We start from the raw sequence: 56222 nt of genomic DNA, 5'->3' as shown, positions 1-56222 counted from the left end.
TCCTCGCGGCAGACGAAGTTCAGGCACCAGTGGATACCGTAGGAGCGATAGACGTAGGCATGCGCAGGCGGGCCGAACATGGCCATGTTGCGCTCGGTCGGCCCGGAAAAGGCGTGCGAGGCCGGGTCCTCGCGGTCATAGGCCTCGGTTTCGACGATGCGCCCGCCGATGCCGTCCACCAGCACCACCACCCCGATCAGGCGGCGCGCAACCTCGTCCGCCGGGGCGGTGAAATCGATTCCTGCAAGGGTTGTCAGATTCGTCGTTGGATTCATGGAAGCGATTCTAGACGCCTGCGCAACACCGTTCTGTCCGTTTTGCCACACAACGCAGTCTGTTGCTGCAAGGAAATTCAGCCTGGTTTATAGTGTCGGTCTCCGCTTTTATTCCTCCTGAACATCCCTTCCGATGAGTACAGTTGCCGCTAAAGCAATGCCAGGTCGCCTTACCCGTGTTGCAGCTCAGGCGAGCGCTATTGCGACCGCCCCAGCTGCATATGACCCTCTCGACGAACTGATCAAGTCGATCCGCATCCCGCCCCGCCCCGGCCTGCTGGCCGACCTGCAGGCCGAGCTGGCGTGCGCCGATCCTTCGCCCGAGCGGATCGGGCGTATCGTCGCGCGCGACGTCGGCATGGCCGGCGCGTTGCTGAAGCTCGCCAATTCGTCGCTGTTCGGCGGACGCCGCGCCAAGTCGATCGAGCAGGCCATCCTGTTCCTCGGCATTAACCAGGTGGCGGCGCTGATGACCGGCCTGCTGGCACGGCAGGCCATTCCCGTCGAGAACCCGGCGCTGGCAAACTTCTGGGACGTCTCGACCCGGCGCTCGCACGCCATGATGTTCCTGTCGCGCCGCCTGCGCATCGGCGCGCCCGACATCGCCCACACTTTCGGGCTGTTCTGCGACACCGGCATGCCCCTGTTGATGAGCCGCTTCCCCGGCTACGACACCACCTTCCTCGACGCCGGCGCCGAGCCGCTGCGCGCCTTCACGGCGGTCGAGGACGAACGGCACAGCACCAACCACGCCGCCGTCGGCACCCTGCTGGCGCGTAACTGGGGCCTGTCGAGCGACGTGGCCTGGGCCATCCTGCACCACCACGATTACGCGGTGCTCGAGGACGACGCTACGGCCGACGCGGTGCGCTCGCTGGTGGCGCTGTCGCTGCTGGCCGAGCGCGCGATCTGCCGCTACCAGGGCCTGGCCGGCTCCCCGGAATGGGACAAGGGCGGCGCGCGCGCCCAGGCCTACCTGTCGCTCGACGACGACGAAACCGCCGAGCTGCTCGACGAACTCGAAGAAGCCCTGCACGACGATCACTGAGCGATCACCAAGCAATCACAGAGCGCCATGCTTTGACAGCACCACGCAAGCGGCCGATACTGGAAGGAGATGACCGGTAACGGAGGCGCTATGCGAACCTGGACCCTGCTGCTGTGCGTGTTGTTGACCGGCTGCGCCGCCCCGCCCCCGCAGTCGCCCCCATTGGCCGGGCTGCTCGACGATACCGCCTTCCCTGCCCCCGCCGCCGCGGTCACGGCGTCCGACCTGTTCACCCTGAGTCCCGCCATGTCGGCGCACCTGCGCAGCCGCGCTTTCCAGGCGAAGCTGCGTGAACACGGCGCGGCGCGCGGCCTGGTGAAGGCGCTCTACGACAAGAGCGACCTGCAGCTCGACTACGACGCCACGCGCACCCAGACGGCCGCGCAGACTTACGCTCAGCGTTCGGGCAACTGCCTGTCGCTGGTGATCATGACGGCCGCATTCGCGCGCGAACTGGGCATGCGGGTACGCTTCCAGCGCGTCGAAACCGTCGCAGCCTGGAGCCGCGCCAATGCGCTGTACCTGGTCAGCGAGCACGTCAATATCCACCTGGCGCCGCGCGCGCCCGCGCCGAACTCCTATGATGCAGACAGCGAGCTGACGGTCGACTTCCTGCCGTCACGCGATGCCGGCCGGCTGCGCACGCGCGAACTGGAAGAAGACGATATCGTTGCCCTCTACCTGAACAACCGCGCCGTCGAGGAACTGGTCCAGGGGCGCGACGCCGAGGCATACTGGCTGGTGCGCGAGGCACTGCGCATACGTCCCTCGACCCTGGCCGCCTACAACACGCTGGGCGTCATCTACCAGCGCAGCGGCCGGCCGCTGCTGGCAGAACGCGTCTACCGCGCCGCCCTCGAGCAGAAGCCCGACAGCCTGCTGGTGATGCAGAACCTGGCGCCGCTGCTGGCCGTCAACGGCAAGGCGGCCGAATCGGAAGCGCTCATGCAGCGCATCGCCCGGCTGCATCCGGCGCCGCCTTTCCACTATTTCGACCAGGGGATGGCGGCCTGGCGCGCGAACGACTTCGCCCGCGCCCGCGCCCTGTTCGCGCGCGAAGTGGCGCGTGCGCCCTACAACGACGAGTTTCATTTCTGGCTGGGAGTGGCCCACCTGGGCCTGGGAGAACTGGACCCGGCAGCCAGGCAACTGGCGCTAGCGCGCGATACCAGCGTGCGTGCCGACACGCGCGAACGCTATGCGGCGAAACTGGCGCACCTGCGCGCCGCGAGTGCCTCCAGCGCGGCCGGCATGCCGCGCCAGCGCCCGGCTCCGCGCCTGAACTAGCGGGCATCGGCACACGTGCCGCCGGCGCTTGACAAGGTCCGTCCCCGGACGCACAATCAATTAACGAATTAGTTAATTCTGAAATAAACTGGAAATGAGTGTGAAATGGGTTCGAAATGAGTATCGACAAAATCTTCGACGCCCTGGCGTCGACCCCGCGCCGCAAGATCCTTGCCCTGCTCAACAGTGCCGAGCTGACGACCAGCGAACTGGCCGCGCAGCTCGGCATCAGCACGCCGGCCATTTCGCGCCACCTGTCGGTGCTGGAAAACGCGGAACTGGTGAGCGGCGAGCGGCGCGGGCAATACGTGTATTACCGCCTGAACGCCGATCACCTGGCCAACCACCTGTCCGGTTTCCTGTTCGGACTGTGCCCGACGGCCGCGCCCCTGAAACGCACCTCGGCCAAGCTCGCCAAAGAACGTAAGCCCGACTGACACCGGAGACGACATGCCACAACCACCCAGCGACTACCGATCGATTACCGCCCCGGACGAGGATCCGGGCGATGTGAATGCGGGCCGGGTGGCCTGGTCGCCGCTGAAGTCCTTGTGGCTCGGGTCGATGGCTGGCGTGGCGCTCGTCGGCGGCGCCCTCACCTTCAGCTGGAGTGCGCTGGCGCTGTTTGCGTCGGTCACCGGCATGGTGCTGCTGCTGGGCCACTCGCTCGGCAGCCATCGCAAGCTGATCCACAACAGTTTCGACTGTCCGAAGTGGCTGGAATACTTGCTGGTGTATCTCGGGGTCCAAGTCGGCCTGTCGGGTCCGATCGGGCTGCTGCGCCAGCACGACCTGCGCGACTACGCGCAGCGCCAGGAGGACTGCCATCCCTACCTGCGCCATGGGCGCACGCTGCTCGCCGACGGCTGGTGGCAACTGTTTTGCGAGCTCAGGCTCGATCGCCCGCCGCGCATCGAACTGTCGGCCGCGATTGCCCAGGACCGCTTCTACCGCTTCCTGGAGCGGACCTGGATGCTGCAGCAGCTGCCGCCCGCCGTGCTCTTGTACCTGCTGGGCGGCTGGGCCTTCGTGGTCTGGGGTGTCTGTGCGCGCATCACGGCCGGCGTGGCCGGACATTGGCTGATCGGGTATTTTGCGCACAACCACGGCGGCATGCACCATGCAGTCGATGGCGCAGCCGTCCAGGGACGCAATATCGGCTGGACCTCGCTGCTGACGATGGGGGAATCCTGGCACAACAACCATCATGCCTTCCCGTCCTCGGCGCGGCTCGGCCTGTATCCGGGCGAATGGGATCCCGGCTGGTGGGTGCTGGTCTGCCTGCGCCGAGCCGGACTGGTGACGCGAATCACGCAGGCGCGCGATCTCCCGCCACGGCCCGAGCTCAGGGCGCTCGACGTGCGCATCGCGAACGATGGTGGATCGGGATTGCCTGCCGCCGGATGGATGGCGACCTTGCGGGCCGGCTGGACGATCCTGCTCGGCAGGCCGTCGCTGGCCCTGCATGCGCCCGGCATCAACCTGGCGCCGGCGAAGCTGGCGCGCCTGTGCGGATCACGGGTGGAATGTGGGGGAACGGGGCAAGCGCGGCTGCAACTGGTCGTTGACACGACGGTCGTGCGCGGCTTGCCCGCGGTAGTACTGGGAATTGCTGCGCGCGGCCCCATGACCGGGGCCGCCGCATTGCTGTTGCTGCCCGCGGCGGCGGCGCTGGAAAGTGTCCGCGCAGCGCTGGAGGCAGCCGAGCCGGCTTAGTGCAGCCGGCTTAGTGCAGCCGGCTTGGTGCAGCCGACTTAGTGCAGACTGCTTAGTGCAAGCCGATTAACGGCGGCGCTGGAAGCCGCCGGCGCGTGGCGCCGGGGTGCCGCGCTGTTCGATGTGACGGAAGACGATACGGCCCTTGTTCAGGTCGTAAGGCGACAGTTCGAGCGTCACCTTGTCGCCCATCAAGATGCGGATGTGGTTTTTCTTCATCCGGCCCGAGGTATAGGCGATCAGCTTGTGGCCGTTTTCGAGGTCGACGCGGAAACGCAGTTCCGGCAGCACTTCGGTGACGAGGCCATTCATTTCGATGAGTTCTTCTTTTGCCATGTTGTTATTCCTTTGAGAGGTTTGTACTGCGAGCTGGCGCAAGATAACGGCGCCGCGACGATGCTGCTGGATGCCAGTGCTTGAGGCGACTGGATCGGAGTAAAAGTGGATGGGCCGCTTCGGGCGGATAGTTGACGGCGGCGGCTTCGATCCGGGACTGCAGCCGGACGCCGACCTGCGCGGGAGAGAAAAAAAAGCCCGCTTGCTGCGGGCTTCGTTTCAATGTATTGCCAATGCTTGTATCGCTGCTCCAGCCGATGCTATCTGCAAGGTGCGGAGCCCTGGACGCCCACGCTATCTGCGTAGTGCCTCCATCGGTGTAAGTCGACCAACGTATCTCGAATCACAATCCCGCTTTGCTGGTCGCGGCGACATTACACATATCGCACTGCGGGCTGTTGCGGGATGCCGCGGAGATCACCAGGACCTCTTCGACTGAACACAGTGTAACACGGTTGGCGAAAGCGCGTACGGTTGGGTCAGCATTTGCTGTCCGGCGCGCGGCGGCGGCACGAATCCGTTGCGTAGCTGCTCAGTCCGATGCCTTGGCAACCTCGTAGGGAACGGCGGCCAGGTCGCGATAGATGAGCAGGCCGCGTTCCTCGGCCGCCGCGAGCATCCGGTCGGCGACCAGGATCATCATGCTGCGCGGCTTGAGCACATGCAGGTGCAGGTGCAGGTATTGCAGCAGCATGACGGTCTTGCCGTCCATGATTTCGCCGCGCGCCACCATGGCGAGCGCCTCGTCGGCGTCGAGCTCGAGCACCTCGATGTCTTCGCCCTCCGCCTCCAGGCCGCCGCCCGCGCCCACCTGCGAGCCGGCATCATATTCGCCCACAAAAAAATGCAGCCGCTCGGTCACCGAGCCGGGACTCATGAACACATCGAACACCTTGCGCAGGTGCTGGACGCGGCGCCCGGTTTCTTCTTCCAGCTCGGCGCGGATGCGCTGTTCCGGGCTGGCGTCGTCAAGCAGGCCGGCGGCGGCCTCGATCAGGAAGCCATCATGTCCGTTGACGTAGGCCGGGAAGCGGAACTGGCGCGTCAGCAGTACCGTGCGGCGCTGCAGGTTGTACAGGAGGGCGGTGGCGCCATTGCCGCGGTCATAGGTTTCCCGCGTCAGCGTCTGCCAGCGGCCGTCGTGCCGTCGGTAATCGAAGGTTGTTTTTTTTCAGCACGTGCCAGTCGTCCGCGAGCAGTTGCTCGGCGCGGATTCGGACATAATCCTGCATGCTAATCTCCGTTTTGTTTGTGTTTTACGCTACTAACGTGCAAAATCGTGCAACATCAAGATAAATCATGCAGCCATGTTGACATCCGAACGTAAACTCATCCTCCTCGACCTGCTCAAGCAGGAAGGCAAGATCGTCGCCAAAACCGCTGCCGGCCTGCTGGAGGTCTCCGAAGACACGATCCGGCGCGACCTGCGCGACCTGGCCGGCGAAGGCCTGCTGCAGCGCGTGCACGGCGGGGCGCTGCCCGCCTCCCCTGCGATGGCCGACTTCGCCGCGCGCCAGCACATCGCCGTGGACGACAAGAGCGCGATCGGCCGCGCCGCCGCGCAGCTGATCCAGCCGGGGCAAGTCGTTTTCATCGATGGCGGTACCACGTCAAGCCACCTGGTGCGGCACTTGCCACCGCACCTGCGCGCGACCGTGATCACCCACAGCCCGTCGGTCGCCGTCGACCTGGTTGCGCACCCGGGCATCGAGGTCATCATGCTGGGCGGACGCCTGTTCAAGCATTCCGTGGTGGGCGTGGGTTCGGCGACGGTAGAGGCGATCCGCCAGGTGCGGGCCGACGTCTACTTCATGGGCGTGTGCAGCGTGCACCCCGAGGCGGGGCTGTCGACGGGCGACTTCGAAGAGGCCGGCGTCAAGCGGGCGCTGAGCGCGGTCGCTGCCGAAACGATCGTGCTGGCCTCGCCCGAAAAGCTGGCAACGGCCTCGCCCTACCAGGTCATTCCACTGGATGAACTATCGGGGCTGGTGACCATGGCCAGCGTGCCGGCGGAGTTACTCGCGCCATATCGCGCACGCGGCATTCCGATTCACCTGGCGTAAGCGCCACTGCCCGGCATCCGTCTGTCAGAGCAGGGAGCCTTGCGCGGGGGATGGGCGGTCGGGCCCGGCATCGACCAGCTGCCGCCACACCTGCAGCTTCTGCTCGAAGGTCATCGCCATGTGCGCGGGTGAACTCGAGGGCAGCACCACCGTCCGGTAGCCGGCATCGGCAAACAAGGGGGCAAACTTGCCCGAGGCCTGGCCGTTGAAGCCGACCGTCTCCAGTTGCGGGCACAGGGTGTGCAGGCGGTCGAAATCGTTGGCCGCCGGTTTGCGGATGGCCGAGTCGAGGCTGCCTTCGCGTTCGCAGGCGCCCAGCACGTCCCACAAGCCGATGCGGTGCGCCAGCAGGCGCTCCAGGCGCGCGGCATACGGCAGCGCCACCAGGTCTTCGCCGGCCAGCCTTGAGACCAGGGGCCAGAACTGGTTGCGCGGATGGGCGTAGTACTGGGCAGCGGCGAGCGACTGGGCGCCGGGAAAACTGCCGAGGATGAGGATGCGGGTATCCGGCCGCAGCACTGGGGCCAGACCGCTCAATGTCTTGTCGTTCGAGGGTGCGGAGGAGGTCATGCGGCCATTCTAGCCGTCCCCAGCCATCGCAGTGCACACAAAAAAACGGCGGACCGCCAGGACGGGCCGCCGCAAAGGGCACACAGGAATCGTTTAGCGCCGCGCCTGGCCATCCGGTGGCGCCGGCGCATCCCAGCCGCCGCCGAGCGCGCGGATCAGCGCCACCGTGGTCAGGGCGCGGCTGCCGCGCAGCTGGACCGCGCTGCGTTCGGCCGCGGCCAGGTTGCGCTGGGCGTCGAGCAGGTCGAGGTAGCTCGAGCGGCCCGCGTCATGCAGCCTGCGCGCGAGTTCCGCCGAGCGGCGCGCCGCGCGCACCGCTTCGTCCAGCTGCGCGCCCTGCTCGTCCAGGATGCGCAGCCCGGCCAGGTTATCCTCGACTTCGGCAAAGGCGCCCAGCACGCTCTGGCGCCAGGCGCCGACGGCTTCTTCCAGCCCGGCTTCGCTGCGCGCGACGTTCGCCGCGTTGCGCCCGCCGTCGATCACGGGCAGGGACAGCAGCGCGCCCAGCACCCACGAACCGCTGCTCCACTTGAAGGCCTCGGCCATCGCGCCGCCGACGCCGCCGCCCGCAGCGCTGATGTCGAGTGCCGGGAACATCGCCGCGCGCGCCACGCCGATGCGGGCATTCGCCGCCTCCATGGTGCGCTGGGCGATGGCGATGTCGGGACGGCGCTCGAGCAGCGTCGAGGGCAGCCCGGCCGGGATGACGGGCAGCGCGACGGTATCAGGCAGCGGGTTCACGGGCGCCGTGAAATGCGCCGCCGGTCGCCCCAGCAGGACCGCCAGCGCATGCTCGGCCGTCGTGCGCTGGCGCTGCAGGCCGACCGCTTCGGCGCGGGTCGTCGCCAGCTCGCCCCTGGCCCGCGTCAGGTCGAATTCGCCGATGTCGCCCAGATCGAAGCGGCGCTGGTTGATCGCCACGTTTTCTTCGCGCAGGCGCACTGCCCGTTCGAGCGTCTCGAGTTCGGCGTCGAGCGCGCGCAGCCGGAACCAGGTCTGGGCCACGTCCGCCTGCAGCGACAGCAGCACCGAGCGGTAACTTGCCTCGAGCGCGCCAGCGTCCTGGCGCGCCGCCTCGACGTTGGCGGCCACGCGGCCGAACAGGTCGACTTCATAGCTCGCACTCAGGCTGGCCGTGTAGGTGTTGCGCGGCGCGACGCTACTACCCTGCGAAAGCCCCGCCTCCAGCGCCGATGGCCGCCCACGCTGGGCGCCGACACCGAGGCCCACTTGCGGCACGCGATCGGCCTGCGCGATACCGGTAATTGCCCGCGCCTGTTTGACGCGGGCCGCGGCCACCGCCAGGCTGGCATTCTTGCGCGTTGCTTCGCCGACGAGCTCATTCAAAGCCGGGTCCTGGAACGCCAGCCACCATTCGCCACGGGCCTGCGTTTCGGCCGAACGGGCCGGCCGCCAAAGGCTGCCGTCGGCGGCCAGGCGCACCCCATTGGGCGTTTCCTTGAACGCGACCGGCACCTCGACCTGCGGCTGGCGGAAGGCTGGCGCCGCGCAGGCGCTCAAGAGCAGTGCGGCCATGAGCGGCGCGACGCCCCTTGCAATCATCATTTTCATTGCGGAACTCCTTCGTGGTGCACGGCCAGCGCTGGTCGCGCCGCCGGTTTTTCGAACCGTTTTGCGAACGAGCGCAGTAATACATAGAACAGCGGCGTGAGGAACAGGCCGAAGAAGGTCACGCCCAGCATGCCGCCGAACACGGCGACACCCATCGCTTGGCGCATCTCGGCGCCGGCGCCGCTGGAAAACACCAGCGGCAGCACACCCATGATGAAAGCGATCGAGGTCATCAGGATCGGACGCAGGCGCAGGCGGCTCGCTTCGAGCGCGGCCTCGACCACGCTGCGGCCATGGTGTTCCAGCTCGCGAGCGAATTCGACGATCAGGATTGCGTTCTTCGAGGCCAGTCCCACGAGCACGAACAGCGCGATCTGGGTGAACACGTTGTTGTCGCCGCCGGTGAGTTTTACGCCGGCCAGCGCGCACAGGATCGACATCGGCACGATCAGGATCACGGCCAGCGGCAGCGTCCAGCTTTCGTACTGGGCCGCCAGCACCAGGAACACCAGCAACACGCACAGCGGGAAGACGTAGATCATCGTGTTCCCCGACAGGATGTCCTGGTAGGTAAGGTCGGTCCATTCATAGGCGATTCCCTTGGGCAGCGTCTCCTTCGCGATCTGCTCCATGATGGCCTGGGCCTGGCCCGAGGACACGCCCGCCGCCGGGCCGCCGTTCATGTCGGCCGAAACGTAGCCGTTGTAGCGCTGCACGCGGTCCGGACCATAAGTGTCCTTCACTTGCATCAGCGACGACAGCGGGATCATTTCGCCCGTGCTGCTCCTGACCTTCAGCTGGGCGATCTGCTCCGGCTGCGAGCGGAAGGGAGCGTCCGCCTGCACCCGTACCTGGTAGGTGCGGCCGAACTTGTTGAAGTCGTTCACGTAGAGCGAACCAAGGTTCACCTGCAGGGTCTGGTAAATGCTCTGCAGCGGCACGCCGAGCTGCTTGGCTTTCACCCGGTCGACGTCCGCATACAGCTGCGGCACGTTGATCTGGAAGCTCGAGAACACGCCTTGCAGGCGCGGTTCGGCCCAGGCTTTCGCCTGCATCGCCTGGGTTGCCTTGTACAAGGCGTCGTAGCCCAGGTTGCCGCGGTCTTCCAGCATCATCTTGAAGCCGCCGGTCGTGCCCAGGCCGTTCACCGGCGGGGGCGACAGCACCATGACGAAGGCGTCTTCGACGGCGCCCATGCGCTTGTTGATTTCGGCGGCGATGGCTTCCGCCGTCTGGTCCCTGCCGCGCCGTTCGCTGAAGGGCTTCAGGCCCGTGAACACGATGCCGGCATTCGGCGCGTTGGTAAAGCCGTTGATCGACAGGCCCGGGAAGGCAATCGACGACTCGACGCCGGGAATTTCCTGGGCGATGGCCGACATTTTGCGTATCACGGCGTCGGTGCGGTCGAGCGAGGCCGCATCCGGCAGCTGGGCAAAGCCGATCAGGTAAGCCTTGTCCTGCTGCGGCACGAAGCCGGGCGGCACCGCCTTGAACATGAACACCGCGCCGACGGCGAGCAGCGCATACACGGCCAGCGACAGGGTCTTGCGGCGCAACACAGTCTGCACCCCGCCCTCGTAACGGTGCGAAGCGCGCCCGAAGAAGCGGTTGAAGCCGGCGAAGAAGCGCCCGAACAGCCGGTCGATGATGCGCGTCAGGCGGTCCTTCGGCGCGTCGTGGGCTTTCAGGAGCGCGGCCGACAATGCCGGGGCCAGCGTCAGCGAGGCAAAGGCCGAAATCACCGTGGAAATGGCGATGGTCAACGCGAACTGGCGGTAGAACTGCCCGGTCAGGCCGGAGACAAAGGCGATCGGCACGAACACGGCGCACAGCACCAGGGCGATGGCGATGATCGGGCCGGACACTTCCTTCATGGCCTGGATCGTCGCGTCATGCGGCGACAGGCCGTTGGTGATGTTGCGCTCGACGTTCTCGACGACGACGATGGCATCGTCGACCACGATGCCGATCGCCAGCACCAGGCCGAACAGCGACAGCGTGTTGATCGAGAAGCCGAACATCAGCATCACTGCAAAGGTGCCGACCACCGATACCGGCACCGCCAGCAGCGGGATCAGCGAAGCGCGCCAGCTTTGCAGGAACACGATCACCACCAGCGCGACCAGCACGATGGCCTCGAACAGGGTGGCGATGACGGAGTCGATCGACTCGCGCACGAATTGGGTCGGGTCGTACACAATGCTGTATTCGACGCCTTCCGGAAACTCTTTCGACAGCTCGGCCATCGTGGCGCGCACGTCAGTCGACAGCTGCAACGCATTCGCATTCGGCGCCTCGAAGATCGGGATCGCGACCGCCGACTTGTTGTTCAGGAGCGAACGCAGCGCGTACGAGTTCGAACCCATTTCCAGGCGCGCCACGTCTTTCAGCAAGGTGGTTGCGCCATCGTCGCCGGTCTTGACGATGATCGCGCCGAACTCCTCGACCGTCTCGAGGCGGCCCTGGGTATTCACGGTAAGCTGGAAATCGGCGCCTTTGGTCGGCCCCTGGCCGATGACGCCGGCCGCGACCTGGACATTCTGCTCGCGGATGGCGTCGACCACGTCGCCTGCCGTCAGGCCGCGCGCGGCGACCTTCTGCGGGTCGAGCCAGACGCGCATCGCATAGTCGCCCGAGCCGAACAGCTGCACCTCGCCCATGCCATCGATGCGGGCCAGGCGGTCCTTGACGTTCAGGGTCGCGTAATTGCGCAGGTACAGGTCGTCATAGCGCCCGTCCGGTGACTTCAGGTGCACCACCATGGTCAGGTTGGGCGAGCTTTTGACGGTGGTGACGCCGATCTGGCGCACCTCCTCGGGCAGGCGCGGCAGCGCGCGCTGGACGCGGTTCTGCACCTGCGACTCGGCCTGCTCGATATCGGTGCCGATGGCAAACGTCAGCGTCAGCATCAGGGCGCCGTCCGAGGTATTTTGCGAGGACATATACAGCATGTTCTCGACCCCGTTGATCTGCTCTTCCAGGGGCGCGGCCACGGTTTCGGCGATCACCTTGGGGTTGGCGCCGGGGTACTGCGCGCGCACCACCACCGAAGGTGGCACCACGTCAGGGTACTCGGACACCGGCAGCCGGAAGATCGAGATCAGGCCGGCGACAAAAATCAGCACCGACAGCACTACCGCGAAGATCGGCTTGTCGACAAAGAAGCGGGAAAAATTCATCGCATCACTCCTTGGCCTGGGGTGCTGCTGCCAGCGCCAGCGCCGCATCCATCGGCACCAAGCGCGGCGCCAGCGGCTCGCCCGGACGCACGCGCTGCAGGCCATTGACGACGATTTTCTCGCCCCCCTTCAGTCCCGTGCGCACCACACGCAGGCCGTCGATGACCGGGCCCAGCGTGACTTGCCGGTATTCGGCCTTGTTGGTGGCATCGACCACGACCACGAACTTGCGGCTCTGGTCCGTGCTCACGGCGCGGTCGCTGATCAGGACCGCCTTGCGGCTGTCGGCCGCGCCCAGCTGGACACGTGCGAACAGGCCCGGCACCAGCGTACGGTCGCCGTTCTCGAACAGGGCGCGCATGCGCACGCTGCCGGTGCGGGCGTCGAGCTGGTTGTCGACGAATTCGAGGCGTCCTTCATGCGGGAAGCCCTGTTCGTTGGCCAGGCCGACGCGAACCGTGACCGGCGTGCCCTGCTGGGCGCGGGCGCCCACCCGCAGGTAGGTTTCCTCGTCGCCGTCGAAGCTGGCATAGATGCGTTTCATGGACACGACCGAGGTCAGCACGGCAGTCGGGTCGACCAGGTTGCCGAGCGTAATCTCGGCTTTCGAGACGCGGCCATCGATCGGCGACACCACACGGGTATCGGCCAGGTTCAGGCGCGCCGATTCGACTTGCGCCTGGGCGGCGCTGGCATTGGCCTCGAGTTCCTTCTGCGCCGCCAGCGCCTCGTCGAACTCGCGTTTCGCGATCGCCTTGTCGGCCAGCAGGCTCTCGGCGCGCGCCAGTTCGCGCCGCGCCAGTTCCAGCTTGGCGCGCGCCGAGGCTGCAGCGGCGGACGCGCGGTTTGCCTCGGCCTGGTAAGGACGCGGGTCGACCACGAACAGGACATCTCCCTTTTTCACTTCGCTGCCCGGCTTGAAGTTGACGGCTGTAATGAAACCGCTGACACGCGAGCGGATCTCGACCCGTTCGACCGCTTCCAGCCGTCCGGAAAACTCCTGGGTTTCGGCGACCGGCTGTTCCAGTACCAGGGCCGCCGAGACCGGCGGCGCTGGCGGCGCCGCGGCCGCGGCTTTGCTGTTGGCCTCGCCGCAGCCGGCCAGCGTCGCGGCGAGCAGGCCGGCTGTCGCCAGTGCTGCAAACAGCGGACGGAAAGCCTTCAATGTATGTTGGTTTTTCATGATTACCCCTTTTTTTCTTGTGAGAATGTTAATAAGTAGGCGACACCCGTCCCGCCCGCGCGCATCGTGGAAAAGCGCGGGAAAAAGAGGGCTCGCCGCGCCTTTTGTTAGGCGCGTGTCCTGTCAGTCAATGATGGGAAAAACGGAAAGGTGCTGACTTAGCCGGGCGGGGCCTCCTGCCCGCCGAGACTTGCGATGAAGGCCGCGATTTCGACCAGCGCGGGCGCTTCGCAAGCGCATTCGTTGCGGTCGCCGGACTGCTGCGGCGTCGGCAGCAGGCGGCGCACGGTGGCCGCCACGCCGAAGCTGGCCAGCTTGGCGCCGTAGGCTTCGGCCTCGTCGCGCAAGGGGTCGTCCTCGGCCGAGAGGATCAGGGCCGGCGGCAGATTCTTCAGCCGGCTCGACTGCAGGGGCGAGGCGTAGGGGTGGGTACGGTCGGCGGCGTTCGGCAGGTAGCCACGGTAGGCGGCGGCGCAGCCGTCGGCCAGCTTTTCCTTGTCGGGACAGAGCGGCATTTCCCGCATCGAGCAGCTCGACAGGCCCGGGTCGAGCATCGGCATCAGGAGAATTTGCCCGTCCAGTTTTGGCGCGCCACGGTCGCGCGACATCAGCGCGCAGACTGCCGCCAGGTTGGCGCCGGCCTCGATGCCGGCCACCAGCATGCGCTTGCCGTTCCAGCCGAGTTTGGTCTTGTTTTTCTTCGCCCACAGCAGCACCGCGTGGGCATCCTCGACCGCGGCCGGGAACGGGCGCACGGTGGCGAGCGTGTAGTTCGAGGCCAGGATCACCTGCGAGCCGCTGGCGTCGGCCAGGTGGCGCAGGAAGCCATCGGCATCGTCCAGGTCGCCCTCGACGAAGCCGCCGCCGTGGAAGAACACGATCAAGGTGTCGCGTTTCGACGGGACCCCCGCCGCGTACAGGCGCGCTCTCAAAGGCCCCTGCTCGCCGGCGACTTCGAGTTCGCGCACGCGCACGGCATCGGCTGCCAGGGTCCGGCTGTCCTGTGGCGCGTTCATCGGGTCACCTCCGGAGCGGCGGCCAGGGTGGTCGGCGCCGCGTCGGCGCCGATGGCCTGCGCGAGCACTGTCGACAGCGCATGCACGCCGCGCGCCTCGGCGCCGGCAGCCTGGCCGTAGGCGCCGCTGGCAATGACGCCGGCTATCGCCAGTGTGCCGAGCGCCAGTGCAATCGTTGCTACAAACGTGTCCCGGTAGTTCATGATGCTGCTCCTGCCGCCGTGTGGCGAAGTTTTATGTGTCAGTACGAGCACTATAGACATGGTCTACAATCTGATAAAGAGGACAATTTCGAAATCATTGTTCGGAATTGGCGAACAATAGGCCATAAAATCCCGAAGTATCCGCTCGGGCGAGGAAACCATGAACAAATTTCAGGCGATGGAAGTGTTCGTGCAGGTGGTCGATACCGGCAGTTTTACGCGCACGGCGGAGCTGCTGAATTTACCGAAGGCGAGCGTGTCGACCCTGGTCCAGGCCCTGGAAGCCTCGCTGTCGGCCAAGCTGCTGCACCGGACCACGCGCCAGGTCACCGTTACCTCGGATGGCGCGGCCTATTACGAACGCTGCGTGCGCATCCTGTCGGACGTGCGCGAGGCGGAGGAATCGCTGTCGCGCATGCGCGTCAATCCCAGCGGCCGGCTGCGGGTGGGCACGCCCACCGGCCTGTCGAGCGAAATCCTGGTGCCGGCCCTGCCCGCTTTCTTCGAGCGTTACCCCGACATCACGCTCGAACTCGACAGCACCGACCGCCCTGTCGACCTAGTCGAGGAAGGCGTCGACTGCGCGATACGTGGCGGTCCCCTGTTCGACACCAGCCTGATCGCGCGGCGCGTGGGCATCATCCATTTCGTCACGGCCGCGGCACCCTCCTACCTGGCGCGCTTCGGCGTGCCGCAGCATCCGGACGACCTGGCGCGTCACCGCTGCGTCAACTATTTCTCGGCCAAGACCGGCAAGGTCCACGACTGGGACTTCAACCGCGACGGCGAGCGGATCGAGGTGCCGATGCCGGGCGTGATCGCCCTGAACGACTCGAACGCCTATGTGCAGGCGGGCCTGGCGGGACTGGGGATCATCCAGATGACCGACTACCTGTTGACGAAACACGTCGAGGCGGGACGGATGGTGCCGGTGCTGCCGGACTGGGTCAGCGATCCGCTGCCGGTGCATATCGTCTACCCGCAAAACCGCCACATGTCGGCCAAGGTGCGCGTGTTCGTGGAATGGGTGTCTGAACTGTTCGCCAACCATCCGCAAATGCGCCTGGGCGCGCGGCCGGCCTTTGCCGGCCAGGTGGCCGAGGCGGCCTGACGGCGCTGCCGGCGGTGTAGAATCCCTGGCATAAGTTTGAACATCGCCGGAGACATCCATGGACCAGACCGCACGGCCGCGCAATTCACCCAACCAGCGCAACATCCATACCCTGCTCGCCCAGTACAGCGAAAGCCACCGCAACCCGACCAACGAGCGCTTCCACTTCGTGTGCGTCCCGCTGATCGTGTTTTCGCTGCTCGGCATCCTGTGGTCACTCCATCCGGTCGCGGCACTCGCCGCCGTCGGCTGGGCCATGTGGTATTACTTCCAGCTCTCGAGGCCCTTCGCCTACGGCATGCTGGCGATGTCCGCCCTCATGCTGGCGATCCTGGCGATCATGCCGCCGATGACGGTGCTGCCGTTGTCGATCGCCGTGTTCGTGGTGGCCTGGATCGGCCAGTTCATCGGGCACAAGATCGAGGGCAAGAAGCCCTCCTTCCTGGAAGACCTGCGCTTCCTGCTGATCGGCCCGCTCTTCGTGCTGGGCTTCCTGTACCGGCGCATGCATCTAGCTTACTGAGTCACCTATTAAAACTGCACGCGGACACGTGCGGCGGCGGCTTGAGAGTAGTAAGCTTGGTGGAAGCGCATTGCGCTTCGCGGAGGTCGCCATGAAAACCACCCTCACCCTCATCTGTGCAGCCCTGCTCGCCGGCTGCGCCACCACGGCGCCGTCGGGCAGCGTCTACCGCGCCTACGACACCCAGAACGAGCAGGTCGTGCGCACCGGCACGGTCGAGTCGGTACGCAACGTCGTCATCGTCAATCCGGAGTCGGGCGTCGGCACGATGGGCGGCGCGGCGCTCGGCGGCCTGGCCGGCTCGTACGCCGGCAGCGGCCGTGGCTCGGCCGCGACCAGCATCGTCGGCGCCATCGCGGGCGGCCTGCTGGGCCAGCGCATGGAGGCGAGCGCCAACCACCGTCCCGGTTTCGAGATCACCGTCAAGCTCGACAGCGGTGAACTGCGCGCCATCACGCAGGCGGCGGACGAGATGTTCCGCCCTGGCGAGCGCGTGCGCCTGGTGAGCAATGGTTACCAGACGCGCGTGACGCACTAGGGGGCGCGTAGGTGTTTCGGCCCGGTCGGCTGAGGCCGGGCTGGCTGGCTGTGCCGCAATTTATGGATAACAGGCAAGGCGGAAAGCACGTATACTTCCGCGATGCCTACTTCCGTCCTGTTTATCATCGCCTCGCTGATCTGGGGCTCGACCTTCTGGGCCATCACCTTGCAGCTGGGCGAAGTGCCCCCCTCGGTATCGGTTGTTTACCGCTTTGCGCTGGCCTCCGCCACCCTGTTCGCCATCTGCATCGGTCGCGGCCACAAGCTGCAACTACCCTGGCGCACCCAGAAATGGCTGATGCTGCAGGGGGTGGCCACCTTCGGGCTGTCGTATATCTGCACCTACCAGGCGGAAGAAGTCGTGGTCTCCGGCCTCGTCGCGGTGCTGTTCGCGCTGATGGTGTTCTGGACGCCCCTGCTCGGCCACATCTTCCACGGCACACCGATCGCGCCGCGCACCTGGAGCGCCGGCGCGGCCGCCATCTGCGGCGTCGCCCTGCTGTTCTATCATTCCATCGAGACTGCCTGGCGCGACATGCAGCTTGGGGGCAGCGGCCAATTCCTGCTGGGCGTGGTGCTGGCGCTGGTCGCCACGATTGCCAGCTCGGCCGGCAGCATTGTCGTCGGCAAGATCCGCGCAGAATCGAGCAATGTGATGCTGACCACCGCCTGGTCGATGCTCTGGGGTACGCTCCTGGTCGGGCTGTATGTCGTCCTGACCGGCCAGCGCTTCGTGGCGCCGCCCACCCTCACCTACACGCTCGGCCTGATCTACCTGTCCCTGTTCGGCTCGGTCATCGCCTTCCTTGCCTACTTCACGCTGATCAACCGCATCGGGCCGCAGAAAGCCGTGTATATCGGCGTCATCACGCCGGTGCTGTCGGTGCTGCTGTCGATCCAGCTCGAAAACTACCGCCCCGGCCCCGTCGAATTCCTGGGCATGTTCCTGTGCCTGGCCAGCGTGGCCTGGGCCCTGCGCGCACCCGCAGCCAAACCGGTGCAACCCCAAACCCTGAACAACGCGAACAACGCAATCGAAACCCCATGACCGCTGTCACCCATTTTTCCATCCGCCCTGCCGAACCTGCCGACGTCACCCACATCCACTCGATGATCGTCGAGCTGGCCGTGTTCGAAAAACTCGAGCACATGGTCGTCGCCACCGAAGAGCTGCTGCACGAGGGCCTGTTCGGTAACCGTCCAGCCTGCGAAGCCATCGTCGGCGAGGAAAACGGCGAGGTCGTCGCGTTCGCCCTGTTCTTCCATAATTTCTCGACCTTCCTCACCAAGAAGGGCCTCTACCTCGAAGACCTGTATGTGCGTCAATCGCACCGCGGCAAGGGCTATGGCACCCAACTGCTGTCGAGGCTGGCGCAAATCGCGGTGGAGCGCAATTGCGGCCGCTTCGAGTGGTCGGTGCTGGACTGGAACGAACCGGCCATCGGCTTCTACCAGACGATGGGCGCCGAGATCATGCCGGAATGGCGCATCTGCCGCGTCACCGGCGAATCGCTGGACCACCTGGCGCGCCGCGCCGCCTAAGAGCACGAAACAACACCCCATGGCAGCGTTGCACTCGCCTCGCCGTACTAACGTACTGTCTTCGACGAGTGCGCCTTGCCCTGGAGATGTTCTTTCGCGCTCTAATCACAATCCTCGCGACAAGAAAAAACCCACGGGACCGTAAGGTGCCGTGGGCGAACCCATTTTTTTAGAATGGGGAGGGGAGACTGGAAATCGAGTTCACTATAGCTGCGTGACCTCGTTTGAAGTGGTTGTTCTTACAATTGCTTACCTCTCTTACGGATCGTCTGATACCTATAATTACCGAGCTGAAGATCGGCAACTTGAGGTTTCTCAAATGTTGAAACCGGCTGTCGCACGATTGAGTTATCACAAGTGCAATGGATGGGTCGCAACGAGAATGTGCTCTTCGCATAAGGAGGCACCATGACATTCATCCTGAAACCGATTGCCAGGCGACTCTACAAGGCGTGGCTTCGCTCGCGCCTCGACAACTACACACGCAGCCTGCACGCCATCGCGGCCCAGCGCGAGAACGATTTCCATGCCGAGAGGATGCTGCATCGGGCGGTGACGGCGACGCGGTCCAAGCTGCAGTCGTTGTGAAGGGGCCAGCCGCTCCCAGTGTAGTCAAGCATGCATTTCCTGGTCCTGTAACGCTTCCTGCTGGGTCTTGCCCGCCACTACCGAACCCGGGCGGAACCTGAACCGGTTCCGGCCCTCGCCCTTGGCTTCATACAATGCAGCGTCGGCGGCGGCAATCAGGTCCGCAGGTCCTGCACCCACTGAACCCGCGTCTATTGTGGCGCCGCCAATGCTGACCGAGACAGTTCCTTCGCTGCTGTAGGCATGTGCGATATGCAGGGAAGTCACGGCCCTCCTGATCCGCTCCGCGACCATGGCGGCGCCGTCCGGGCTAGTCGCGGGCAACAGCACGACAAACTCTTCTCCGCCATAGCGAGCCGGCAGGTCCGCCGGCCGCGTGACCTGGGTGGCGATCGCGCTGGCAATCCGGCGCAGGCAGGCATCCCCTGCCAGGTGGCCATAGGTGTCGTTGAATCTCTTGAAATGGTCAACGTCAAGGATCAACAGCGAAACAGGGCTGCCTTCACGCCGTGCCCGCGCCAGTTCGCGCTGCACCGCGGCGTCGAAGGCGCGGCGGTTCGCAAGCTGGGTCAGACCATCTGTCAGCGCAAGCGAGGACAGCTCGGCGTTGGCCTGCGCCAGCCCGCTGCTGACGAGGTGGAGCTGCTGTTCGAGGCGCTCGCGGATCGCGAGCTGCTGCAGCAGCTTCGTTCCGAGCCACAGCAGGATGGCGATGAAGAATGCTAATCCGCCCGCCAGCTGGAGCGCTGAACTCCACCACGGCGCATAGATCTCTTCAGCAGACAATGCGGCAGCAACGATCAGGGGAAAGCCGTCGAGGTGCCGGTAACTGTAGAGACGCCGGACCCCATCAACCTTGGCCGTGAACATCGCCGTCCCGACCCGGCCCGTCCTGCGATACAGCTGCATAAAGGGGCCGGATGAGATGTCCAGGCCGATGATGCCCTCCACGAAAGGCCGTCGGTAGTACAAGGTGCCGGTATCGAGGGCGAATAGAATCGTACCCCTGTCGCCAACGTCCAATTTGCTGTAGGCGCTTTCGAAAAAGTCGACCCGCATGGTGACGAGGGCAACGCCCGCGAAACTGCCGTCTGCATGCTCGAGCCTGCGCGAGATCGGCACGATCCAGACCCCGCTGGATCGGCTGCGGATCGGTGCTCCGATATGCATCGAGCGGCCAGTGTTGTGTTGGTGGTACTTGAAGTAATCGCGGTCCGAGTTGTTTCCCTGCTGCACCCGGCCGAGCGAGGTTGCGGTCCACTCGCCACGCGCGTTGTAAATGAACAGCCCGTGGAGTTCGCTCGCCTTCCTGGCGATATGCTCGAGGTGCGTGCGCAAACGTTCTCCACTTGCAGCCGCCAGACCCTCGCGCTCGGCGCGCTCGACCATGTCCAGCAGCACGATGTCCGCGACCTTCATCGTGGTCTCCGTATGAAGCGCAAGGACACGGGCCATGTTGGTGGTCGAAACCTCGGCCTCGCGCAGCACCTCGCGCCGTGACGTCCAGATCTCCCAGCCCGTCAGCATGCAGACCAGCAAGCACGAGAGCACGAGCAAGGCCGCGACCAGGCGTGCAGCGGGCCGCTTCCTGTCGCTCAGGGATTGCAGCTGGCCTTGGATCGATAAGGGTGCCATTGGACGTCGAATTCGGGGGATTTGGTGACAATTCTCAAATGCATCATAGTTGCCGCAAGAGAACAAGTCTAGCAAATCCTTAAATCCGGCAATTCGGCACGCTGCTTCAAGCGCGGCTGTTGCATCGGCCCCACGGCGAGCGCCAGCTTTCTCCTGGCAGAGTGATCGAGCGGTCATCTGGCGCTTCGCAAGCGCCGAAGCCTTAAAACCCCGCCGGCAACCCTACATCGCGCTCACGCATTACGCCGCCGTTGACGACGGCCTGGCACGGATTGAAGCCGATCGCATACGCCAGTTCGGCCGGCCGCGCGATGTCCCACAAGGCGAAATCGGCGCGCTTGCCGACCTCCAGGGTGCCGACCTGGTCCTGCAGGCCGAGCGCGCGCGCGGCGTGCACGGTGGCGCCCTGCACTGCCTCGCGCGGCGTCAGGCGCCACAGGGTGCAGGCCATGTTCATTGCCAGGAGCAGCGATGTCAGCGGCGAGGTGCCCGGATTGCAGTCGGTTGCGACCGCCATCGGCACGCCGGCGGCGCGCAGCGCCTCGATCGGCGGCGCCTGGGTCTCGCGCAGGAAATAGTAGGCACCCGGCAGCAGCACAGCCACGGTGCCGGCGCTGGCCATGGCGGCGACGCCGGCCGCGTCCAGGTGCTCGAGATGGTCGGCTGACAGCCCGCGGTAGCGCGCCACCAGTTCGGCGCCGCGCTGCCCGGACAGCTGTTCGGCATGCAGCTTCACCGGCAGGTTGAGGCGCTGGGCGGCGGCGAACACGCGCTCGGTCTGGTCGTAGGAAAAGCCGATCTGTTCGCAGAAGGCGTCGACCGCGTCGACCAGTTTTTCCTTGACCAGCAGCGGCAGCATGCGCTCGGCCACTTCAGCGATGTAATCATCGGGGCGGCCCGTGAATTCCGGCGGCAGCGCGTGGGCGCCGAGGAAGGTGGTGCGCACCCGTACCGGCAGCAGTTCGCCGATGCGGCGCGCGGCGCGCAGCAGGTTCGCCTCGCCCTGCAGGTTCAGGCCGTAGCCGGACTTGATCTCCAGGGTGGTCACGCCCTCGGCCAGCAGTTGCGAGACGCGCGGCGCGCTTTCGCGCAGCAGGTCTTCCACGGTCGCCGCGCGGGTGGCGCGCACGGTCGACATGATGCCGCCGCCGGCCCGTGCGATCTCTTCGTAGCTGGCGCCTTCCAGGCGCGCTTCCCACTCGTCGCTGCGGTTGCCGGCGTGGACGATGTGGGTATGGCAGTCGATCAGGCCGGGCGTGAGCCAGGCGCCGTCGCAGTCGTGGATGACGGCCGCGCGCGGCGCTTCGCGGCGCGCCCCGACCCAGGCGATGCGGCCGTGGTGCACGGCGATCGCGCCGTCCTTCACTTCGCCGTAGCCATCGACCATCGTAGCCAGGTTCACGTTCGCAAACACCGCGTCAACACGCGGGCCGTGGCGTTCACTCATCTTCTTCTTCCTCGCTGTAGTAGAAAATGTCGACAATGAAGATCAGCGCCTGGGTGGTCTCGAGCGACCACACCGTGCCCGGATCGAACATCACGGCGTCGTAGCGCACCATGTTGATGCGTTCCGATTCGCTGGCGATTTCCAGGGTCTCGCCCTCGGCCAGGAACATCACCGTCAGGTCGGCGCGCGCGACGAAACGCGACTTCCCGTTCAGGCGGCGCCGCCCGAACTGATGATAGCAGCGGTCGCTGCGGGTCATGACATTGAAATCAGTGGTCGGGCCGCGATTCAGTTTGGCCACCACCTCCGAGTCGCCGTCGAAGGCCAGCACCGGCCCGCTTTCGCAGATGATGACGCGCTCGCTGCCGTCGATGTCGAGCGTCATGCCATGGCCGTCCACCAGGGCAAGGGTGCGGTCCACGCCCGGAAAACGCGAGAACGGGCCATCCTCGGAAATCGTGGCCAGGCTGACGCGCCAGTCGAAGTCGTCAAAGCCGGCCTCGGGCGGACCAACCGCGATCGTGGTGGTGCTGCCGCCGCCGTTCTTCCACGGCAGTGCCGACAGCCCGGCAAACGGAATCAGGATGTTCATGTTTGTGCCTCGCGCAACTGGTTGATGGCTTCCCGGTAGCGGCGCGCGATCGCTTCCTGCGCCATGTGGCGTCCGCCCTGCACTACCCAGCGCCCGCCGGCCAGCACGTCGCGCACCAGGTTGTCGTTGCCGCAGAAGACCAGCCGGCCCAGCACGTCGGCATCGAGCACGCCTTCCAGGTTCGGATGGGCGCTGTCGAGCACCAGCAGGTCGGCCCGCCGCCCGGCCTCCAGGGCCCCGACCGGCCGCCCGGACGCCTGCGCGCCACCGGATAGCGCATCCTGCCACAGGTTCAGCCCAACGTCGCGCCGCGCTGGGGTAGCGGCGACATTCCGGCTGCCGCGCACCAGGCGCTGCCCGTATTCCAGCCAGCGCAGCTCCTCGACCGGGCTCTGCGAGACATGGCTGTCGCTGCCGATGCCCCAGCGCCCGCCTGCGGCAAGGTAGGCCGGCAGCGGAAACAGCCCGTCGCCCAGGTTGGCCTCGGTCGTCGGGCACAGGCCGGCCACGGCGCCGCTCCTGGCCAGCTGCAGGGTTTCCTTCTCGTTCAGGTGGGTCGCGTGCACCAGGCACCAGCGCGCATCGACGTCGATGTGCTCGAACAGGTACTCGACCGGGCGCAGGCCTGAAAATTCCATGCTCTGCCTGACCTCGCCCGGCTGCTCGGCAATATGGATGTGCAGCGGCCGCCCGCCAGGCAGCGCGGCCGCCAGCTCGCGGATCTGTTCGCTGTCCGCCGCGCGCAGCGAATGGGGGGCCGCACCGACCTCGAGCTGCCCGCCACGCAGTGGTTCCAGTGCCTCGACGACGCGCAGCACCTCGTCGACATCGGTGCGAAAACGCGCCTGTTCCGGTTTCAGAGGCTGCTCGCCGAAGCCGCTGTGGCTGTACAGCACCGGCAGCAGGGTCAGCCCCATGCCCGACTGCTGGCCGGCGGCGGCAATCCGTTCGGCCATCTCGGCCGGGCGGGCGTAAAAGGCGCCTGCCGGGTCGCGCTGGATGTAGTGGAACTCGCACAGCGCCGTGTATCCGTGGCGCAGGCATTCGGAAAACAGCTGGGCGGCGATGGCCTCGATCTGCTCGGGCGTGATGCGCGCGGCAAAGCGGTACATCAGGTCGCGCCAGGTCCAGAAGCTGTCCGGCCCCTCGCCCGCCTTTTCCGTCAGCCCGCCCAGCGCGCGCTGGAAGGCGTGCGAATGCAGGTTGGCCATGCCTGGGATCACATACTCGGCGCGGGCGACGCCGATCGGCGGGCGCGCACCGGGTTCCACCCGGGTCAGGTTGCCGCGTCCATCCCATTCGATGAGGACGTCGCCCTGCCAGCCCTCCGGCAATAACGCGTGCCGCGCGAACAGGGCATTCATGCGCGCACCCAGTCGAGCGCGGCCTGCATCAGGTCGGCCAGCAAGGGCTGCACCTCGCCCGCCACTTCCGGCCGGTAGGCGAACGGCGGCGCTTCATCCATGTACAGGCACTGGCACATCTCGAGCTGGATCGCGTGCACGCCTTCGAGCGGCTGGCCATAGAAGCGCGTGATGTGGCCGCCCTTGAAGCGGCCGTTGACGGCGATCGAAAAGCGGTCCTGGGCGCGCGCCACGCCGACCACGGCCTGCTCCAGGCCCGGGTCGCAGGACTTGCCTTCGGCCGTGCCGAAGTTCAGGTCCGGCAGGCGGCCCTCGAAAAAGCGCGGCACCCGGGACGCGATCGAGTGCGCATCCCACAGCACCACGCGGCCGTGCAGCGCCAGCAACCTGGCCAGCTCGGCCCGCAGCTGGTCGTGGTAGGGCTGCCAGTAACGCGCCAGGCGCCGCGCTACTTCCGCCTGGTCCGGCACCCGGCCCTCCTGGTACAGGCTCTCGCGCCCGAAGCTGTCGACCGGGCACAGGCCGGTCGTGTCCATGCCCGGATACAGGTTCGTGTTCTCCGGCGGGCGGTTCAGGTCGATGACATAGCGCGACCAGCGCGCTGCCAGGGTCGAGATCCCCAGCTCCTGTGCGCACCCGTACAGTTCGGCCAGGTGCCAGTCGGTGTCCGCCGTGGCGAGCGCGCAGGGCGTCATGTGGGCTGCGACCTCGTCGGGAATGTCGGTGCCCACGTGCGGCATTGACAGCAGCATCGGGGTCTCACCTGCCTTGAACCGGAAATCCATTACCACTCCTGTACTTGGGTTGAGTTATGGGTGCAATACTGCGAACAACTCCTTGCACGATGCTGACAGCTCGCCTTTGACCACCATCAGCCGCGCCGCCTCGATGTCCGGTGCGAAGAAGCGGTCCGCATCGAAGGCCGCCACGCGCGCGCGCAACTGCGCATGCACGTGCTCCAGGTGTTCCGAACTCGCCAGGGGCCGGTGGAACTCGACCCCCTGCGCGGCCGCCAGCAGCTCGATCCCGACAATAACCGACGTATTGTGCGCCATCTGGTCGAGACGGCGCGCCGCGAAGGTGGCCATGCTTACATGGTCTTCCTGGTTGGCCGAGGTCGGCAGGCTGTCGACGCTGGCCGGATGGGCGAGCGACTTGTTTTCCGAAGCCAGCGCGGCGGCCGTCACGTGGGCGATCATGAAGCCGGAATTCAGCCCCGGCTCGCGCACCAGGAAGGCGGGCAGGCCCGACAGGTTGGCGTCGATCAGCAGCGCGATCCGGCGTTCGGACAGCGCGCCGATTTCGGCAATCGCCAGCGCCAGCGTGTCGGCCGCAAAGGCGACCGGCTCGGCATGGAAGTTACCGCCCGAGACGATCGCGCCATCGTCGGGGAACAATAAAGGGTTGTCGGTCACGGCATTCGCCTCGATCAGCAGCGTGCGGCTGGCGTTGGCCACCAGGTCCATCACCGCGCCCATCACCTGCGGCTGGCAGCGCAGGCTGTACGGGTCCTGCACGCGCTCGTCGCCGACCAGGTGCGAGGCGCGGATCGCGCTGCCCGCCACCAGTTCGCGGTAGATGGCGGCGGCCGCGATCTGGCCCGGCTGGCCGCGCACCGCGTGGATGCGCGCATCAAAGGGCGCGTCGCTGCCGCGCGCGGCGTCCACGGACAGGGCGCCGGTCACCATCGCCGCTTCCACCAGGCGCTCGGCCATGAACAGGCCGTGAAGCGCCAGCGCGGTCGACACCTGCGTGCCGTTGATCAGCGCCAGGCCCTCTTTCGCGGCCAGCGTCACCGGTTCGATGCCGGCAGCGGCCAGCGCCTCGGCGGCATCCATGACCTGTCCCTTGTACCGCACCGGGCCGACGCCGATCATCGCCAGCGTCATGTGCGCCAGCGGCGCCAGGTCGCCCGACGCACCCACCGATCCCTGCACGGGAATGGCCGGCATGACGCCCGCGTTGTACAGCGCGATCAGGGTGTCGATGATGACCGGGCGCACGCCCGAATAACCGCGCGCCAGGCTGCCGATTTTGGTGAGCAGGATCAGCCGCACGACCGCATCCGAAATCAGCTCGCCGGTGCCGACCGCGTGCGACAGGATCAGGTTGCGCTGCAATTGTTCGAGCTGGTCGTTCGGGATATGGGCCTTGGCGAGGATGCCGAAGCCGGTGTTGATGCCATAGGCCGGGTCGCCCTTGTCGACGATGGTTTTTACCAGCGCGGCCGATGCGGCGATCGGCGCTGCCGCCTCGGGCGACAAGGCGATCGGGAAGTGGGCGGCCCAGGCGGCGCGCAGGTCGGCCAGCGTCAGGGCGCCGGGTTGCAGGGTCCAGCGGTGCGATTCGTTTTTCATGTCTTGGCCGTGTTTATTTGATCATCGGGAGGTTCAGGCCCGTGCGCTTGGCGCAGGCGATGGCGGACTCGTAGCCGGCGTCGGCATGGCGCATGACGCCCGAGCCGCTGTCGTTCACCAGCACGCGCGCCAGGCGCTTGGCGGCCGCGTCGGTGCCGTCGGCAACGATGACGACGCCGGAATGCTGCGAGTAACCCATGCCGACCCCGCCGCCATGGTGCAGCGAGACCCAGGTGGCGCCGCCGGCGGTATTGAGCATGGCATTCAGGAGCGGCCAGTCCGACACGGCGTCGGTGCCGTCGCGCATGCTCTCGGTTTCGCGGTTCGGGCTGGCGACCGAGCCGGTGTCCAGATGGTCGCGGCCGATGACGATCGGCGCCTTCAGTTCGCCGGTTCTCACCATCTCGTTGAAGGCCAGGCCGGCCAGGTGGCGCTCGCCGAGGCCCAGCCAGCAGATGCGCGCCGGCAGGCCCTGGAAGGCGATCCGTTCGCGCGCCATGTCGAGCCAGCGGTGCACCTGCGCGTGCTGCGGGAACAGCTCCTTGATCTTGGCGTCGGTTTTATAGATGTCTTCCGGGTCCCCTGACAGCGCCACCCAGCGGAACGGCCCGCGCCCTTCGCAGAACTGGGGGCGGATGTAGGCCGGCACGAAGCCCGGGAAATCGAAGGCGTTCTCGACGCCCTCATCGAGCGCCACCTGGCGGATGTTGTTGCCGTAGTCGACCGCGTGCGAACCCAGCGCCTTGAAGTCGAGGATGGCGCGCACGTGCACGGCGCAGGAAGCGGCAGCCGCTGCTTTGAGGCGCGCATGCTGGCCCGGGTCGGCCTGCGCCGCCTTCCACTCTTCCACCGTCCAGCCCTGCGGCAGGTAGCCGTGGATCAGGTCGTGGGCCGAGGTCTGGTCGGTGACCAGGTCGGGCACCAGGCCGCCGGCGCGGGCGCGGCGCACCAGCTCGGGCAGCAGGTCGGCCGCATTGCCCAACAGGCCAATCGACACCGCTTCACGCTTGCCCGTGTGTTCCTTGATCAGGGCAAGCGCATCGTCGATGCCCTTCGCCTGCTTGTCGAGGTAGCGCGTGCGCAGGCGGAAATCGATGCTGCTTTGCTGGCATTCGATGTTGAGCGACACGGCGCCGGCAAAGGTGGCGGCCAGCGGTTGGGCGCCGCCCATGCCGCCCAGGCCCGCGGTGAGGATCCAGCGCCCGCCCCAGTCGCCATTGAAATGCTGGCGGCCGGCTTCGGCGAAAGTTTCGTAAGTGCCCTGGACGATGCCCTGGGTGCCGATATAAATCCAGCTGCCGGCCGTCATCTGGCCGTACATGAACAGGCCCTTGCGATCGAGCTCGTTGAAATGCTCCCAGTTGGCCCATTTCGGCACCAGGTTCGAGTTCGCCAGCAGCACGCGCGGAGCGTTTTCGTGGGTCTGGAACACGCCGACCGGTTTGCCGGACTGGATCAATAGGGTCTGGTCGTCTTCCAGCTCGCGCAGCGAGGCCAGGATCTGGTCGAAGCATTCCCAGTTGCGCGCGGCGCGGCCGATGCCGCCATAGACCACCAGGCGCTGCGGGTCTTCGGCCACTTCGGCATCGAGGTTGTTCTGCAACATGCGGTAGGCGGCTTCGGTCAGCCAGCTCTTGCAGGTCAGCTCGGTACCGCGCGCGGCGCGGATGGTGCGCGTTGGATCGAAGCGCGGGTCGACAACGTTGGACGATTCTTGGGTCATGGCAGCTCCTGGCGTTGAGAAGGGCGAACAGGCTGGCCGTTCGCCCGGCATTTCCAGAGTCTAGACTTGTCTATACAACCTCGTCAATCCATATCGTCAGGGTTTTTACCGTTTTTCGTACACCGGCTTGCCCGCCACCCAGGTCTGCAGCACGCCGGTCTTGTGGATGTCGTAGGTCGGCATCTTGAACAGGTCCTGGTCGATGACGATGAAGTCGGCCCACTTGCCCGGTTCCAGCGAGCCCAGGTTGTTTTCGGCGTGGCCGGCATAGGCCGCGTCGAGCGTGAAGCAGCGGAAGGCCTCTTTCAGGGACATCGCCTGGTTCGGATACCAGCCGGCGACCGGCTGGCCGGAAGCGTCCTGGCGCGTGACGGCCGCGTGGATTCCGAAGAACGGATTCGGCGACTCGACCGGGAAGTCCGAACCACAGGCAATGCGCGAACCCTGGTGCAGGAAGCTGCGCCAGGCGTAGGCCCCTTTGATGCGCTCGGCGCCGACGCGGCTTTCCGCCATGTTCTTGTCGGAGGTGGCGTGGGTGGGCTGCATCGACGGGATGATGCCGAGCGTCTGGAAACGCGCGATGTCGCTTGGCGTCACCACCTGGGCGTGCTCGATGCGGTGGCGCTGGGCTGCGCTCTTCGTGGCAGCCAGTTCCTTTTTATAGATGTCGAGGATCTGTTTGTTGCCGGCGTCGCCGATCGCGTGCACGTTGACCTGGTAGCCGCGCGCCATTGCCTTTTTCATCTTCGCGTTCATTTGCGCCGCGTTAAAGAACAGCAGGCCGTGCGAATGCGACTCGTCGCTGTAGGGCTTGATCAAGGCCGCACCGCGGCTGCCCAGCGCGCCGTCCGAATACAGTTTGACTGCCCGCAGCGCGTACATGTCGTTGCCGTAGGTCTTGAGCGGGCCGTTTTTCGACAGTGCGTCGAAGTCGGCATCGGTGCCGCCGATCATGCCGTAGATGCGCGCGGTCAGCTTGCCCTGGTCGGCATAGGTGCGGAACAGGCGGTCCTCGGCCACGCCCAGGCCGGCGTCATGGGCGCTGGTGATGCCCACGCGCGCCATCTCCTGCAGCGAGCGGTCGAGCACGACGCGGCCTTCCGCCTCGGTCTGTGCCGGCATGATCCTGGTGACGAGTTCCTGCGCGGCGTCGACCAGCACGCCGGTAGCCTTGCCGTTCGCGTCGCGCATGATCTTGCCGCCGGCCGGGTCCGGGGTTTTGTCGGTGATGCCGGCGGCCGCCAGCGCGCGGCTGTTGGCCCAGCCCGCGTGGCCATCGACACGCTCGAACCAGACCGGGCGGTCAGCCACGATGGGGTCGAGGTCGGCGGCGGTCGGGAAGCGGCCCAGCTTCCAGTTTTCCTGGTTCCAGCCGCGGCCGCGCAGCCAGGCCTGCTTCCGGTTGGCGTGCGCATAGTCGCCGATCGATTTCAAGGCGCCGTCCAGCGAGGTGGCCTGCGACAGGTCGAGCTGGGTCAGCATCTGGCCCAGGCCGAACACGTGGCCGTGGGCGTCGATCAGGCCCGGCAGCACGGTCCTGCCCTTCATGTCGACACGGCGCGACCCCGGCACCCTGGCCGTCACCTCGGCGGCGCTGCCGACAGCGAGGATCCTGCCCTTGTCGTCAAAGGCGAGCGCGTTGAACTGCACCAGGTCACCCTTCGTGTTGAGCGTGTATCCGTTGGCGTTGACGATCACCGTATTAGCCTGGGCGCTCGATAAAGCGAAGGCGGCAAGGATGAACGCGGAACACTGCTTGAGGGTGGGCTGCATGGACTCTCCGTGAATAAAACAAAACATGAGTGTAGCGAAGTCCTTGCGGCTTTGACACTGCCGGCTGTATTTCCTTAGCGCTTTTTTCGTTATCGTCCCGGCGTGTCACTATCGATCACTCCACCAATGGGAATCCCGTGAAACGAATCGCCGCCGTCCTGTCCTGCCTTTCCGTCCTGTCCGCTCCGCTCGCCGCCCACGCCGCCGACTGGGAAGGGAAGCAGGAACCCTTCCTCCTCTACGGCAGCAGCTATTACGTCAGCACCCACGGCCTGAGCGCGGTGCTGGTCACCTCGCCTGCCGGGCACATCCTCATCGACGGCGCCCGCCCGAAGACCCCGGCGCAGATCGCCGCCGGGATCCGCCAGCTCGGCTTCAAGCCAGAGGACATCAAATACATCCTGACCTCGCACGAGCATCACGACCATGCAGGCGGCATCGCCGAACTGCAGCGCCTGAGCGGCGCCACGGTGCTGACCAGCCCGGCCGCGAAACCCGTGATCGAAACCGGCGTGGCAGACAAGGGGGACCCGCAGTTCGGCAACAACCCGCCGAAGATGACGCCGGTGGCAAAGGTCAAGACTGTGCGCGATGGCGAGCTTGTTACCGTGGGGCCGCTGGCAATCAAGGCGCATTTCACGCCAGGCCACGCGCAGGACGGCATCAGCTGGACCTGGCAGGCAAGCGAGAATGGCAAAACGCTGAACCTGGTGTATGCGGACAGCCTGACCGCGGTCGCCGGGCCGAATTTCCGCTACAGCGGCAACGCGCTCTATCCGCAGGCGAAGCTTGACGTCGAGCGCTCGATCGCGCTGGTCGCCGCCCTGCCCTGCGACATCCTGGTAAGCGCGCACCCGGACGCCACCGGCTTGCTCTAGCGCCAGGCGAAGCAGAAAGCACTCGGCAGCGCGGCCTTCATCGACCGCGACGCCTGCCGCAAGTATGCGGAGGCGGGGCGCAAGCGGCTGGCAGAGACGCTGGCGAAGGAAGTGGCGGGACGTTGAACGCGTGGAGTGATGTGGGCTAAATGCCCGCATCACGCGAAGCGGGAGGACCCGTCCACCCTACGCCTTCTCGCGCGCAATCAAGGTCTGCTTGCGCTCGATCCCCCACCGATACCCCGACAAGCCGCCATCATTCCTCACCACCCGGTGACAGGGAATCGCCACCGCCACCGGATTGGCCGCGCAGGCGCCGGCCACCGCGCGCACCACGGCGGGCGAACCGATACGCCGCGCCAGCTCGGTGTAGCTGACCGTTTCCCCGGCCGGAATCGCGCGCAGCGCTGTCCACACCCGCTGCTGGAAGGCAGTGCCGCGCACGTCCAGCGGCAAGTCGAGCCCGATGCGCGGCGCCTCGACGAAGCCCACGACCAGCGCCACCATCTGCTCGAACTCGCCATCGGCGCCGATCAACTGGGCCTTCGGGAAGCGATCCTGCAGGTCGCGCACCAAGTGTTCCGGATCGTCGCCCATCAGGATCGCGCAGATGCCGCGTTCGGTGGCCGCGACCAGGATTGCGCCGAGCGAGCAGGCGCCGACGGCAAAGCGGATCGCCTCGCCCGCGCCGCCGTCCTTGTAGCGCGCCGGCGCCATCCCGAGCATCTGGCCGGCGTCGGCATAAAAGCGTGAGCTTGAATTAAAGCCGGCGGTATACAGCGACTCGGTGACCTGCGTGCCCTGCCCCAGCGCCTCGCGCACGCGCTCGGCCCGGCGCGCCGCCGCCCAGGCTTTCGGCGTGACCCCGGCATGGGCCTTGAACACGCGCTGAAAATGAAAGCGGCTCATGCCGACCGCGCGCGCAATGGCATCGAAGTCGGGCGTCTCTTCCACGGCGTCGATCAGGCGGCAGGCCTCGGCCACGGCCTGCGCCTGGCGCTCGGCCAAAGGCGGCTGGTCCGGTTTGCAGCGCAGGCAGGCGCGAAAGCCGGCTGCCTCGGCATCCATGCAGGTGGCATGGAAAACGACATTGCTGCGCAAGGCCGCCCGCGCACCGCAGCTGGGCCGGCAATAGACGCCGGTACTGCGTACGGAATAGTAAAAAACGCCGTCGGCTTGCGCGTCGCGGCGCTGCACGGCGGCCCAGCGTGCCTCGTCGCTGGCATAGGGGTGGCGAATGGTCTCGATCTTCATGGCAGTGAGCGAATGGGGGAGCAATGCGATCATCCTGACACAGGCCGCGGGCATCAACACTCCAATCCTTGCTTTCGAATGGGCGATGCTAGAATCGGACCTCAGTAGTCATCAATAGGTCATCAATGCGGCGGTCATCATTATCGCCCTTGTCGGAGAGCAGTTTGGACGAACACAGCGAGCAAGCGAGCACCCCCATTTTCCAGCGCATCAAGGATTATCTGGTTGGCGAGATCGCATCCGGACGCTGGAAAGAAGGCGACCTCGTGCCGTCGGAGCAGGCGCTGGTGCGCCAGTTCGGCGTCTCGCGCATGACCGTCAACCGCGCCGTGCGCGAGCTGACCGCCGAACAGGTGCTGACCCGTCGCCAGGGCTCGGGCACCTATGTCGCGCCGCGCAAGTACCAGGCCACCCTGGTCGAGATCCGCAACATCGCCGAAGAAGTGCGCGCGCGCGGCCACCGCCACGCCAGCCGCCTGCGCCTGCTCGAGGAAGCGCCGGCCTCCGAAGCGCTGGCGCCGCAGTTCGCGCTTGAAGCAGGCGCGCCACTGTTCCATTCCGTGATCGTCCACTTCGAGAACGAGCTGCCGATCCAGCTCGAGGACCGCTGGGTCAACCCGGCCTGCGCGCCGGACTACCTGCAGCAGGATTTCGGCAGCATGACGCCGAACGAGCACCTGATGGCGGTGGCCCCGCTGCAGGGCGCCACCTACAGTATCGAGGCGCTGGTTGCGCCGCGCGACATCGCCGACATGCTCGGCATCGACGCGCACGCCGCCTGCCTCGTACTGAATCGCACAACGACGTCGCAGGGACGCGTCGCCTCGGTGGTGACGATGTGGCACCCTGGCCATCTCATTCAATTGACCGGCAGCGTGGGCTGAAGGAGACGCGGCGCAGAATATTTTGAACAGCATGTGCCACGCATGCCGGTTCTCGCCCATAATTCCTTCCCAGTCGATTTTTAGCCGGAACCAACTGTATGAATGAGCTCGCCGTTGCACGCCCGCACCAGCCGCCGCGCGTGCTTGTGCTCGACGACGACCATTTCATGCTGGAGATGCTGAAAGACATGCTGGAACAAATCGGCGTGCGCGACATCTATACCGAAGCGAACACCCGCCATGCGCTGTCGACGCTGGCCGAAGCGAGTCCTGACATGCTGATCTGCGACCTGGCCCTGCCCGAGATGGACGGCATCGAATTCCTGCAGGCAGCAGCCGAACGCGGCTTTGGTGGCGTCGTGATCGTATTGTCCGGCATGGATTCCGGTGTGCGCGACGCGGCCGGCGAACTGGCCCGGGTGCTGGGTTTGCGGGTGGCTGGCATCTTCCGTAAACCGATTGCGCTCGACCAATTGCGCAGCGCCGTGACATGTTGAGATTTTGTACAAACGTCCGAACACTTTTTGGGAAAATAAGGTATTATTCGGCCTAAATCCCCCGCCTGACGTCCTCTGGACGCCCTTCCAAATATTGAGTTCGCGCGCTTTGTCTCCACCATTGCGTTGCAGCCAGTTTTATCAGTAACAGGAAGCCGGACGAGCTGCCGGCAGGATCGGCGTGAGTCCCCAGGCGTACCTTGATCCTTACCTCTTCTTTGAGGAAAAAATGAGCGAAAACATTAAACACATCAGCGATGCTTCTTTCGAAACCGACGTGCTCAAGTCCGAGCTGCCGGTACTGGTCGACTTCTGGGCCGAGTGGTGCGGTCCGTGCAAGATGATCGCCCCGATCCTGGAAGAAGTGGCCAAGGATTACAACGGCAAGATCACGATCGCCAAGATGGACGTCGATGCCAACCAGGCCGTGCCGGCCCAGTTCGGTATCCGCGGCATCCCGACCCTGATCCTGTTCAAGGACGGCGCCGTTGCAGCACAAAAAGTCGGCGCGTTGGCCAAGGGCCAGCTGACTGCTTTCATCGACAGCAACATCTAAACGCATAGCGGCGGCAGCGCGCCCGCACTGCCGCCATTGTCGGGACGGGGATCTGGTCGGTTCCGACCGCTTCCCAGCCTGACGCAGTTTAACTAACCCACGTCGTTCCCTCCCCTACCTTTACCTTCCCGTCACGGGACACCCACACAACATGCACTTATCTGAACTGAAGGCAATGCACGTCTCCGCGCTGCTGGAGATGGCCATCGGCCTCGATATCGACAACGCAGCGCGCCTGCGCAAGCAGGAACTGATGTTCGCGATCCTGAAGAAGCGCGCCAAATCCGGCGAACAGATCTTCGGCGACGGCGCCCTCGAGGTGCTGCCGGACGGCTTCGGCTTCCTGCGCTCGCCTGACGCCAGCTACATGGCATCGACCGACGACATCTACATCTCGCCGTCGCAGATCCGCCGCTTCAACCTGCATACGGGTGATTCGATCGAAGGCGAAGTACGTACGCCGAAAGATGGCGAACGTTACTTTGCCTTGGTAAAGGTGGACAAGGTCAACGGCGAATCGCCGGAAGCCTCGAAGCACCGCATCCTGTTTGAAAACCTGACGCCGCTGCACCCGAACGAGCCGCTGCGCCTCGAGCGCGACATGAACGGCGCCGAGAACATCACCGGCCGCATCGTCGACCTGATCTCGCCGATCGGCAAGGGCCAGCGCGGCCTGCTGGTCGCTTCGCCGAAGTCGGGCAAATCGGTCATGCTGCAGCACATCGCCCACGCGATCACCTCGAACCACCCCGACGTGACGCTGATCGTCCTGCTGATCGACGAGCGTCCGGAAGAAGTGACGGAAATGCAGCGTTCGGTGCGCGGCGAAGTCGTTGCCTCGACCTTCGACGAACCGGCCACCCGCCACGTGCAGGTTGCCGAGATGGTGCTGGAAAAGGCCAAGCGCCTGGTCGAAATGAAAAAGGACGTCGTGATCCTGCTGGACTCGATCACCCGCCTGGCGCGCGCCTACAACACCGTGATCCCGGCCTCGGGCAAGGTGCTGACCGGTGGTGTCGACGCCAACGCGCTGCAGCGTCCGAAGCGTTTCTTCGGCGCCGCCCGTAACGTCGAAGAAGGCGGCTCGCTGACCATCGTCGCGACTGCCCTGATCGAAACCGGCTCGCGCATGGACGACGTCATCTACGAAGAATTCAAGGGCACCGGCAACATGGAAGTGCACCTCGAACGCCGCCTGGCCGAGAAGCGCGTCTACCCGGCGATCAACCTGAACAAGTCGGGTACCCGCCGCGAAGAACTGCTGATCAAGCCGGACCAGCTGCAAAAGATCTGGATCCTGCGCAAGCTCCTGTACTCGATGGACGAGATCGAAGCGATGGAGTTCATCCTCGACAAGATGCGTGCGACGAAGACCAATATCGAGTTCTTCGACATGATGCGCCGCGGCGGTTAATACCGTTCAAGCATCAACGGAGGGCGGCTTAGGCCGCCCTTTTTATTCCACCGGCCACTCCGACCTTGCGTGCGCATCCCGTCAAGGTTGCCACGCCGCTCCAGCCGTCTTATAATCGTGGGTTCAGCAGTACCTCAACCCCGGCAAGTGATCGGCAATCGGGTCAAGAAGCAAGGCGACCGACGAAGTGCCGTTTGGCTACCAAACATACCAAGGCAGAACCATGAAAAACGAAATCCATCCAGAATACCGCGAAGTCGTCTTCCACGACATGTCGTGCGACTTCAAATTCATCACCCGTTCGACCATCGCCACCCGCGAGACGATCAACTTCGAAGGCAAGGACTACCCGCTGATCAAGATCGAGGTGTCGGCTGAATCGCACCCGTTCTACACCGGCAAGCACAAGATCGTCGACACCGCCGGCCGCGTCGAGAAGTTCCGCCAGAAATTTGGCGCAGTTGGTTCGAAGACCTCGGTCGCCAACGGCTAAGCCACGCTGTACGAAGCCTGTTGCGGGTTCGAACGAGCCCGCAGGGATCTCAAAGAAGAAGCCGGTTCCCGGCTTCTTTTTTTTCGCCTTTATACTCACCAGCTATACTAGCGCGACATTAATTCCAGACATCAGACTTATCGATGAAACCAGTCCGCCTTCCCGCCTCCGCCACGCTCGCCCTGCCGCGCTGGGCCCTGTTCGCACTGGGCCTGCTGTACATCCTGCCGGGGCTGATCGGCCGCGATCCGTGGAAGGACGATGCCGACAGCTTCGGCATCATGTGGACCATGTCCCGCGGCGGCATCGACGACTGGCTGTATCCGAACGTCGCCGGCCTGCCCGCGCTCGATGAGGGACCGCTGGTCTTCTGGCTGGGCGCGCTGTGCATCAAGCTCTTTGGCTGGCTGCTGGGCGACGTGCTGGCCGCGCGCGTGTCGAACATCGGCATGTTCGTCGCCGGCGGCATGTCGCTCTGGTACACCGCCTTCCACCTTGGGCGCCGCCCCGAAGCCCAGCCGCTGCGCCTGGCCTTCGGCGGCCAGCCGGAACCGGACGACTATGGCCGCACCCTGGCCGACACGGCGGTCCTGGTCTACCTCGGCTCGCTTGGCCTGCTGCTGTACAGCCACGAGACCCTCGCCGTCACCCTGCAGGGTTCGCTGCTGGCCTATTTCCTGTATCGCGCGGTGCGCTACATCGAAACGGCCAGCCTGCGCAATGCCGCCCTGGTGGGCCTGTCGCTCGGCGCGCTGACGCTCACCCGCGGGCCGCTGTCGCCGCTCGCCCTGCTGCTGGCACTGTTCGTGTGCACCCGCTTCTTCAGTATCCCGGCGCGCGCCGCACTGCCGCACATGCTGCTTGCGGCCGTCGCCGCGCTGCTTCTCACCCTGGTCTGGATCCTGCCGGCCACCCTGGTGCAGCCCTATGGGCAATCGCCGGTATCGGCCTGGATCGACTGGAACGCCCGCCAACTGGCCCTGCCCGGCTGGACCTCGATCCGGGAATTCTTCCGCATCGGCGTCTGGTTCTTCTGGCCGGCCTGGCCGTTCGCCGGCTGGGCGATCTGGGCCTGGCGCCGCCAGCAGCACATGCTGCACATCGTGCTGCCCCTGACCTTCGTGGGCGCGCTCACCGCCCTGATCCTGTGCGACCCGACGCCGGAAAACGGCGACCTGCTCAAACTCCTGCCGCCGCTGGCCCTCATGGCCGCGTTCGGCCTGCCGACCATGAAGCGCGGCGCGATCAACGCCATCGACTGGTTCTCGGTGATGGCACTGACCACCCTGGCGGCCCTGGTCTGGCTGTTCTGGATTGCCAAGCTGACCGGCTGGCCGGCCAAGCTGTCGCACAACGCGCTGAAACTGGTGCCGGGCTTCACGCCGGAATTCGGCATCATCAGTTTTACGGTGGCGGCTGCGGCCTCGATCGGCTGGATCTGGCTGGTGCGCTGGCGGGTATCGCGCCAGCGCACCGTGCTGTGGCGCGCGGTGGTGCTGTCCTCGGGCGGCCTGATCCTGCTGTGGGTGCTCCTGATGACGCTGTTCCTGCCGGACCTCAACTACAGAAGGAGCTACGCCGGCGTGGCCCAGGCGATCGCCGCCAAGCTGCCGCCGAACGCCAACTGCATCGAGACGAATGTCGGCGCATCGCAGCGCGCTTCGTTCGCCTACTACGGCCGCCTGCCCTTCGTCGGGGTCGAGGGCGGCCAGTGCGATTACGTGCTGCTGCAGGACAGCGTCAAGACGCGCGATGACATCGAACAGAGCCGCGACCTGAGCCGCACCTGGCGCACCGGCGGCGCCACGCTGCTGTGGGAAGGCCGGCGCGCCTCGGACCGCGACGAGCGTTTCCGCCTGTATCGCCGCTCCCGCTGAGCCGGGACACGCTGACCGTTTCGCCCGCGCCAGCCTTATCTGGATCGCCCTCCGGGATTTCGCGCAGGGCGATTTTTTATGGGCTGCCCGACCGCAAGGCGGCGGCGCCATGTCAATGCCCCGCCTGCAAGCCCCGCCAGCAACATCGCCCAGGACGATGCTTCCGGTACCGGCGAGACAGCCAGGTCGCCCCCGAAGCTGCCCCCTGCGACGCCCACCACCCGACCATCGACGCGCACCGCGTACGATCCGATCGGCAGGTTGAATGCCGTCACCGACCACGAATCGACGGGATCGGTGCCGAAACCGGTGAGGTCGATGCCGGAAACCGCATTCCCGATGACGGCCATCGTGGCCGGATCGAAACGGTACAGGGAGAGGCCCGTGATCAGAAGATCCTTGGTGAAGGGCGAATCGAGAAAGGACGAGGTGACGGAGGCGGCGGCGTCAAACGGGATGCCGGCGACGCTGAAGGTGAACACGTTCGTGAAGCTGCGACCGCTTTCGCCCGCCGTGAAGGTGTCGCCAAAAAAAGCGTTGAAGCCGCCCACGCCATCCGCATCGACGCCGAGCGGCGTCGTGCGCTCGATCGTTTGCGCCCCGGCCCCCGGTGCACCACACAGCAGGGCCGAGAGCACGGCGCCCAATATCAACGGTTGTCGTTTCATGGTCTCTCCATCGGACAGGTTCGAACAAGGTCAGGAAATGTCGGCGTAACCCCGGCCGGGCATCCGGCCACGGCTTAAGAAATTGTTCGCAGTCATGTTATTTGAGTCACGTCAACTGCGGGGCGCAAGCGGGGCCGACAATGGCCTGTAGCCCAGTGCCGATCCGCTTCGCCCCCCTATCAGGAGACAACATGAAAAGCGTAATGTTCTCGGAAATCGTGCATGCCCATCGCGGCGCCGGTGGACTGCGCGCACTGCGTGGACTGCCGCCTCTGGCCGCCTACGGTCTCACGCTGGCGATCGGCATGCCGCTGCTGGTATTGGCCCTGCGCGCCCTCGATCCCGGCGCACCGCTCGCCCTCATCGTGCTGCCAATGCTGGCCGGGCTGGCCCTGCCGCTCTGGACCGGCACGCCCGGCCGACTCGACATCAGCACCCGCTTCGACGCCGTCCACATGCGCCACACCCTGGATGCGGCCCTGACGGCGCTCGGCTATGTGCAGGCGGACGCCAGGCCAGGCCAGCTGCGCTATGTTCGGAACGCTGTCACGGCCTGGCGCACACGCCGGCACGTGGTGAACATCAGGATCCACGCCCACGCGCTCGAAGTCATCGGCCCGATCCCGACCCTGCGCGCGCTGCACCGGACATTGTCGGGAGCGACCAGCGTGCCTGTCGAGGCCCCGGCTACTCCCGCCCCTCGTACGGAGCTGCCGAGCCGGGAAACTGTTGCCGGTGCAATGCAAATCAGCGATAATGCGGAGCGCGTCGCCGGGATGGCGGAATAGGTAGACGCACGGGACTCAAAATCCCGCGCCGCGAGGCGTACCGGTTCGATTCCGGTTCCCGGCACCACGCACCACGCACCAGCATGTCGTATCATGATGTATCAGAACCCGTTTTCTCCAAGGAGGCGCGGGTTTTTTGTTGTCTCAGGCAAGGTTGCCTTGTACCACCAAATATCGACACTTTGATGGTACCTTTGTTGGGATCTCGAACTGTTGGTAGTCCAAGTCCATTACGAATGGCTCGCAGACTAGTGGCGCCCCCGGGAAAAGAGCTTTACAGATCCAGTACCAACAGAGAGCTCTTCGCACGCGAGCAACATGGCGTGAACTGGTCGTTGGCGGCCTTCTCCTCATCGGTGAAGTACACGTCACGATGGTCAATGGTGCCGTCAAGAACCCGCGTAATACAAGTGCCGCATACGCCTTGCTCGCACGAAACCGGAATGTCGATCCCGTGCTCGAGCAATGCAGTACAAACTGACTTACCTGTCGGGATCGTATAAGTCATTCCGCTGCTGGCGATCTTCACCTCGAAGGCAATGTCACCAGCTGTGTCTTGCGGTGCGGCGCCGAAGTACTCGAGATGCACACGATCAGCGTCCCAGCCCTGATTGCGCGCGGTATCAGTAACAAATTCGATGAATCCGGCTGGTCCGCATACATAGAGATGCGTGCTATTCCCGGCGGCGGCGAGCACTTTGTCGAGATCCAGCTTCTGGGCAGTGTCGCCGGTGTCGAAGTGGAAGTGGACGCGATCAGTGAACGCTGACGTTCTAATACGCTCCAAAAAAGCGGTACGCTCAGGCGAGCGCGAACAGTAATGCATGTCGAACGGTACGCCTATTGTCGCCAGCCGCTCGGCCATGCACAAGATCGGGGTCACACCGATGCCGCCAGCCAGCAGCAGATAATGCTCGGCATTCGCCAGAGGAAAGTGGTTGCGCGGTTCGCTTATCTGGATAACGTCGCCCATGCTGATCTTTTCGTGCACCGCGGCCGAGCCGCCGCGCGAGTGCGGATCGCGCAGAATGGCGATCTGGTAGCGGTGGCTTTCAATGGGATCATTGCACAGGGAATACTGGCGCACCAGCCCTTGTCCGACATGGACATCGATGTGCGAGCCGGCGGAGAATGGCGGCAGCGGTTTACCATCGACGCTGGCTAGTTCCAGGCTGACGATGTCTTCCGCTTCCCGGGTCTTCTTTTCGACTTTAACGGCAATTGTGTTCATGAAAAATCATATGGCTGAATGATGGGCCCGCCTACGCGTGCGCCGTGAAACGGACGGGCTGCTTGTCGCCGGCCCGTCCACTGCCTGTCGATGCCGCCGGCCTCGTCTTAGGCCGCGACGAGCATCCGGTGCGGATCGATGACCAATTTCTTCGCCACGCCCGCATCGAATTCGCCGTAGCCCTGCGGCGCCTGGTCGAGGGTGATTACTTGCACATTGACGATTTCCGCAACGTTGATGCGGTCCCACAGGATCGCTTGCATCAGGGCACGGTTATACTTCATCACCGGGGTCTGGCCGGTATGGAAGCTATGCGACTTGGCCCAGCCGAGGCCGAGGCGAATCGACAGGCTGCCGCTCTTGGCAGCGGCATCGACCGCACCTGGATCGTCCGTCACATACAGGCCCGGAATACCGATCTTGCCCGCAGCACGTGTAATTTCCATGAGCGAGTTAAGTACCGTGGCCGGCGCTTCGTGCTGGGCGCCGTCGTGGCCATGCCCGCGCGCCTCGAAGCCGACGCAGTCGACCGCGCAATCGACTTCCGAGGTGCCGAGGATCTGCGCGATCTGGTCGCCCAGCGAGGCATCGTGCGACAGGTCGACGGTTTCGAAGCCGACCGCCCTGGCATGGGCAAGACGCGACGGGTTGACGTCGCCTATGATGGTCACCGCCGCCCCAAGCAGGCGCGCCGAGGCCGCCGCTGCCATGCCGACCGGACCAGCGCCCGCAATGTAGACGGTGCTGCCAGGACCGACGCCCGCTGTGACTGCGCCGTGGTAACCAGTCGGCAGGATGTCAGACAGGCAGGTCAGGTCGCGGATCTTCGCCATCGCGCGGTCGCGATCCGGGAATTTCAGCAGGTTGAAGTCGGCGTATGGGACCATCACGTACTCGGCCTGTCCGCCGATCCAGCCGCCCATGTCGACATAGCCATAGGCACCGCCGGCACGCGAAGGATTTACGCTCAGGCAGACGCCTGTGTGCTGTTCCTTGCAGGTGCGGCAGCGTCCACACGCGACGTTGAACGGCACCGAGACCAGGTCGCCAATCTGCAAGGTCTCGACGTCGCGCCCGACTTCCAGTACCTCGCCCGTGATTTCATGGCCAAGCACCAAGCCGGTCTGGGCCGTGGTGCGACCGCGCACCATGTGCTGGTCCGAACCGCAGATATTCGTCGAGACGACGCGCAGTATGACGCCATGTTCGATCTTTCTGCCGTTCGGGTCCTCCATTTTAGGGAATGGAATGCTCTGCACCTCGACCTTGCCCTGGCCGATATAAACAACACCACGATTTTCTGCCACGTCCATCTCCTGGTTGGATTGCTTGTTATTAAACGGACACCGAAGGCGCTGCCTGAGCCACGGGCTGAAGCGGGGCAGGCGCAGCTGCTGCGATCTCGTTCTGTTTTAATAGTTTCTCAATGACGCGGCGCGCGCGGTTCGGGCCGACGTCGACATGGATATCGATCTGCGGCGCGTTCGGAAAACGTTTCATGTTTTCATACTGGGCTTCAATGATGACTTTATCTTCATAGAAGGTCAGCGCTGTCTGCTCGTAGACCAGTTGGCCAACGTCTTCCTTGTCGGGATGCGGGTTGGTTGCCATGGTCCACATGTAGTGGGCCGTGGTATCGGTCTCGGGCGTAATTGCGTGGAAGCCGCGCATGTGGAAACCGCCGCGATGAGGGTCACGCATGTCCTCAGTGCCGATGTCCGCTCCCCCGGTCCAGATGTTCAGGTGGCTGACATTGAACTCGACCTCCTGCCAGCGGTCGATGTTGCCCTTGAATGGCCAGGCGCCCGTGTATGTCGGCGGCGGCGCGGAATTGGGCATATAACGCAATACCCTCACTTGGTCGCCAGCGGCCTCAACCTTCAGTTCCGCATTCATGTGGACCTTGGCATTACCGCCAATGGTCTTCAGGTGCACATAGCCCAGGTGACTCAAGTCGAGCAGGTTATCGTGAATGAGCTGGTACGGCGCGTTGTAGTGGAATACATCGCCCTTGAAGGTATAGCGCGGGTCGCTGTGCACCCAGTAGTCAGGTGCATCGTGAGTCGGCGCTGTGCCGTCTTCGGCCGGCATCCAGATCCACAGGATCTGGTCCTTCTCGACCAGAGTGAACGATTTTACGCGCGCCTTGATCGGGATACGGTCCTGCCCAGGGACCTCAAGGCAGGCGCCGCTCGGTGCGAACAGCAGGCCATGATAGCCACAGCGTACGCCGCGTTCTTCGACCGTGCCACACGACAGCGGGAGCGACTTGTGGCAGCAACGATCCTCAAGGGCCGCGACTTCACCGGCCGCAGTGCGAAACATGACAACGCGGTTATTCAGGAGCGTGCGTGCGAGTGGCTTGTCGCTCAGCTCCCAAGAGAAGCCGGCAACATACCATTGATTTAACGGAAACATGATCTAGGTCCTCCTCAGTTATTTACCGGCTTCCTTGGCCGGGTCCTTGACGTTGTCGAAACGGTCGATTTCGGTCGCGACCAGCTTTGTCCCCTGGCGGTCAATGCGGCGGATATACATGGTCTGGACAATGTCGCGGGTGGCAGGGTCAATACTCACCGTGCCGCGCGGACTGGTGCTGGTATAGCCCTTGACCGCCTTCATGAACGTGGGGCCGTCACTGTTGCCTCCGGTCTTGGCGAGCGTCTTGGCGATCAATGCCATGCCGTCGTACGAGGACGCGGCCAGGAAGCTCGGCTGCATTTTTCCGTTGACGGTCTTGCCGAAGGCTTCGACGAAGCGCGCATTCTCGGCGCCTGGCCGGGTGTACGAATAGAAGCCGGAAGAGTAAATACCGACGAGCGAATCCCCCCCCGCTTTCAGCACGTCTTCGTCACCCCAGCCTTCGCCGCCAAGGAAACGAATATTCGCCTTGTCCAGCCCCTTCTCGCGATAAGCCTTAGTAAAGGAGACCATTGGCTGGCCGTTCGGCAGGAACACGTGGACCGCGTCAGGCTTCTCGTCCTTGATACGCTGTACAAAGGCACCGTAGTCGACACTGCCCATCGGCATGCGCACGGTACCGACAATCTTGCCGCCGAGCGCGGTGAAGGTGTTGTTGAACCAGGTTTCGGCATCGATGCCCGGCGCGTAGTCTGCCACGACTGTGAAAACCCGCCGTGCACCGGTCTTGTAGGCCCACTCGGCCAGCGGCTTAGCTGACTGGGCAATGGTGTACGAGACGCGCGTCACGTAGGGCGAACGCGCCGTCAGAGAAGAAGCCGCCGCGTTCATGACCACCATTGGGGTCTTGCTCTGGTCAGCAATCGCCGCGGCGGCCATGGCGTTCGGCGTAAAGACGAATCCGGCAAGAACGTCGACACGCTCGCGTGTCACCAGCTCGGTCGCCAAGCGTTTCGCGATATCGGGCTGGGTGCCCGTATCGTCCTTGTAGATGACCTCAATGCGTTTCCCGGCGACGCTGGCCCCGTTGACCCGGAGCCAGGTATCGATACCCGCTTTCATTTGCGCTCCGCTCTCAGCAGCGTGACCGCTGAGCGAAGTGATGACGCCGATTTTGATTGTGTTGCCCTCGGCCTGGGCGGCGCTGCCGGCAGCTGCGAGGGACGCAGCGATACATACCGATACGATCGATTGCCTGTTCATGCATGTCTCCTTGGTTATTGTGGGAGTGTCGTCTTGTGCAGCGCGCGACCTCCATGCAATCATAGGCAAACGGTGTTATACCTCAAGCCAATTCCATAGATAACGTTTATTCGATAAATGGATATGATGAACGAGACTGAATTCGATCTGAACTTGCTTCCGGTAGTATTGGCGATTGCCGAAGAACGCAGCGTCAGCCGGGCAGCTGAGCGGCTGGGATGGAGCCAGCCAAAGGTCAGCATTGCGCTCGCCAAGCTGCGCGCTGCGCTTGATGATCCGCTCTTCATCCGTGGTTCGCACGGAATGTCGCCCACGCCGCGCGCACTGGCCCTGTTGGTACCTACGCGTGACATCCTTGCGCGGGTAAAAAACGAGGTACTCATCAGAGCCGCCTTCAACCCAGTGACGACAACGCGCAGGTTTACCTTTGCTCTGTCGGACATCGGCGAAATGACCTTTTTGCCCAAGTTGCTGGCTTACCTACAGGCGCACGCTCCAAATGCCACAGTACGTTCAGTGACCTTGCCGCCAGACGAGATCGCGGTCGGTCTCGAGAACGGCGACATCGACCTCGCAGTCGGCTACTTCCCCGACTTAAAGGGACGTAATTTTTTTCAGCAGCGGTTATTTACGCACTCATTCATCAGCTTGCTCAACGCAAAGCATCCGATCAAGGGCAGGCGTATCTCGATGGAGGAGTTCCTTCGCATTGGACATGCGGTAATTAGTGCGGAAGGCCGTAGCCAGGAGGTCTTCGAGCAACTGCTCGCGAAGCACCGGATCGAGCGCCGCATCGTGCTTTCGACGCCCCATTTCATGTCGATTCCATTCATCATTGCATCGACTGAGCTACTGGTAACCGTACCCTACGCGGTGGGGGAATCGTTCGCGAAGGTTGCCAATATTCGTCTGATCGAACCGCCACTGGAGATTCCGCAGTTCGATCTGAAGCAGCATTGGCACCGCAAGTACGCCAAGGATGAGGCGAATATGTGGATTCGCTCGGTATTAGTGAAGCTGTTCAGTGCATGAAGTGCTGCTCTTTAATTTACCGAGGTGAACCGCCCCGGCTTTCGTGGAGACCGGTTAGTGTGAGTCAGGACGCAGGTTCCCGGCACCACGCACGAATACAAAAATTTACCAATTCCTCATAGTAGTATTCGATTCCGGTTCCCGGCACCACGCACGAATACAAAAAACCCGCGTTCTTCATTGGAGAACGCGGGTTTTTGCTTTCTAGCCCTTAAGCAGCGACTTTCAGCCGGCGCGCCGGCGCGTCCGCAGCAAGCCTGCAGCGCACAGCCCGAGTCCGAACAAGGCGAGGCTCGCCGGTTCGGGTACTTCAACCGGTGGCAAGGCAGCGGCACCGAAGCCGCTGTACCCGGCGCTGCCATAATCATCGGCCAGGGTCGTCGGGGCGTAGGCATTGCAGTTGCTGGAAACAGTGTTGCCGATCATCGTGACCGCTGCCCCGAGCGCCAGTGCCCGTCCGCAGGCGATGCTGGAAGCTGAACCGAAGGTCACGCTTTGCTGGGCCAGGATATTTCCCGCAAAGACAGCGTCCGCGCCCAGGGTGGCCGAGCTGCCGACCTGGAAGTAGATCCCGTTGGTGCTGGTGCCGTTGACCACGTTGACGACTGAGTTTGCCGCCGTGATCAGCGTGCTGCCAATCTGCACAATGATGATGCCGTTCGGGTCGTTGGCGAAATCGATGGTCAGGGTGCCAGTCAGGGCGGCCGATGACGAGAAGCGATAGACGCCTGAAGCAAGCACTCCGACGTTGCCGAGGTCCTGGCCGCTCAGGTCGATACCGCCGCTCAGGGCGGCGAGGCGGTCGTAGGAGGAGCGTGCGTCAAGCTGGGCTTGGATGGCAATCGCATCGGTCTGGTGGATGACGCCGCTCGAGGCGAACGTGATGCTGCCCGTGCCGGTGAGCGACGAACCAGGTGCGACGCCCAGGTCGCCGTGCAGCGTGGTCGCGTTGGTGTTCGTTACCGCCTCGGCCCCGAGTACGGCAAATTGCTGTGCACCGCCGAGGAAGGGGATCACCCCGGCGCTTGCGGAACCGCAGATCAGGGCCAGCATTAATAATAGGGTCAGTTTCTTGGTATTCATGTGTTCTCCAGGTCGTTTGTGTCATCAATGCACTAATACGACACATGTAGCCTGGGCGACACCTGAAGATATTGCATTTATTACAACCAAGATACCATCGAAACGCCCCTGTTCCGGTTCAGCTCAACAATATCGCAGCAAAGTGCCCAATGTTCGTTTCCGAACGGAAGCAGGTTGCAAGGCTACCTGCTGCCGGCTCGCCGGTTCCAGTTGTCATACGAGCGCTCGATCCGCTGCATCGCTCCCTCCCGCTCCAGGCTGGTGAACGCACCGTTCAGGCGATCCACCACCTCATCCGGCACCGCCCGGTTGCACGCCAAAAAAACATCGAGCCGGTTGAACACCAGCACCGGGACGATTCGTCCGTCCCAGCCATTCTGCTTGAGCACCGGGCTGCCGGGGCGCAGGGCGGCCGCCCACAGGTCGATGCGGCCGAGGAGGAGCTTGCGGGGATTGATCAGGTCGGCCGGCGCCGCATCGACCCGGAAGCCGCGGCTGCGCAGGTAAGCATCGCGGGCGTCGCCGTTGTAGGTGCCAATCCGGTACGGCCGCGCGTCCTCGAGGGTGCGCAGGGTGATGCCGCTGCCGGCGCGCGCCATCAGGACCCATTCGGCGCTGTCGGTCGGGCCGATCCATTTGAAGAGCGCCTCGCGCTCGGGCGTGCGCGTGGTCGAGTAGACGCAGGCGTCGGGCCGCGTGCGCGCCGCGGCATAGGCGCGCTTCCACGGCAGCAGGTCGATCGTGTACGGCAAGCCGGCGCGCTCGAGGGCGGTGCGTACCTTGTCGGTCGCGATGCCGATCACCCGTCCGTCGCTGCCCAGCATGCTCGACGGTGCTGCTGTCTCGGTAGTGATGTACAGCGGATGCACTGGCGCCCGCTCGACGGCAAAGGAAGGGCTAAGGTTGCCAATACGCGTGTCGGCGCATGCTGCGCCTGCGGCCAGGACGAGTGCCAGGGTAGCGAAAAAAATGGATGGGATCGGCATCGTGCACCTGTCCGGCCGCTCGGGAGAGCGCACCTTATGCGTCCAGCATACTCCATCGCGTGCGCCGCGGATCGGCGCCATGCAGCAGCTGTGGAGGAATGGCGGTGAATGGTGGCAACTGCGCGACATAAATGTGTATTGCCGGCAATTCCGGCATTTTGAAACAAGACTTTCCACTAGGAAAATGTCATACTGACGAATACCCGTGTCCGCTCCTGGACGCCTCCTGTCCGGAAATCCCCCATGCCGCTATTCATGCTGCCCGACGACCCGTCGCTCCTGAGCTACGGCATCTACGACCCGAAGCTGGTGGTGTTGTCGCTGCTGGTTGCGATTTTCGCGTCCTGGATGGGCCTGCAGGTCGCCGGCCAGGCGCGCCAGCAGACCCGCCTGCGCACGGTGTTCCTGCTCACAGGCAGCCTGGCGCTCGGTGCCGGCGTCTGGGCGATGCACTTCATCGGCATGCTGGCCTTTAATTTGTGCACCCAGGTCGATTACGACCCGATGGTGACAGTCCTGTCGAGCCTGCCGAGCATCGCCGCTTCGTTCGTCGCATTGAACCTGATCGCGCGCGAGCGCATCGGCACCGGTACCCTGGTCGTCGGCGGCGTGCTGGTCGGCGCCGGCATCGGCGCGATGCACTATGCCGGCATGGCGGGCATGCGCATGAGCCTGGATTTGCGCTACGACCCGCTGACCTTCGGCCTGTCGATCGTGGTCGCGGTGGTGCTGGCCACCCTTGCCCTGTGGGTGCGCTTCGGCCTGTCGCGTTTTTCTTCGCTGAGCAAAGGCCGCCGCCTGCTGCTGGCGGCGATCGTCATGGGTTGCGCGATCACGGGCATGCACTATACCGGCATGGAAGCGGCCCGTTTCGTGGGCACCGTCGACGCGACCGCGGCAGTCACCTCCGACACCACCTTCCTGGCGCTGGCGATCTCGCTGATTACCGTCCTGTTCACCGGCGTGGTGCTGGCCGCCAACGGCCTGCTGCGCTACCGCCAGCTGTACGTGGAACTGTCGCGCAGCGAAGCCTGGATGCGCGCCCTCCTCACCACCACCGTCGACGGCGTGATCACCATCGACCGCGAAGGCAGGATCGAGGAATTCAATGCCTCGGCCGAGAAGATCTTCGGCTGGCGCCGCGAGGAAATCGTTGGCGGCAACATCCGTCTCCTGATGACGGACGCCAATCGCAACAACGAAGACGGAGGCCTGCTCGGCTACCTGCGCGACAGCAGTACGAATGCGGCGCCCAACAATGAAGAAGTCGAGGCGCTGCGCCGCGACGGAAGCGTGGTGCCGCTGCGCGTCGCCGTCGGCCACGCCCGCATGGCAGAGCGCGAGCTGTTCGTCTGCTTCGTGACCGACATCACCGAGCGACGCGAGATGGTGGGCGCCCTGCGCGCCAGCGAGAACCAGTTCCGCTCCCTGATCGGCACCATCCCCGGCATTTCCTACCGCAGCCGCATCGAAGGTGAGCACCCGATGGTGTTCATCAGCGATGCCGTCGAGCGCGTGGCCGGCTACCCGGCGCACGACTTCATCGGCGACCCGCCAGGTGCCCGGCCCCGCCGCTGCTTCGGCGCCCTGATCCATGCCGCCGACCGCGTGCGGGTCTCGGAAGCGATCGAATCGGCGCTGGCCGAAGACCGCCCTTACCTCGTCGAATACCGGCTGCTGCATGCCGACGGCAGCACCCGCTGGCTGTGGGAAAACGGCACTGGCGTGCGCAACGACGCCGGCGAGCTGACCTGGCTCGACGGCGTGATCCTCGACATCAGCGAACGGCGCACGATGGAAGAAGCACTGCGCGACGCCAAGGACGCGGCCGAGCAGGCTGCGGCCGCGCGCGCTACTTTTGTGGCCAACATGAGCCACGAGATCCGCACGCCGATGAATTCGATCCTCGGCTTTACCGACGTGCTGCTCGACGGCGAACTGGCGCCGGAGCAGCGCCGCCACCTCGACACCGTGCGCAACGCCGGCCGCTCGCTGCTGCGCCTGCTCAACGAAATCCTCGACACCGCCAAACTGGAAAAGGGCGCGGTCGAACTCGAGATCAACGACTTCAACCTGCTGTCGCTGATCGACGAACTGTCCTCGACCCTGGCGGCGAATGCCCGCGCCAAGGGCCTGCAGGTCGACATCCATTACGACCCGGCGCTGCCTACAAATTTGCGCGGCGACGAGCTGCGCATCCGCCAGGTGCTGACCAACCTGCTCGACAACGCGATCAAGTTCACGGCCAGCGGCAGCGTCCTGCTGCGCGCCGAGCCCCAGGGCGACCAGCTGCATTTCTCCGTGACCGACACCGGCATCGGCATCGCCCCGGAGCGTCTGCAGGCGATCTTCGACCCGTTCACCCAGGCCGACTCCTCGATGACGCGGCGCTTCGGCGGCACGGGATTGGGCACCACGATCAGCAAGCAGCTCGTCGAGCTGATGGGCGGGAAGATCTGGGCCGAGAGCACCGTCGGCGAAGGCACCACCTTCCACGTGCTGCTGCCGCTGGTGGTGGCGCGCTTCGCGCCGCAGCAGGCGCGCGTGCGCACCGCCTGCGCCCTGCCGCCGCTGCGCGTGCTGGCCGCCGACGACGTGCCGCAGAACCTCGAGCTGCTGCAGCTGCTGCTGGCGCGCCGCGGCCACACGATGACGGCGGTCTCGGACGGCGCCGCCGTGGTCGAGATAGCCGGGCGCCAGGACTTCGACCTGGTCCTGATGGACTTCCAGATGCCGGTCCTCGACGGCCTGCGCGCCACGCGCCTGATCCGCGAACAGGCCGAGGCCGCCGGTCGTCCGCGGGTGCCGGTGATCGCGATGACGGCCAGCGTGCTGCTCGAACACCGCCGCGCCGCCGCCGAAGTCGGGATGGACGGTTTCGCTTCGAAACCGGTCGACTGGACCACGCTGTCGCACGAGATCGCACGGGTGCTGGGCATAACTCAAGGAACAAGCCAAGGCGCCGGCGCGGCCGGAGCCTTGGGTCCGGCGCTCGAGCGCCAGGTGCTGAACCGCGCAGGCGGCCTGCATCGCTGGGGAGGCAACGAGGATGCCTACCGCGAGGCGCTCGAGCACTTCCACAGCCAGCACGCGCTGCTGCCTCAGTTCCTGCGCGGCTTTGCCGATGCGGGCGACTACCCGTCGCTGCGCATGCTGGCGCACAAGGCGCGCGGCGTGGCGGCCAACATCTCCCTCGAACTGCTGGCCGACGCGCTGGGCGAACTGGAGGCCCTGGCCGAAGGCGACAAGGGCAGCGGGCTGGCCAGCCTGGCCTTGCTGCCGGAGGCACTGGCCAAGGCCGATGCCGCCCACGAAGCGGCGCTGCTGATGATCCGCGCGGAACGGCCGGCGCAGGCTCCGGCCCGGGCGGAGCTGGTACCGACCTACGATCTTCCTCGCGCGCGCCGCGCCGGGCGCGTGCTGGCCGAGGCCCTCGCCCGCGGCGCCTTCGACGACGCCGCGCTGGCCGGCCTGGCCGCCGCGCTGGCTGGCCACCCGGTGGCCGCCCGTGTCACGCAAGTGCAGGCGGCGCTCGCCGATTTCGATTTCGACCTCGCCCAGCAGCAGCTCGACGCCGTGCTCGGTGCACTGAGCGCCCTCGACGGGCAGGATGACCCAACACCACAGGAAACGATGTAAATGAGTACGACCAGTAATCGCCCGCTGATCCTCGCGGTCGACGACGAGGCGAGCAACCTGCAGCTGCTGCGCCAGATCCTGCAAGACCACTACCGCCTGCTGTTCGCCAAGGATGGCGCACGGGCGCTCGAACTGGCGCAGAAGGAGGCCCCGGACCTGGTGCTGCTCGACGTGATGATGCCGGGGATGAGCGGCTACGAGGTGTGCGCCGCCCTGAAAGCCAACCCGGCCACCGCCCCGATCCCCGTGGTGTTCGTCACCGCCCTGAACGACACCGCCGACGAGCTCGAAGGCTTCGAGGCAGGCGCGGTCGACTACATCACCAAGCCGGTCAGCCCGCCGGTGGTGCGCGCGCGCGTGCGCACCCACCTGTCGCTGGTGCGGATGGACGAACTGAAGGCGTCGCGGCTGGCGATCGTCCAGCGTCTTGGCCTGGCTGCGGAATACAAGGACAACGAGACCGGCCTGCACGTGATCCGCATGAGCCATTTCGCGCGCATCCTGGGCCTGGCCGCCGGCATGGGCGAGCAGGAAGCGGACGACCTGCTGCACGCGGCGCCGATGCACGACGTCGGCAAGATCGGCATCCCGGACCGTATCCTGCAAAAAGCCGGCCCGCTGGACGCGGACGAATGGAAGATCATGCAGAGCCACGCCACCATCGGCGCCGAAATCATCGGCCAGCATGGCGGCGGCATGCTGCAGCTGGCGCACGACATCGCCCTGACCCACCACGAGAAATACGACGGCAGCGGCTACCCGAAAGGGCTGGCCGGAGATGCGATCCCGCTGACCGGGCGCATCGTGGCCATTGCCGACGTCTTCGACGCCCTTACTTCGGTGCGCCCGTACAAGCGTGCCTGGAGCGAGGAAGAAGCGGTCGACTACCTGGTGCAGCAAAAGGGCAAGCACTTCGACCCTGCGCTGGTCGACCTGTTCGTCGCCCAGCTGCCGGCGATCCGCACCGTGCGCACGCGCTGGGCCGAAGCCACCTAGCGCTCAAGGTAAGTCAGTCGGGGGCCTTGGCCGGGGCAGCATGCCCAGGCACGGCTATCCCCGGCGTGGCAGCGCGGCGCGCCACAAGTTCCTGGTAGAGCGAGTTGTAGCTGGTCGCCATCTGCGAGGCCGTGAAGACTTCCTCGAAGCGCGCGGCGGCGCACGCACCCATCTCGCGCGCCAGGTCCGGGTTGTCCCACAGCGTGCGCAGCGTCGCGCGCAGCGCGCGCGGATCGGACGGCGGCGCTACCAGCCCGGTTTCGCCGTCGATGTTGATGTAGGTGGTGCCGGTGCCGATGTCGCACGAGACCATCGGCTTGCCGTACATCGCCCCTTCCAGCAGCGAAATCCCGAAGGCCTCCGAGCGCAGGTGCGACGGGAAGGCCAGCGCATAGCACAGCGTGAGCAGCGCGACCTTGTCGTCTTCGCCGACCGCCCCGACGAACAGCACGGTTTTCAAGCCCAGGCGCTGGGCTTGGGCCTTTAATCTATCCTCTTCCGGCCCGGAGCCGACGATCACCACCGGATAATTGGTGCCGGCAACGGCCTCGAGCAGCACGTGCAGCCCCTTGTAATAGCGCAGCACGCCCACGAACAGGAAGAACTTCGGGCCGACGCGCTCGCGCCAGTATGCCAGCCGTGCCGGATCGGGCTGCGGGTAGGTGGACTGGTCCAGGCCGTAGGTGATGATGCGGGTCTTGTCGCGGTAGCGCCCCAGCACGGGGGAAGACTCCATGTAGTTGGGCGAGGTCGCGACGATGGCGTCGACACTGCGCAGGAAACGCTGCTTGAGCGGCTGGTACAGGCGCAACAGCTTTTTCTGGCGGACGATGTCGGAGTGGTAGGTGAGCACGGTCGGCTTGCGCACCCGCGCCACGAAATGGGCCAGGTCCGCAAAGGGCCAGGGGAAGTGGTAGTGCACGACGTCGGCCTCGCGCGCCAGGCGCGCCAGCGCGCCGAAGGAGGCCACCGAACAGCCGTTCGAGGCCAGCTCGAAGTCGAGCGGCACCCGGTGCACGGTATGGCCCTCGAAGGCGATCGGGGCCAGGTTCTTTTCGCGCGACAGCGACAGCACCGTATTGGTTACGCCGAGGCGGCCGGTGCCCACGCACATCTGGCGGATGACCTGTTCGATGCCCCCCACCGAGTCCGGGTAGTAGGTTTTGCAGAAATGTAGGACGCGCATAGAAACGATCGAAAAACGAATGGGTTACTGCAGCGGTCGCATGGGCCCTGGTCCCGGGCGCATCATCGCCCCTGGTACATCCAGCGCAGGGTGTCGAACAACGGCGGCGACTCGACCGGCCCGATCACGCCGGCGAGTTTGGCATTGCTGCCGGTGAGCGTGAGCACGTCGTTGGCGCGCACGAAAGCCGGGTTCACCTCGACTTCGATGCGGTAGCCGGCGATCTCGGACGCCATGTCGATGACTTCGGCGAGCGAATGGCTGCGGCCCGAACACACATTGAAGGCCTGGCCCGCGGGCGCCTCCGCCAGCAGGCGCCGGTAACTGCGCGCAACCGTGCGCACGTCGGAAAAGTCGCGCGCGATCGCCAGGTTGCCCAATTCGATACGGCGCTCGTGGCGGCGGAAATGCGACATGATCTTCGGCAGCAGGAAATTCTCGGACTGGCCCTGGCCGGTGTAGTTGAACGGCCGCACGATAATGATCGGCAACTTGTCCATCCACAGGCGCGCCATGTACTCCATCGCCAGTTTGCTGACGGCGTAGTCGTTGGCGGGAGCCGGCGCCACGTCCTCGTCGATGACCGACACGCGGGCGTTGCCATAGATATTCGCAGACGAAGCCAGCAGTACGCTGGAGGCCCGGTGGCGTGCGCCGGCCAGCGCCTCGAGCAGGTTGCGCGTGCCGGCCACATTGACGCGGTAGATCTGCTCGACATCGCTATGTCCGACGAAAGCGATGCCCGCCAGGTGCACGACGACGTCTGGCTGCACCTGCTCGACCATCGCAGCGACTGCCGCGCGGTCGCACAGGTCGACCGCCAGCACGTCGGCGCCCAGTTCCCGGGGGTCGGCTTCACGCCCGCCGCCGGGCATGGCCGTGCCGAACACACGGTACCCCGCCGCCGCCAGTTCCTGGGCCACGTAGCGGCCGGTGAAGCCGCGCAGGCCGGTGACCAGCGCGCGCCGGCCTTCGCCTTCGCGGCCGGCGGCGTCGATCTGCGGGTCCGGGATCGTGCTCATGTCAGAACGAGAAGCCTTGTTTGTTGCGGCGCAGGTCGGCCTCGACCATCATCTGGCAGAGCTCTTCGAGCGTGGTCTTCGGCTCCCAGCCCAGCTCGCGCCTGGCTTTTTCCGGGTTGCCGATCAGGAGCTCGACTTCGGCCGGGCGGTAGAACTTCGGCGAAATGCGCACCAGCATCTTGCTGGTCCGGGTGCAGACGCCGGTTTCGTTTTCGCCGCTGCCGCTCCACTCGATGCCGATGCCGGCGGCCTTGAAGGCCATCGTCACGTAATCGCGCACGGTTTCGGTGCGGTTGGTGGCCAGCACATAGGTGTCCGGCTGGTCCGCCTGCAGCATGCGCCACATGCCTTCCACGTATTCTTTCGCATAGCCCCAGTCGCGCTTGGCGTCGAGGTTGCCCAGTTCGAGCACGTCGAGCTTGCCCAGGACGATCTTTGCCACCGAATCGGTGATCTTGCGGGTGACAAACTCACGGCCGCGCAGCGGCGACTCGTGGTTGAACAGGATGCCCGAGGAACCGAAGATGCCATAGCTCTCGCGGTAATTGATCGTCATCCAGTGGGCGTACAGCTTGGCCACGCCGTACGGGCTGCGCGGGTAGAACGGGGTGTCCTCGACCTGGGGAATGGCCTGCACCTTGCCGAACATCTCGGAGGTCGACGCCTGGTAGAAGCGGATCTTCGGGTTGACGACGCGGATTGCCTCGAGCAGGTTGACGGCGCCCAGGCCCGTGATCGACGCGGTCGTCAGCGGCTGGTCGAACGACACGCCGACGAAACTTTGCGCCGCCAGGTTGTAAACCTCATCCGGTTGCGCATTCTGCAGCAGGCGGATGCTCGACGCCAGGTCGGTCAGGTCGTATTCGACCAGCGACAGGTTCGGGTGCGCTGCGATGCCGAGTTCCTCGATGCGCCAGAAATTGGTGGAGCTGGCACGGCGGAAGGTACCGGTGACCTGGTAACCTTTTTCGAGAAGTAATTCGGCCAAATAAGCCCCATCCTGGCCAGTGATGCCAGTGATGACGGCTCTTTTTGTTGTGTTCTGCATAGTGTAAGAATTCCGGATGAATGTCGTGCGCGGTAAATACTTTTCAGGCAACCCCATATTGTAACAGAGGCTTTTTGGCGTGCACGAGGACGCGCGCAACAGGACGGGGCACCGTCAGGCCAGCGCATTATTATCTAAAATGCTATAGCGGATGGTGGGCGCTTACGGATTGTTACTTATCCCGGGATGAAAAAACAGGCGAGCACGCTCGCCTATGTATCAAACGCAAAAGGACAGCAAGCGGCCGGAACTTCCAGCCGCCTGCCATCCCCGGTTCGGTTACCGGTTACCGATTCGACACCGCATCCACCACGCACAGTGCCGTCATGTTGACGATGCGGCGCACCGTGGCCGATGGCGTCAGGATGTGCACCGGGCGCGCGCAGCCGAGCAGCACCGGGCCGACCGCGATGCCGTTGCCGGCGGCGGTCTTGAGCAGGTTGTAGGCGATGTTGGCCGACTCGATGTTCGGCATCACCAGCACGTTGGCATCGCCCTTGAGCGTCGACTGCGGCATGATCTTGGCGCGCATTTTCGAATCGAGCGCCGCGTCGCCGTGCATCTCGCCGTCGATCTCCATGTTCGGCGCCTTTTCCTGCACGATCGCGAGCGCGGCGCGCATCTTCTGCGCCGACTCGCTGTTCGAGGTGCCGAAGTTGGAATGCGACAGCAGCGCCACGCGCGGGGTAATGCCGAAACGCTCCAGCTCCTCGGCCGCCATGATCGTCATCTCGGCGATTTCCTCGGCGTTCGGGTTGTCGTTGACGTGGGTGTCGAGCATCGCCAGCTGGCGCTCCGGCGTGATGACGATGTTCATCGCCGCATACACGTTCGTGCCTGCGCGCCGGCCCAGCACCTTGTCGATGAAATCCAGGTGCGTCCAGGTGGTGCCGTAGGTGCCGCAGATCATGCCGTCGGCGTCGCCCTTGTGGATCATCATCGCGCCGATCAAGGTATGGCGGCGGCGCATCGCCAGCTTGGCCATGTCCGCGGTCACGCCCTTGCGCATCACCATCTGGTGGTAGGTCTGCCAGTAGTCGCGGTAACGCTCGTCGAAGTCGGGGTTGATGACGTCGAAGTGCACGCCCTGCTTCAGGCGCAGGCCGAACTTCTCGATGCGCTGTTCCAGCACCGCCGGGCGGCCCACCAGGATCGGGCGCGCCAGTTTCTCGTCGACCACCACCTGCACCGCGCGCAGCACGCGCTCGTCCTCGCCCTCGGCGTAGACGATGCGCTTGATTTCGGCTTGCGCTGCCTTGGCCACCGAGAACAGCGGCTTCATGAAGGTGCCGCTGCGGTAGACGAACTGCTGCAGGCTCTCGGCGTAGGCCGCCAGGTCCTCGATCGGGCGCGTGGCGACGCCGCCGTCCTGCGCCGCCTTGGCGACCGCCGGGGCGATGTGGGTCAGCAGGCGCGGGTCGAA

General features: G+C 65.0%; 50 protein-coding genes, 1 tRNA gene and 1 pseudogene (2 of these 52 only partly in view). 23 read left to right on the top strand and 29 right to left on the bottom strand.

The window, feature by feature from the left end:
- Positions 1 to 275 carry the 5' portion of a DNA-3-methyladenine glycosylase gene (locus tag ACFPN5_RS14970; RefSeq protein WP_379784552.1) on the bottom strand. 307 nt of this gene lie to the left of the window's left edge, so 275 of the gene's 582 nt are visible here — the first part of the coding sequence; it begins with the start codon at positions 273 to 275; its stop codon lies off the left edge, out of view.
- Positions 276 to 432: 157 nt separating this feature from the next.
- Between ACFPN5_RS14970 and ACFPN5_RS14965 the strand changes: the two genes are divergently transcribed.
- From ACFPN5_RS14965 to ACFPN5_RS14950, 4 genes are all read left to right on the top strand, one after another.
- A complete protein-coding gene (locus ACFPN5_RS14965; RefSeq protein WP_379784551.1) occupies positions 433 to 1323 on the top strand; it encodes an HDOD domain-containing protein in 891 nt (296 codons plus the stop codon).
- Between the two features lie 90 nt (positions 1324 to 1413).
- Positions 1414 to 2610 carry a tetratricopeptide repeat protein gene (locus tag ACFPN5_RS14960; protein WP_379784550.1) on the top strand — a complete coding sequence of 399 codons (1197 nt, stop codon included), beginning with the start codon at positions 1414 to 1416 and terminating at the stop codon, positions 2608 to 2610.
- A 116-nt stretch (positions 2611 to 2726) separates the two neighbouring features.
- On the top strand, positions 2727 to 3047 hold the full coding sequence (locus ACFPN5_RS14955) for an ArsR/SmtB family transcription factor (RefSeq protein ID WP_379784549.1): 321 nt from the start codon (positions 2727 to 2729) through the stop codon (positions 3045 to 3047).
- Between the two features lie 13 nt (positions 3048 to 3060).
- Positions 3061 to 4326 carry an acyl-CoA desaturase gene (locus ACFPN5_RS14950; protein WP_379784548.1) on the top strand — a complete coding sequence of 422 codons (1266 nt, stop codon included), beginning with the start codon at positions 3061 to 3063 and terminating at the stop codon, positions 4324 to 4326.
- Between the two features lie 66 nt (positions 4327 to 4392).
- On the opposite strand, the gene infA is transcribed toward ACFPN5_RS14950, so the two are convergent.
- Both infA and ACFPN5_RS14940 read right to left on the bottom strand, forming a co-directional pair.
- On the bottom strand, positions 4393 to 4662 hold the full coding sequence (gene infA, locus ACFPN5_RS14945; RefSeq protein WP_379784547.1) for a translation initiation factor IF-1: 270 nt from the start codon (positions 4660 to 4662) through the stop codon (positions 4393 to 4395).
- Positions 4663 to 5326: 664 nt separating this feature from the next.
- Positions 5327 to 5894: pseudogene (locus tag ACFPN5_RS14940) on the bottom strand (NUDIX domain-containing protein); the annotation flags it as partial.
- Positions 5895 to 5969: 75 nt separating this feature from the next.
- On the opposite strand from ACFPN5_RS14940, the gene ACFPN5_RS14935 reads away from it, so the two are divergent.
- Positions 5970 to 6725, top strand: a complete 756-nt coding sequence (locus ACFPN5_RS14935; RefSeq protein WP_379784546.1) for a DeoR/GlpR family DNA-binding transcription regulator — start codon at positions 5970 to 5972, stop codon at positions 6723 to 6725.
- A 24-nt stretch (positions 6726 to 6749) separates the two neighbouring features.
- Here the strand turns inward: ACFPN5_RS14935 and ACFPN5_RS14930 are convergent, their stop codons facing one another.
- The 6 genes from ACFPN5_RS14930 to ACFPN5_RS14905 all read right to left on the bottom strand — a co-directional run bounded on the left by ACFPN5_RS14930 (position 6750) and on the right by ACFPN5_RS14905 (position 14448).
- Complete coding sequence (locus ACFPN5_RS14930) at positions 6750 to 7295, bottom strand: DNA-deoxyinosine glycosylase (RefSeq protein WP_379784545.1); 546 nt, start codon at positions 7293 to 7295, stop codon at positions 6750 to 6752.
- 93 nt (positions 7296 to 7388) lie between these two features.
- On the bottom strand, positions 7389 to 8867 hold the full coding sequence (locus tag ACFPN5_RS14925) for an efflux transporter outer membrane subunit (RefSeq protein ID WP_379784544.1): 1479 nt from the start codon (positions 8865 to 8867) through the stop codon (positions 7389 to 7391).
- Complete coding sequence (locus ACFPN5_RS14920) at positions 8864 to 12046, bottom strand: efflux RND transporter permease subunit (RefSeq protein ID WP_379784543.1); 3183 nt, start codon at positions 12044 to 12046, stop codon at positions 8864 to 8866. Before ACFPN5_RS14920 ends, ACFPN5_RS14925 begins: the two co-directional genes overlap by 4 nt.
- 4 nt (positions 12047 to 12050) lie before the next feature.
- Positions 12051 to 13229, bottom strand: a complete 1179-nt coding sequence (locus tag ACFPN5_RS14915; protein ID WP_379784542.1) for an efflux RND transporter periplasmic adaptor subunit — start codon at positions 13227 to 13229, stop codon at positions 12051 to 12053.
- Between the two features lie 158 nt (positions 13230 to 13387).
- Positions 13388 to 14245: an alpha/beta hydrolase gene (locus ACFPN5_RS14910; RefSeq protein WP_379784541.1), complete on the bottom strand. Its 858-nt coding sequence runs from the start codon at positions 14243 to 14245 to the stop codon at positions 13388 to 13390.
- Positions 14242 to 14448, bottom strand: coding sequence for a hypothetical protein (locus ACFPN5_RS14905; protein WP_379784540.1), 207 nt, complete (start codon positions 14446 to 14448; stop codon positions 14242 to 14244). Before ACFPN5_RS14905 ends, ACFPN5_RS14910 begins: the two co-directional genes overlap by 4 nt.
- Positions 14449 to 14608: 160 nt before the next feature.
- On the opposite strand from ACFPN5_RS14905, the gene ACFPN5_RS14900 reads away from it, so the two are divergent.
- The 6 genes from ACFPN5_RS14900 (at position 14609) to ACFPN5_RS14875 (ending at position 18752) form a co-directional block, all read left to right on the top strand.
- A complete protein-coding gene (locus ACFPN5_RS14900) occupies positions 14609 to 15559 on the top strand; it encodes a LysR family transcriptional regulator (RefSeq protein WP_379784539.1) in 951 nt (316 codons plus the stop codon).
- A 58-nt stretch (positions 15560 to 15617) separates the two neighbouring features.
- Entirely contained in the window at positions 15618 to 16082 is a 465-nt protein-coding gene (locus ACFPN5_RS14895) for an Mpo1 family 2-hydroxy fatty acid dioxygenase (protein ID WP_379784538.1), read from the top strand.
- A 91-nt stretch (positions 16083 to 16173) separates the two neighbouring features.
- Positions 16174 to 16620, top strand: a complete 447-nt coding sequence (locus ACFPN5_RS14890; protein ID WP_379784536.1) for an outer membrane lipoprotein — start codon at positions 16174 to 16176, stop codon at positions 16618 to 16620.
- 102 nt (positions 16621 to 16722) lie between these two features.
- On the top strand, positions 16723 to 17670 hold the full coding sequence (locus tag ACFPN5_RS14885; protein WP_379784535.1) for a DMT family transporter: 948 nt from the start codon (positions 16723 to 16725) through the stop codon (positions 17668 to 17670).
- The gene (locus ACFPN5_RS14880; protein ID WP_379784534.1) at positions 17667 to 18164 is read left to right on the top strand and encodes a GNAT family N-acetyltransferase; all 498 of its coding nucleotides are present in this window, start codon (positions 17667 to 17669) and stop codon (positions 18162 to 18164) included. Before ACFPN5_RS14885 ends, ACFPN5_RS14880 begins: the two co-directional genes overlap by 4 nt.
- A 408-nt stretch (positions 18165 to 18572) precedes the next feature.
- Positions 18573 to 18752 carry a hypothetical protein gene (locus ACFPN5_RS14875; protein WP_379784533.1) on the top strand — a complete coding sequence of 60 codons (180 nt, stop codon included), beginning with the start codon at positions 18573 to 18575 and terminating at the stop codon, positions 18750 to 18752.
- A 24-nt stretch (positions 18753 to 18776) separates the two neighbouring features.
- Here the strand turns inward: ACFPN5_RS14875 and ACFPN5_RS14870 are convergent, their stop codons facing one another.
- The 8 genes from ACFPN5_RS14870 to ACFPN5_RS14835 form a co-directional block, all read right to left on the bottom strand.
- Positions 18777 to 20387, bottom strand: coding sequence for a sensor domain-containing diguanylate cyclase (locus ACFPN5_RS14870; protein WP_379784532.1), 1611 nt, complete (start codon positions 20385 to 20387; stop codon positions 18777 to 18779).
- Positions 20388 to 20589: 202 nt separating this feature from the next.
- Complete coding sequence (hutI, locus tag ACFPN5_RS14865) at positions 20590 to 21834, bottom strand: imidazolonepropionase (protein ID WP_379784531.1); 1245 nt, start codon at positions 21832 to 21834, stop codon at positions 20590 to 20592.
- Positions 21827 to 22426, bottom strand: a complete 600-nt coding sequence (locus ACFPN5_RS14860) for a HutD/Ves family protein (protein WP_379784530.1) — start codon at positions 22424 to 22426, stop codon at positions 21827 to 21829. The genes hutI and ACFPN5_RS14860 overlap by 8 nt, the downstream gene beginning before the upstream one ends.
- Complete coding sequence (locus ACFPN5_RS14855) at positions 22423 to 23790, bottom strand: formimidoylglutamate deiminase (RefSeq protein WP_379784528.1); 1368 nt, start codon at positions 23788 to 23790, stop codon at positions 22423 to 22425. The genes ACFPN5_RS14860 and ACFPN5_RS14855 overlap by 4 nt, the downstream gene beginning before the upstream one ends.
- Entirely contained in the window at positions 23787 to 24575 is a 789-nt protein-coding gene (hutG, locus tag ACFPN5_RS14850) for an N-formylglutamate deformylase (protein WP_379784527.1), read from the bottom strand. Before hutG ends, ACFPN5_RS14855 begins: the two co-directional genes overlap by 4 nt.
- Positions 24576 to 24599: 24 nt before the next feature.
- Positions 24600 to 26147 (bottom strand): histidine ammonia-lyase, encoded by a 1548-nt coding sequence (hutH, locus tag ACFPN5_RS14845; RefSeq protein ID WP_379784526.1) that lies wholly within the window; start codon positions 26145 to 26147, stop codon positions 24600 to 24602.
- Between the two features lie 13 nt (positions 26148 to 26160).
- On the bottom strand, positions 26161 to 27870 hold the full coding sequence (gene hutU / locus ACFPN5_RS14840) for a urocanate hydratase (protein ID WP_379784525.1): 1710 nt from the start codon (positions 27868 to 27870) through the stop codon (positions 26161 to 26163).
- Positions 27871 to 27975: 105 nt separating this feature from the next.
- Complete coding sequence (locus ACFPN5_RS14835) at positions 27976 to 29643, bottom strand: amidohydrolase (protein ID WP_379784524.1); 1668 nt, start codon at positions 29641 to 29643, stop codon at positions 27976 to 27978.
- 137 nt (positions 29644 to 29780) lie between these two features.
- Between ACFPN5_RS14835 and bla the strand changes: the two genes are divergently transcribed.
- Positions 29781 to 30521 carry a subclass B3 metallo-beta-lactamase gene (bla, locus tag ACFPN5_RS14830; RefSeq protein ID WP_379784523.1) on the top strand — a complete coding sequence of 247 codons (741 nt, stop codon included), beginning with the start codon at positions 29781 to 29783 and terminating at the stop codon, positions 30519 to 30521.
- Positions 30522 to 30707: 186 nt separating this feature from the next.
- Here bla and ada read toward each other — a convergent pair whose 3' ends face one another.
- Positions 30708 to 31775, bottom strand: a complete 1068-nt coding sequence (ada, locus tag ACFPN5_RS14825; protein WP_379785722.1) for a bifunctional DNA-binding transcriptional regulator/O6-methylguanine-DNA methyltransferase Ada — start codon at positions 31773 to 31775, stop codon at positions 30708 to 30710.
- Positions 31776 to 31939: 164 nt separating this feature from the next.
- Between ada and hutC the strand changes: the two genes are divergently transcribed.
- The 6 genes from hutC to ACFPN5_RS14795 all read left to right on the top strand — a co-directional run bounded on the left by hutC (position 31940) and on the right by ACFPN5_RS14795 (position 37496).
- Positions 31940 to 32659, top strand: a complete 720-nt coding sequence (gene hutC, locus ACFPN5_RS14820; protein ID WP_379784522.1) for a histidine utilization repressor — start codon at positions 31940 to 31942, stop codon at positions 32657 to 32659.
- A 98-nt stretch (positions 32660 to 32757) separates the two neighbouring features.
- Positions 32758 to 33156 carry a response regulator gene (locus ACFPN5_RS14815; protein WP_379784521.1) on the top strand — a complete coding sequence of 133 codons (399 nt, stop codon included), beginning with the start codon at positions 32758 to 32760 and terminating at the stop codon, positions 33154 to 33156.
- 229 nt (positions 33157 to 33385) lie between these two features.
- Entirely contained in the window at positions 33386 to 33712 is a 327-nt protein-coding gene (gene trxA / locus ACFPN5_RS14810; RefSeq protein ID WP_379784520.1) for a thioredoxin TrxA, read from the top strand.
- A gap of 151 nt (positions 33713 to 33863) precedes the next feature.
- Positions 33864 to 35126 carry a transcription termination factor Rho gene (gene rho, locus ACFPN5_RS14805; protein WP_192056178.1) on the top strand — a complete coding sequence of 421 codons (1263 nt, stop codon included), beginning with the start codon at positions 33864 to 33866 and terminating at the stop codon, positions 35124 to 35126.
- Positions 35127 to 35349: 223 nt separating this feature from the next.
- Entirely contained in the window at positions 35350 to 35619 is a 270-nt protein-coding gene (locus ACFPN5_RS14800) for a type B 50S ribosomal protein L31 (protein WP_379784519.1), read from the top strand.
- Between the two features lie 143 nt (positions 35620 to 35762).
- Positions 35763 to 37496, top strand: a complete 1734-nt coding sequence (locus tag ACFPN5_RS14795) for an ArnT family glycosyltransferase (protein ID WP_379784518.1) — start codon at positions 35763 to 35765, stop codon at positions 37494 to 37496.
- A gap of 35 nt (positions 37497 to 37531) precedes the next feature.
- On the opposite strand, the gene ACFPN5_RS14790 is transcribed toward ACFPN5_RS14795, so the two are convergent.
- Positions 37532 to 38164 carry an FxDxF family PEP-CTERM protein gene (locus tag ACFPN5_RS14790; protein WP_379784517.1) on the bottom strand — a complete coding sequence of 211 codons (633 nt, stop codon included), beginning with the start codon at positions 38162 to 38164 and terminating at the stop codon, positions 37532 to 37534.
- Between the two features lie 191 nt (positions 38165 to 38355).
- On the opposite strand from ACFPN5_RS14790, the gene ACFPN5_RS14785 reads away from it, so the two are divergent.
- The gene (locus ACFPN5_RS14785) at positions 38356 to 38952 is read left to right on the top strand and encodes a hypothetical protein (RefSeq protein ID WP_379784516.1); all 597 of its coding nucleotides are present in this window, start codon (positions 38356 to 38358) and stop codon (positions 38950 to 38952) included.
- Positions 38935 to 39019: transfer RNA gene (locus ACFPN5_RS14780), tRNA-Leu, on the top strand. The genes ACFPN5_RS14785 and ACFPN5_RS14780 overlap by 18 nt, the downstream gene beginning before the upstream one ends.
- Positions 39020 to 39226: 207 nt before the next feature.
- On the opposite strand, the gene ACFPN5_RS14775 is transcribed toward ACFPN5_RS14780, so the two are convergent.
- The 4 genes from ACFPN5_RS14775 to ACFPN5_RS14760 form a co-directional block, all read right to left on the bottom strand.
- On the bottom strand, positions 39227 to 40183 hold the full coding sequence (locus ACFPN5_RS14775) for a PDR/VanB family oxidoreductase (protein WP_379784515.1): 957 nt from the start codon (positions 40181 to 40183) through the stop codon (positions 39227 to 39229).
- Between the two features lie 107 nt (positions 40184 to 40290).
- Positions 40291 to 41490, bottom strand: a complete 1200-nt coding sequence (gene fdhA, locus ACFPN5_RS14770; RefSeq protein ID WP_379784514.1) for a formaldehyde dehydrogenase, glutathione-independent — start codon at positions 41488 to 41490, stop codon at positions 40291 to 40293.
- Positions 41491 to 41518: 28 nt separating this feature from the next.
- On the bottom strand, positions 41519 to 42601 hold the full coding sequence (locus ACFPN5_RS14765; RefSeq protein ID WP_379784513.1) for a Rieske 2Fe-2S domain-containing protein: 1083 nt from the start codon (positions 42599 to 42601) through the stop codon (positions 41519 to 41521).
- Positions 42602 to 42619: 18 nt separating this feature from the next.
- Complete coding sequence (locus ACFPN5_RS14760) at positions 42620 to 43807, bottom strand: ABC transporter substrate-binding protein (RefSeq protein WP_379784512.1); 1188 nt, start codon at positions 43805 to 43807, stop codon at positions 42620 to 42622.
- Between the two features lie 123 nt (positions 43808 to 43930).
- On the opposite strand from ACFPN5_RS14760, the gene ACFPN5_RS14755 reads away from it, so the two are divergent.
- Positions 43931 to 44839, top strand: a complete 909-nt coding sequence (locus tag ACFPN5_RS14755) for a LysR family transcriptional regulator (protein WP_379784511.1) — start codon at positions 43931 to 43933, stop codon at positions 44837 to 44839.
- A gap of 225 nt (positions 44840 to 45064) precedes the next feature.
- On the opposite strand, the gene ACFPN5_RS14750 is transcribed toward ACFPN5_RS14755, so the two are convergent.
- Together ACFPN5_RS14750 and ACFPN5_RS14745 are read right to left on the bottom strand one after the other, a co-directional pair.
- Positions 45065 to 45922 carry a DUF3494 domain-containing protein gene (locus ACFPN5_RS14750; protein WP_379784510.1) on the bottom strand — a complete coding sequence of 286 codons (858 nt, stop codon included), beginning with the start codon at positions 45920 to 45922 and terminating at the stop codon, positions 45065 to 45067.
- A 182-nt stretch (positions 45923 to 46104) separates the two neighbouring features.
- Positions 46105 to 46908 carry a substrate-binding periplasmic protein gene (locus ACFPN5_RS14745; RefSeq protein ID WP_379784509.1) on the bottom strand — a complete coding sequence of 268 codons (804 nt, stop codon included), beginning with the start codon at positions 46906 to 46908 and terminating at the stop codon, positions 46105 to 46107.
- A gap of 243 nt (positions 46909 to 47151) precedes the next feature.
- Here ACFPN5_RS14745 and ACFPN5_RS14740 point away from each other — a divergent pair, with 243 nt between their 5' ends.
- Entirely contained in the window at positions 47152 to 50547 is a 3396-nt protein-coding gene (locus tag ACFPN5_RS14740; RefSeq protein ID WP_379784508.1) for an MHYT domain-containing protein, read from the top strand.
- A complete protein-coding gene (locus ACFPN5_RS14735) occupies positions 50548 to 51543 on the top strand; it encodes a response regulator (protein WP_379784507.1) in 996 nt (331 codons plus the stop codon).
- A gap of 13 nt (positions 51544 to 51556) precedes the next feature.
- Here the strand turns inward: ACFPN5_RS14735 and ACFPN5_RS14730 are convergent, their stop codons facing one another.
- From ACFPN5_RS14730 to ACFPN5_RS14715, 4 genes are all read right to left on the bottom strand, one after another.
- Positions 51557 to 52729, bottom strand: coding sequence for a glycosyltransferase family 4 protein (locus tag ACFPN5_RS14730; RefSeq protein WP_379784506.1), 1173 nt, complete (start codon positions 52727 to 52729; stop codon positions 51557 to 51559).
- A 62-nt stretch (positions 52730 to 52791) separates the two neighbouring features.
- Positions 52792 to 53751 carry an SDR family NAD(P)-dependent oxidoreductase gene (locus ACFPN5_RS14725; RefSeq protein WP_379784505.1) on the bottom strand — a complete coding sequence of 320 codons (960 nt, stop codon included), beginning with the start codon at positions 53749 to 53751 and terminating at the stop codon, positions 52792 to 52794.
- A 1-nt stretch (position 53752) separates the two neighbouring features.
- Positions 53753 to 54799: a GDP-mannose 4,6-dehydratase gene (gene gmd, locus ACFPN5_RS14720; RefSeq protein WP_379784504.1), complete on the bottom strand. Its 1047-nt coding sequence runs from the start codon at positions 54797 to 54799 to the stop codon at positions 53753 to 53755.
- A gap of 286 nt (positions 54800 to 55085) precedes the next feature.
- Positions 55086 to 56222: the 3' end of an NADP-dependent malic enzyme gene (locus ACFPN5_RS14715; RefSeq protein ID WP_379784502.1), read on the bottom strand. The gene runs 1176 nt beyond the window's last position; only the last 1137 of its 2313 coding nucleotides appear in the window; the start codon falls outside the window, past its right edge; it ends in the stop codon at positions 55086 to 55088.

The sequence above is a fragment of the Massilia niabensis genome, from assembly GCF_042655085.1.
Lineage (GTDB): Bacteria > Pseudomonadota > Gammaproteobacteria > Burkholderiales > Burkholderiaceae_D > Telluria > Telluria niabensis.
Note: the sequence above shows the minus strand (reverse complement) of the source record. Positions and strands in the feature narration are given on the sequence as shown.

Bases quoted from the DNA above. Each gene is read 5' to 3' on its own strand.
- ACFPN5_RS14965 (WP_379784551.1), top strand. From the start codon at position 433: ATGCCAGGTCGCCTTACCCGTGTTGCAGCTCAGGCGAGCGCTATTGCG.
- ACFPN5_RS14960 (WP_379784550.1), top strand. From the start codon at position 1,414: ATGCGAACCTGGACCCTGCTGCTGTGCGTGTTGTTGACCGGCTGCGCC.
- ACFPN5_RS14955 (WP_379784549.1), top strand. From the start codon at position 2,727: ATGAGTATCGACAAAATCTTCGACGCCCTGGCGTCGACCCCGCGCCGC.
- ACFPN5_RS14950 (WP_379784548.1), top strand. From the start codon at position 3,061: ATGCCACAACCACCCAGCGACTACCGATCGATTACCGCCCCGGACGAG.
- infA (WP_379784547.1), bottom strand. From the start codon at position 4,662: ATGGCAAAAGAAGAACTCATCGAAATGAATGGCCTCGTCACCGAAGTG.
- ACFPN5_RS14935 (WP_379784546.1), top strand. From the start codon at position 5,970: ATGTTGACATCCGAACGTAAACTCATCCTCCTCGACCTGCTCAAGCAG.
- ACFPN5_RS14930 (WP_379784545.1), bottom strand. From the start codon at position 7,295: ATGACCTCCTCCGCACCCTCGAACGACAAGACATTGAGCGGTCTGGCC.
- ACFPN5_RS14925 (WP_379784544.1), bottom strand. From the start codon at position 8,867: ATGAAAATGATGATTGCAAGGGGCGTCGCGCCGCTCATGGCCGCACTG.
- ACFPN5_RS14920 (WP_379784543.1), bottom strand. From the start codon at position 12,046: ATGAATTTTTCCCGCTTCTTTGTCGACAAGCCGATCTTCGCGGTAGTG.
- ACFPN5_RS14915 (WP_379784542.1), bottom strand. From the start codon at position 13,229: ATGAAAAACCAACATACATTGAAGGCTTTCCGTCCGCTGTTTGCAGCA.
- ACFPN5_RS14910 (WP_379784541.1), bottom strand. From the start codon at position 14,245: ATGAACGCGCCACAGGACAGCCGGACCCTGGCAGCCGATGCCGTGCGC.
- ACFPN5_RS14905 (WP_379784540.1), bottom strand. From the start codon at position 14,448: ATGAACTACCGGGACACGTTTGTAGCAACGATTGCACTGGCGCTCGGC.
- ACFPN5_RS14900 (WP_379784539.1), top strand. From the start codon at position 14,609: ATGAACAAATTTCAGGCGATGGAAGTGTTCGTGCAGGTGGTCGATACC.
- ACFPN5_RS14895 (WP_379784538.1), top strand. From the start codon at position 15,618: ATGGACCAGACCGCACGGCCGCGCAATTCACCCAACCAGCGCAACATC.
- ACFPN5_RS14890 (WP_379784536.1), top strand. From the start codon at position 16,174: ATGAAAACCACCCTCACCCTCATCTGTGCAGCCCTGCTCGCCGGCTGC.
- ACFPN5_RS14885 (WP_379784535.1), top strand. From the start codon at position 16,723: ATGCCTACTTCCGTCCTGTTTATCATCGCCTCGCTGATCTGGGGCTCG.
- ACFPN5_RS14880 (WP_379784534.1), top strand. From the start codon at position 17,667: ATGACCGCTGTCACCCATTTTTCCATCCGCCCTGCCGAACCTGCCGAC.
- ACFPN5_RS14875 (WP_379784533.1), top strand. From the start codon at position 18,573: ATGACATTCATCCTGAAACCGATTGCCAGGCGACTCTACAAGGCGTGG.
- ACFPN5_RS14870 (WP_379784532.1), bottom strand. From the start codon at position 20,387: ATGGCACCCTTATCGATCCAAGGCCAGCTGCAATCCCTGAGCGACAGG.
- hutI (WP_379784531.1), bottom strand. From the start codon at position 21,834: ATGAGTGAACGCCACGGCCCGCGTGTTGACGCGGTGTTTGCGAACGTG.
- ACFPN5_RS14860 (WP_379784530.1), bottom strand. From the start codon at position 22,426: ATGAACATCCTGATTCCGTTTGCCGGGCTGTCGGCACTGCCGTGGAAG.
- ACFPN5_RS14855 (WP_379784528.1), bottom strand. From the start codon at position 23,790: ATGAATGCCCTGTTCGCGCGGCACGCGTTATTGCCGGAGGGCTGGCAG.
- hutG (WP_379784527.1), bottom strand. From the start codon at position 24,575: ATGGATTTCCGGTTCAAGGCAGGTGAGACCCCGATGCTGCTGTCAATG.
- hutH (WP_379784526.1), bottom strand. From the start codon at position 26,147: ATGAAAAACGAATCGCACCGCTGGACCCTGCAACCCGGCGCCCTGACG.
- hutU (WP_379784525.1), bottom strand. From the start codon at position 27,870: ATGACCCAAGAATCGTCCAACGTTGTCGACCCGCGCTTCGATCCAACG.
- ACFPN5_RS14835 (WP_379784524.1), bottom strand. From the start codon at position 29,643: ATGCAGCCCACCCTCAAGCAGTGTTCCGCGTTCATCCTTGCCGCCTTC.
- ada (WP_379785722.1), bottom strand. From the start codon at position 31,775: ATGAAGATCGAGACCATTCGCCACCCCTATGCCAGCGACGAGGCACGC.
- ACFPN5_RS14815 (WP_379784521.1), top strand. From the start codon at position 32,758: ATGAATGAGCTCGCCGTTGCACGCCCGCACCAGCCGCCGCGCGTGCTT.
- trxA (WP_379784520.1), top strand. From the start codon at position 33,386: ATGAGCGAAAACATTAAACACATCAGCGATGCTTCTTTCGAAACCGAC.
- rho (WP_192056178.1), top strand. From the start codon at position 33,864: ATGCACTTATCTGAACTGAAGGCAATGCACGTCTCCGCGCTGCTGGAG.
- ACFPN5_RS14800 (WP_379784519.1), top strand. From the start codon at position 35,350: ATGAAAAACGAAATCCATCCAGAATACCGCGAAGTCGTCTTCCACGAC.
- ACFPN5_RS14795 (WP_379784518.1), top strand. From the start codon at position 35,763: ATGAAACCAGTCCGCCTTCCCGCCTCCGCCACGCTCGCCCTGCCGCGC.
- ACFPN5_RS14790 (WP_379784517.1), bottom strand. From the start codon at position 38,164: ATGAAACGACAACCGTTGATATTGGGCGCCGTGCTCTCGGCCCTGCTG.
- ACFPN5_RS14785 (WP_379784516.1), top strand. From the start codon at position 38,356: ATGAAAAGCGTAATGTTCTCGGAAATCGTGCATGCCCATCGCGGCGCC.
- ACFPN5_RS14775 (WP_379784515.1), bottom strand. From the start codon at position 40,183: ATGAACACAATTGCCGTTAAAGTCGAAAAGAAGACCCGGGAAGCGGAA.
- ACFPN5_RS14765 (WP_379784513.1), bottom strand. From the start codon at position 42,601: ATGTTTCCGTTAAATCAATGGTATGTTGCCGGCTTCTCTTGGGAGCTG.
- ACFPN5_RS14760 (WP_379784512.1), bottom strand. From the start codon at position 43,807: ATGAACAGGCAATCGATCGTATCGGTATGTATCGCTGCGTCCCTCGCA.
- ACFPN5_RS14755 (WP_379784511.1), top strand. From the start codon at position 43,931: ATGATGAACGAGACTGAATTCGATCTGAACTTGCTTCCGGTAGTATTG.
- ACFPN5_RS14750 (WP_379784510.1), bottom strand. From the start codon at position 45,922: ATGAATACCAAGAAACTGACCCTATTATTAATGCTGGCCCTGATCTGC.
- ACFPN5_RS14745 (WP_379784509.1), bottom strand. From the start codon at position 46,908: ATGCCGATCCCATCCATTTTTTTCGCTACCCTGGCACTCGTCCTGGCC.
- ACFPN5_RS14740 (WP_379784508.1), top strand. From the start codon at position 47,152: ATGCCGCTATTCATGCTGCCCGACGACCCGTCGCTCCTGAGCTACGGC.
- ACFPN5_RS14735 (WP_379784507.1), top strand. From the start codon at position 50,548: ATGAGTACGACCAGTAATCGCCCGCTGATCCTCGCGGTCGACGACGAG.
- ACFPN5_RS14730 (WP_379784506.1), bottom strand. From the start codon at position 52,729: ATGCGCGTCCTACATTTCTGCAAAACCTACTACCCGGACTCGGTGGGG.
- ACFPN5_RS14725 (WP_379784505.1), bottom strand. From the start codon at position 53,751: ATGAGCACGATCCCGGACCCGCAGATCGACGCCGCCGGCCGCGAAGGC.
- gmd (WP_379784504.1), bottom strand. From the start codon at position 54,799: ATGCAGAACACAACAAAAAGAGCCGTCATCACTGGCATCACTGGCCAG.